The sequence below is a fragment of the Lysinibacillus sp. GW823-FHT02G10 genome (genome assembly GCF_058797135.1).
The window spans coordinates 1-57,671 of the sequence record NZ_JBXAJI010000012.1 but is presented as its reverse complement, the minus strand read 5'-3'; the positions used below and the strand labels follow the sequence as shown (position 1 = coordinate 57,671).

Here is a 57,671-nt window from a genome sequence, read left to right as displayed (position 1 = left end):
TCCCCCATAGGTTGTGCCAATCAAAGAAAAAAGTATTTCATTTTCGGAAATAGATAATAGTTGACCATTACAAAGAGCCCAGCCGTCTGGGGCATAATCGCCAGCAAATAATCGAATTTCTCCAACATATTGTTCCATTCTTAAAACCTCCTTACAAAATATTGCTTTACCTAGCACATTACAATAACAAGGTTAAAATTAGGTTAAAAAATATATTTTTCCAAAATGGACTAACCCACCTACCATTTAATCCAAAATATCAATACAATGTTGTTGCTTATAAGAAAGATTTAAGAGATAAAAGTGGGTAATGATATTACATCTATAAAAATATTAAACTAAATACCTAAAACCAGAATTCGTTTTTATTTCTGAGAATAAAAATGTCAAAAGCTATCGAGAGAAAACTTCTCGATAGCTTTTGTCTACAGTCTGAACATACTAACATTAATATGTTTTTATTTTATTTTTTCTTTTAGCCACTTTTTTATGCAACCTTTGAATAACTGAACGTGTTTCATCTAAATGATCCACTGTTTGCTCATAGGCACTCGTCACTACCCCCATAAATAAAATATCAATGACAAGTAACTGCGCTAGACGTGAGGAAGTGGCACCACTTCTAAAAGTTGCTTCAACATTGGGAGATACATATAAACAAATGTCTGCTAGGCTAGACACTAGTGAACTACCATAGCGCGTTAAACTAATTGTAGTGGCTGGTGTTTGGCCAGCTATTTCAAGGATTTTAGCCACTTCATGCGTTTCTCCAGAGAAGGAAATACCTACTACCACATCCCCCTTCTGTGCATTGACAACGGCTGTAGCTCCTAAATGCAAATCCACAAATGCCCTACTATTTTTATTGATTCGTAAAAATTTTTGATCCGCATCCATTGCTGCTATACCTGATGCACCCACTCCAAAAAATATAATTTTACGGGCTTGTGATAAGGCCGTTACGGCACGCTCCAATTCAGCAATATCTATTAAATTAGCTGTTTGTGTCAAAATTTCACTACTTTGCATCGTTACCTTCTCTACAATCGATGGCAGCGCTTCATTCGCCTCAATATCTCGATCTTCAACTTTAGCATGTTGTAAATCACCAGCAATGCGCAATTTCAGCTCTTGAACACCACTAATATTTAACGATTTACACAGCCGAATAACTGCGGCACTACTTGTTTGACTTGCCTCTCCTAGTTCAACCGCTGTCATTTTTATAGCCTGTGTTGGGTGTGCTAATATATAGCTTGCCACCTTTTTTTCGGAGAGTGGAAGCTTTTCGCACATTTCAGCAAGCATAATTAAACCCGCATTTATTTTTTCCATTTTTCCAGCTCCATCTCTAGATAAAAGGAAGTTATCCATGTACCTCCTTCATCAATATTTCTTTAGAGACACCGCTCTCCGCACATGCCCTTCTGATTGAGCAAGTAATTCCGTCGCCTCTTCAATCGTTGTATTCGTCAGTAGCACCACAATCGCGAGCTTTACTTGATAATTGTTTTGCTCCAGAACACTTTCAGCCTGACTATAAGAAACTCCCGTTACCTCACAGACGATTTGTTTGGCTCTCTCTCGCAATTTAAAATTACTAGCATGAACGTCCACCATTAAATTTTTATAGACCTTTCCAAGCTTAATCATGGTTGTCGTTGTAATCATATTTAATATTTGTTTATGAGCTGTTGCAGCCTTTAGTCTTGTAGAACCTGTTAAAATTTCTGGTCCTGTAATCACCTCTATTGCAATATCTGCATGCTTACTAATAATAGAATGAGCGTTGCTCACTAAGCTGATTGTTTTTGCCCCTAGTTGTTGAGCATAATTTAATGCTCCTTTGACAAAAGGCGTTCGACCGCTTGCTGCAATCCCTATCACTACATCTCGGTTTGTTAGCTGTTGTTTCTGTAGTTCAACCTCTCCTAATGAAAGATCATCTTCTGCACCTTCTATGGCAATCATTACTGCATCTGCTCCTCCAGCCAATATTGCCTGCACAAGCTTTGGTGATGTACTAAATGTAGGTGGACATTCTACGGCATCTAGCAAACCAATTCGCCCACTTGTCCCTGCACCAACATAAAATAATCTACCGCCTTTCTTTAGTGCATCCACAACAGCTGTGACAGCCTGCTCGATTTCAGGTAAAACCTTTGCTATGGCTAATGGTACTTTTTTATCCTCTTCATTCATCAGCTTTACAATTTCAATAGTGGACATTAAATCTAGATTTGTCGTATCTGGATGATAGCCTTCAGTCGTCAGTTTTGTCATTCGTTCCATTGAAATCAAATCCCTCCACACTATTTTTCATGGATACTCATCCAAGTTCCTTTTACCTTTCGTTGTAAAGCCTCTGTGATTGGAATTCCTTCACTGAGAAGTCCATTAACGAAAGCTCCTATAACAGGTGGCACCTCTGGTTGTATTAGTCGATTAGGTATTTTAGCAAGCTGTAATTTTTCTCGAAAGCATTGAACAAAATAAAAATTTTCGAATAAACCTCCACATAGGACAATAGAGTCACCTTTTAGCTGAGGCTCTTTTTTCAACATTATTTGGATGAAATGAGTTAAATGATGAGCAGCGTGTTCAATAATTTTTTGTGCCCTATCATTATTTTGCTCTGCTAAACGCAACACCACACGAGCTACGGAGGCTATGAGTACACGTGGCTGTGGATGCTCATAAACATGCGTAATAATTTCAGTAGGATTCTTTAATGCTAGCTGCTCCATAATAGTCGCTGTAAACAGATCCTCATTCACGCCAATAGCATCATAATGTCGCGTAATCAATCGCAATGCCTCTTGCCCAATATAGTAGCCACTGCCCTCATCTCCTAATAAATAACCCCATCCTCCAACACGACTAACTTGATGATTTTTTCCAACTGCATATACGATGGAACCCGTTCCTGCTATCACAACGAGCCCTTGCTGTGTAAATGTGCCGCTAGTAAGTGCCGCTACCGCATCATTGGTGATGGTTATCTTACAGGAGCTAGCAGGGAAAAGGAAGCTAATCCATTGCTCCCAGCGTTCTTTATCTAACTGGCGATCGCCCCCTGCCACACATAAGAACACCGCAGCAATATCATTATTTGTTGCATCTATCTTTTGTAGTAACGTGGCAAGGAGCTTGATAATATGTAGCCTTACCTCGTCAGGTGGCGTTGATTTTATATTCGTTCCAGCTCCTTCAACAAAAGCCAGCACTTCCCCTTTTCTTGTCCCAATCACTGCACGAGTTCTCGTCCCACCACCATCGACCCCAATAATGTATTGCCTATTTAATGGCACCAGCCGTCAGCCCCTCCATAAATTGCTTTGAGGCAATAAAGAATAATAGGATCATTGGTAATGAAGCTAATGTTAAACCTGCAAAAAGAGAGCCCCAATCTGCCGAATGCTCACCAAAAAGTGACATCATTCCAACAGGTATCGTCCGTTTCATTTTTTCTGTAATAAAAATAAGTGGGAAGAAGAAATCATTCCATGAAGCAATAAAATTTATAATAACCACTGTTCCAAGGGCAGGTCTCATTAACGGTAACATTACATGCCAAAGAACTCTTAAGTTCCCCGCCCCATCTATACGGGCTGCTTCCTCTAATTCATAAGGCATTGTTTTAAAAAAGCCAGTTAAGATCAGCATGGATAATGGAATACCTGTCGCCATGTTCATCAAAATTAAAGACCATAAGGAATTTATCAGTCCTAAATCACGCATTAATATAAAGAGCGGGACAATCCCCAATTTTATAGGAATCATCATGCCTAATAAAAAAATAAAGAACAATGCATGATTCCAAGAAAATTTAAAGCGAGCAATATAAAATGCAGCCAGTGAACAAACAACCACTATTAGTATCACAGATACAATACTGACAAATAGACTGTTTAGAAAGTATGTTGTAAATGGAATTTTTGCTAATAATGTACGATAAGTATCTAAGCTAAAGCTAGTCGGTAAACCCAATGGATTTTTATAGATATCCACGCTCTTTTTAAATGAAGATAAAATCATTAACAAAATTGGATATAAACTAATGGTCGCCACCGTAAACACCACAAGATAATAAAATGGTCGAACCCAAATAGCGCCTTGCTTCACTATAATCACCCCTTACATTTGAACATTCTTTTTATTGGCAAAGCGTAAAAATAGCGTGGTACAAACTAATATAAATAAGAATAGTACTGTAGCTAACGCCGAACCCAACCCAATAGCTGTTGCCCCAGAAGCGGTAGAGCTACCAAATGCTAAGCGATAGAAAAACACAGCTAACGTATCTGTAGAATAGTACGGCTCTCCCATGGAGCCCTGCATTGCATATACTAATTCAAATGCTTCAAATGACTGGATAAATGTTAAAATGCCCATGATCATAATTGATGGCACCATTAAAGGCAAGTAAATCGTACGCAATAAAGTAAAACCCTTAGCGCCATCTAACTTTGCAGCTTCGACTAACTCACTTGGGATCCCTTGAAAGCCAGCAAGAAAAATTAAGACACCAAAACCTAATCCAAACCAACAATTGACTAAAATAATGGCGATTAACGCCGTGTTGGGATCACCAAGCCAAGCCTTTTGTAAAGTTTCAAGACCTAATTTCTCCAAAATGACATTTAAAGTACCAAAATTTGGATTTAGAATGAGCTTCCATAAGAAACCTACAACAATCACTGATAATAATCGCGGTAGAAAGAAAGCAGCCTTAAAAAACTCTGCACCTTTAATTTTTTGATAAATAATAAAGGCAAGAAAGAAGGCTAATCCATTCATCACAATCATTTGCACAACAAAATAGAGGACATTATGTTTAAAGGCATTCCAAAACATGGAGCCATAGGGTTCTATCGTAAAAAGCGTCACAAAATTTTGGAAACCGATAAAATCACCACGAGCCATCCCTTTCCATTCAAAAAAACTATAGGATAATGCCGCTATTATCGGATAAAGCACAAACAACCCATAGATTATTAGTGCAGGAATAGGGAAAAGATGGATAGTCCACCTTACTCTCGATTTCCTCCTTCTTACTGATGGAGCTGTATATTCTCTTATCATGAGCAGCCTCCTTTTACTAATCATGAAACAACAAGACCCCTAAACTCCTTATAGCACTTCAGGGGTCTACTGACTTGATGCTTTCATTATTTTTGAAATGGCGTAAACCAAGTTTTAGCGTTTTCCTGTACTTTTGTGGCAACCTCTTCAGGCGTTACTTGACCTAAATACATGCCTTGTAGCTCACTTTCAAGCAAGCTCTTTGTTGTTGGGTCCCCACCAGTAAAATTAGTTACCCACATATATGGCGTTGCTTCATTTGCAGTCGAATGACTAATAGCGTTTAACAATGCATCGTCAGAGGTAATACCTGGAATAGCGCTGATCATAGAAAACTCTTTTACAAACAAATCGCCAAACTCCTTAGTTGTTAAAAATTCTAAAAATACTTTAGCTGCTTCTTTATTTTTCGAATTAGCATTGATCGCAAATGAGCCATCTACCCAAGTCGTCACTGTTGTATTACTCTCTTTAGATGGAATAGGAAAATAACCTAAATCTAAATCTGGATTCATTTCTAATACAACAGGAATTTCCCAGCTACCTAACGGAAACATTGCCGCGTCTTCTAGTGCAAACAAAGTACGGATATCATCCATTCCTAAGCCTTCTGAATTGACAGGAAAATACTTTTTCAAGTCATTCATTACTTGAATGGATTCAATAAACTTCGGATCTGTAAAATCCTTTTCTCCTGCGAGCACTGCTTGGTAAAAGTCATTGCCCTCATAAACAGCAGGACCGACAATACCGTGTAGCAACGATAATAGCCAGCCTTCTTTTGTACCCATTGCAATTGGTGTAATACCCTTTTCTAATAATTGGTCATTTAATGCTATGAATTCATCCCATGTAGTAGGAATTTCAAGATTATTATCTTTAAAAATCTTCTTATTATAGAAAAATTGTGTAGAGCTTAAGTTAATTGGTACACCGTACTGATTCCCTTGGTCATCACGAGAAGCCTGTAATGCTTCTTCAGGAAATACATTCAATCCATTTAAACCGTTTATTTTCTCAACATAACCTGCCTCCGCAAGCTTCAATCCAGCTGCATAAGGACGTAAGTGAAAAATATCTGGACCCTCTCCAGCCTGTAATGCCGTATTGAGGACTGTATTATATTCAGTATTTTTAGTTGGGTTAAATGAAACATGTATTTCAGGATGTTGTTCATTGAATAAAGCAATCACTTTTTCATACTTGGCAACATCTTCTGTGCGCCAACTCCCTATTGTTAGCGAAACCTCTTCAGTTTTCGATTTCTCTTCATTATCAGGTGTTGTTGAGGTCGTTATTTTCTCGTTTGTGCTACAGCCTACTAAACCCACAACGAGTAATAAAAGAAGCAACAATAACCATTTACTCTTTTGTCTCATACCAGCAGATCCACCCTTCATATCAGTAATTTTTCATAAATCATCGTATGAAGCTTCTCTCTAATCCTTCCCATGTTTGTATTTCTCCCATAATGCACAGCATTCGTTAGTAAAATGACAAATGCCTTTTTTACAGGGTCCATCCAAATACTCGTACCTGTAAATCCTGTATGACCAAATGAGCCCTTGCTCCACCTCCTACCAAAACAAAATGATGCTTCATCTCCTCCCCATACTTCAAACCCAAGTCCCCTCGTTTTAAAAGTTTTCGTATAGGCAAGCTCTAACCATTCATATGGAATCACACTTTGTTGCTTGATCCCCAACCAAATTTCCGCATACTTTGCTAAATCCTCTACACATGAAAATAAACCTGCACTACCAGCAATACCATCTAGTAATAAAGCTTTCTCATCATGGACTATTCCCTGTACAAATTGACCTGCCACCATTTCTGTAGATGCTGCAAGCCTTCTTGTATGCACAGGCAGTTGAAAACATGTATGATGCATGCCCCATGGCTTAAAAACCTCTTGCTCTACAAAACTTTTTAATGAAATGCCAGTAACTTCCTCAATCACCTTTCCTATAATAATCATACCTAAATCACTATATTGCACTTGTTCATTTGGCTGCCATACTACATCACTTGCCAGTACCTCCTGCAGGATGTCACGCTTATGATGTCTTTTAACTACAGGTGTTAAATCTGCTGGCAATCCTGAGCAATGCTGCAATAAATGCTGGATTGTAATAAGAGGATAATTAAAATCAGGCAAATAGGTTTGAACTGGATCTGTTATATAAACTTGATTTCGACTCATCAGGAGTAAAATAGCTGGGAGTGTTGCGACAACTTTTGTTAAGGAGGCTAAATCAAACAACGTATTACTTAAAATAGCTTGCTCGCTGCCATCCTCAGCAGTATAGGCTCCATAATTGCATGAAAATAGCCTTCTTTCTTGCTGCTGAACAATTAATACAGCACCTGGAATTTTCTGTTCTTTCACTAAGCCAGTTATATATGCATCTACCAAGGAAGCACCCCACTATTAAATATCTAAATTTTCTGTAAATTAGTATTATCATATAAAATAAAATGATGAAAAATAACACCAATCCTAAAATTTTTTTTCATGTGTACTCAATAAAAAAAGCCCTAGCCAGTAAATATTTACTGGCTAGGGCTACTTTGATTATTTAGTTGGTTTTTTTAAATCCATTGACGCTGCTGCGCTTTCAACTTTTACGCGTTTCAAGAAGAATGCAAGTACCACTGCAATCACTGTTATACCAGCTGCAATTAAGAAGGAATGCGTAATACCATCTAATAAGGCGGTTTGCATAATCTGATCTTGCATTTGTTGCATTTGCTCTGCTGTAGGCGCTGCTCCTGATTGTGCAGCATTCGCTTTGGCTTCTGCAATTAATTCTTCCGCTTTAACTTTTGTACGATTATTCATAAATGTTACAAGGATCGCACTACCGATTGCTCCTGATACCTGCTGTAATGTATTGTTAATCGCTGTACCATGTGGATTCATCATTTGCGGTAGTTGATTTAAACCGTTTGTCATAATAGGCATCATGACCATCGACATACCGAACATACGAATTGTATACATCGATACGATATATGTGTAGCTTGAATCAATTTCTAACTTTGTTAAACCGAAAGTTGCGATTGTTGTAATCGTTAATCCAATAATGGCTAACACACGTGGACCAAATTTATCGAAAAGCTTACCAGTGATTGGTGACATAATCCCCATGACAAGTGCTCCTGGAAGCATCATTAAGCCTGCTTCAAATGGTTCGATACCACGGATAGACTGTACATATGCTGGTGTTAAAATCATCCCTGAGAACATTGCCATAGAGACAATAACTGAGATAACAGACCCTAAAGCAAACATTGGATATTTATAGATACGTAGTTCCAGTAATGGCTCATCCATTTTCAGCTGTTTAACAACGAAAATAATTAAAGCGATGAAGCCAATTGTAATTGTGCCATATACCCATGGACTTGACCAACCTTTATCTCCTGCAGTACTAAAGCCGTATAAAATACCACCAAATGCAACTGTTGATAAAAGTACTGAAAGGAAATCTAAGTGAACTTCACGTGTCTCCATCACGTTTCTTAATTTCCAAACACCAAATAATAAACTAATTAAAGCAAATGGAATAATCATTTGGAAAAGCATACGCCAATCATGATGTTCCACAATATACCCTGATAATGTAGGACCAATTGCTGGCGCCATAATCATAACTAAACCAAAGATCCCCATTGCTGCCCCACGCTTTTCTTTCGGGAAGCTTGTTAGCATAACGTTCATTAAAAGTGGTGACATACTAGAAGCTCCGGCTGCTTGCACCATACGACCTGCTAGCAGCACGCCAAAATTAGGAGCGAAACCTGCCATAATTGTACCAATTGTAAAGATAGACATCGCTGTAATAAATAAATGTCTATTTTTAAAGCGTGTCACAAAGAATGCTGAAGCAGGCACTAAAATACCGCTCACAAGCATATACCCTGTTGCTAACCATTGTACTTTTGAATAGGTGATCCCAAAATCTTTCATGATTGTTGGTAATGCCACATTCAACAATGTGTTATTTAGAAAAGCAACAAAAGCACCCACAAATAGAATAGCTATCATGCCATAAGGGGGCTTTTTCATTGTTTGCTCACTATTCATTTATATCCCTCAATTCTTTCTTGTGTTTTACGATAAAACTTATTTTATACTCGTAGTCTACTTTTTTCAACAAATAAGTTTATATTTTTTATAAACGTTGATATAAAAGCGTTTCAAGTGTAGAATAAGAGTATAATATTATAAAAAAGGTGAGGTTATGAACAAAAGAAAAAGACAAATTATAACAGCAGCACGTGAACTTTTTATTGAAAAAGGCTTTCTAGATACATCGATTAATGACATCATCAATGCGGCTAAAATCTCTAAAGGTACATTTTATAATCATTTTACTTCGAAAAATGAATGCTTAATCGCCATCTTAGATGAAGGTCGCGAAGAAGCTAGTAATCGTCGCCATGAGCTCATTTATGGCAAAGACCCTACAGATTTAGAGGTATTGACGCAGCAAGTCGCTGTTCTCATGTATGTCAATCGTGAACATAATTTAGTACAGATATTCGAATCCATCTTCCAATCAAGAGATAAAGAACTAAAAAAAATTATTATTAATTACCATTTACAAGAACTAGAATGGCTCGCCAATCGTCTAGTACAAGTCTTTGGAGAAGAGATTAGCCCTATTAGCTATGAATGTGCTGTTCAAACACTTGGAATGATTAACCTCACTCTACGTGCTGTCTTTATTGCCGATTATAAATATATCAATCGAGAAGCTATTGTACGTGTAGCATTGCGCAATATTAGCGTAATTATACCCACTATGCTTGAGTCAAAAGAGATTATCGTAAGTGTTGAAATGATCAATACCATTCAAAATGTCGTGAACTATAAAACCGTTACAAAAGGAATGGTTATTGAACAACTACAAGGATTTACAAAGGGATTATCGAATAACGAAACAATGGAAGGTTTGGAGTATGCACAATTCTTATTAGAAGAATTGCAGAAAGAAAAACCAAAGCTTTTTATCATCGAATCACTTCTTACACCTTTCCGTAAGGCTTTCGTCGGCACAGAACATATCGCAGAGGCCCGTGACATCGCCAATAACTTATGGCGTTACGTAAAAATTGAACAGCCCGCTGAACGATGTACGAAAAATAAATAAAAAAAGAGGTATCAAATGAACACTTTGATACCTCTTTACTCTGTTGAATGAAATTAAGTTCTATGACAGACCTTTGTACAGTCTTAAGAAAGCTCAGAGATTCACCTTAATGACATTGAAATTTTAGCACAAAGATTGTCCCATCCTGACCTGAACGGACACTAATTGTGCCATTGTGTAAATCAATGAGCTGCTTCGTTATGGCTAGTCCTAGCCCTGTTCCTGTTATATCGTCTGTTGTATTCGTACCTCGATAATAGCGTTCGAATAGATTATCGAGCTCCTCCTGTGGAATACCAGGTCCTTGATCAGCAATGGTAAGCATTACTTCTTTACCAGTATGTTGTGCTTCCACAATTACCTTCGTGCCTTCAGGGGTATATTTTTTCGCATTGGTAATTAAATTATCCATTATTCGCTTGAGTAAAAGCTCATCCGCTTGTAACAACACATCACCATACACCTTCACACACACCTGTTCGTCTGCAAATTGTGGTAGCCATGTTGCTAGCGGCAGTACCACTTTATCTAGCTGTATGGCTTTATTTTTTAATTGATACGTATACGTCAAATCCTGAATAAGTGCATCCATATAGGTTGCCTTTTCCTGCATGGTCTGTGCAAAAATACGCATCTCATCCTTTGTCCACTCATAATCCTCCGATGCCAGCATCGTTGAATAACCGTAAATTGAGCTTAACGGGGTCTTTAAATCATGCGATAAACCTGTTATCCACTCCTCCCGTAATTGCTCTGCATGCTTGATTTGCCTTTCATTTGAATCAAGTCGCTCTGATAAGTGATTGAGTGACTCTTCTACTGGTTGAAACAGTTTAAATTTTCTTTTCAACTTACCTGTCTTTTTATGATGGATTTTTTTGTCACTAATCTCACTGTAATCGAATTGGGTAAGTCGCTCAATGCGCGATATCACATAGACAAGTGGTCGTACGAATTGACGTGAAATACTAATAGATAAGAAAATAACGCCCAACAGCAAAATAATATGTCCCCCAAAGAAGATAGAAACAAACAGTACCATTGCCTTATTAAAAGGCTCTTCAAATGGCTTATACGATGGATTAGGCATTCTTACAACAAATGTCCTATCGTTGGCTAAGGCTGTACTTTGCTTCAGCTCCGCATGCTCGAAAATATCGTATTTTTCCTCTAGTAATTGTGGCTTATTTAGCTTCTCATAACGTTCGCCTATGACCTCAATCCGATTCCATTGCTCGTCATAAATTTCAACACTAGCTTTATTTTCTTTTAGACGTTGCCGTGTTACAGCTGAAATGTCCCCTGTCGCTGTCCAGTTTTCAAGCGCATCCTCAAAAAGTGGTTGCACAGGAGTAGTTGGAAGAAATAATAAGTAGTAATTCGGCAATTCCCATGTATGCATGCCTGGTTGCTGCAATGCCAATATTTCACTATCTGACTTTCCACATAGACCACATGTATCTCCTGTATAATCAACAATCGTCATGGTTGGATCAAATAAATAAAGCTGTCCAACATTTTCTTCAGCTCTCTTCACTAAATAATCAGCAATTTTAACTGTCTTCCCTTGCTCTACAACTGCATCATCTTCGATTTCAAAGGAGCTCATCACATGAATGTTGTCACCAACACGGTCATTGATAAAAATAGCAAAAAACACCAAACTCATAATAAAACCTGAAATGATCAATAGATAGAATATGATGAAATACGAAACAAAGCGGAGTGTTAATTTTCCAGCAGGCTTCATGAAGAAATGTCCCCAACAAGCTTATAGCCAATGCCTCTGACAGTAATAATGCATGTTGGCTTTCCAGGATTTTTTTCTATTTTTTCTCGCAGCTTTCTTATATGTACCATCACTGTATTATCATCAAATAAACAATCACCCCATACACGTTCGTATATTTGCTCTTTTGATAACACTTGCCCTGCATTGTCACATAAATATTTTAATAAATGAAACAAGCGACCACTGATTATTTCCTTTACACCGTCTACCTCAATTTCTGCTGCATCAATGTCAAATGTAAAACGGCTGCAAGTAAATATGTGATTTTCTGGTACACCTTTTTTCTTCATATAACGGACTAGCTGCACCTTTACTCGTGCTACAAGTTCTAAGGGGTTAAATGGTTTTGTAATATAATCATCTGCACCATTCATAAAACCACGAAGCTTATCTGCATCACTACTTTTTGCGGTTAAATAAAAAATAGGGGCATCACTTTTTTCTCGAATACTATTCGCAATATCCAGCCCACTTCCATCTGGTAGCATGATATCTAATAGATAAAAATCAAATGTTTTAGTATTCATTTCATCTTTTGCTTCTTCAATTGTATTACATAAGGTAATATTGTTAATTCCTTCTTTTCTTAAAATGATTTCAATCATTTCAGCAATGGCACGTTCATCCTCTAACACTAAAATTGATGCTTCCTGCATTTCCTCACCTACTTTTAAGATTACTTTAAGGTAGTCATTATTTCACCATAAGCTTCCCTATTTATTATATGTATAAGATAACCAATTAAGGAGATAAAACGCAATGACAACTAATCGTGTTACTTTCATTGATACAATGCGTGGATTTAGTTTATTTGGCATCTTAATGGCAAATTTGCTAATCTTCCAATTCGGGATGTATGGCAAAGATGAATTAAAAAATCTTTCTACCTTAGATAACGGGGCTTTATATTTTGTAAAAGTTGTGATTGAAGGCTCGTTTATGCCCATCTTCACTATTTTATTCGGCTTCTCACTTATTAAATTAATTGAATCCATCCGCAGAAAAAAGAATAAAAGCCGTTGGTCCATTTTACGGCGTGCAACAGGATTAATTGCCCTTGGCTTATTACATTCTATTTTATTGTGGGAAGGCGATATTCTATTTTCTTATGGCTGTATGATGTTATTTTTAATCCCATTTATTAATCGTAAACCAAAAACTTTATTTATTTGGGCTGGTATCCTATTTGTACTAACTACGGCGTTAACATACGGCTCTATGGAAACGTCTAAAAAAGAACAAAAAGAGATAGACACATACATCGAGCAAGCGGATGATGTTTACGCTAACGGCAGCTACTTAGAAATTTTTGATTTTAGAGCTAATGCCGAAGTACCAGGAATGGAGGATTCTTCATTTATTTTCATTATATTAATTTTTGCACCTATGTTCTACGCACCACTATTCCTGTTTGGGATGGCGCTTGCTAAGAAGCAAGCCTTCGTGGAGATGAATAAGGAAATGAAATGGTATAAGCTAGGTGCTCTCCTTGTACCTATAGGACTCGTATGTAAAAGTGTAAGTTTTATAGAAAGTAAAAGTGCATTTTCTTCTATTTTATTAATGGGCGGCTCCCAGTTATTAGCAATTGGCTATGTTTGCCTCGCAGCATACATTTATAACACCCGTCCAGTTCAACTACTGGCTCCTGCATTTGAGAGCGTTGGCAAACTATCACTAACCAATTATTTACTACAAACCATCATTTGTACAACTGTTTTTTATGGCTATGGCCTTGGCTTATATGGCAAATTAGGGGTCTTTGGCGGAATCCTTTTCGGAATCGTTGTTTATAGCCTGCAATGTGTTTTCAGCCTTGCCTATTTAAAGAAATTTAAACGTGGTCCATTTGAAACAATTTTACGAATATGGACAAATTGGTCTTGGACTGGTCAAGTAAAATAAAACCTCTCAAACAAGCAAATTAGAAAGGAATATTTTTTATGAATAGTGACACAAAAGAAGACTTTACAGACTCATGGTGGTTTTTAGGCATTTGTGCAGCTGTAGCAGTAATTTTAACACTATTTGCCTTTTCATAGACAATATCGATTTCATTTGCCTCCTTGCTGTATACTAGTATTACAACTATACAGCTTAGGAGGTATTTTGTTGTTACAGCGTATTATGATTACTGGCTATAAACCACATGAGCTTGGTATCTTTAATGATAAACATCCCGGTATTGTCATCATAAAGAAAGCACTGGAAGCTCATCTACGTACACTGCTTGATGAAGGACTCGAATGGGTTATTATCAGCGGTCAGCAGGGCGTAGAAACTTGGAGTGCTGAAGTTGTTTTAATGTTAAAAAAAGAATTCCCACTTTTAAAATACGCCGTGATCACACCTTTTTTAGAGCAAGAGAAAAATTGGCAAGATCATAAAAAAGAAAAGTATCAAGCATTAATTGCCCAAGCTGATTTTGTCACAAGCGTGACCAAAAAACCCTATGAAGCTCCTTGGCAATTTATTGAGAAGGACAAATTTATTATCCAAAATACAGATGGACTTTTATTAATTTATGATGAAGAAAATGAGGGTTCACCCAAATATATCAAACGGCTTGCAGAAAAATATATGGAGTCCCATGATTATAATCTTTTAACAGTAACTGCCTATGACTTACAATTAATAGCTGAAGAAATTCAACAGCAAAACTGGTAGAAAAATATTGATATAATTTTCTGACAATTATATACTAGAAGTAATAAAAGCTGATTGTTCTTATGGTTTTTACCTATAATTTGAAAGGAGCTGTCATCATTTGAATAAACATATTGAAATGATTCTTGAAGCTTCTCCCGTAAATGTGTCACATGATACGTATCGTAGAGAATGTCGGTATACACGGGGAATTCATATTGAAGAACAAGAATTTATTGCTATTTTAAATACAATGAGTCATGATTCACGCTTATATTTTGATTTCCATAATCCACGTAAAGAGATTAAAAAGGGAACCTATTTGAATGGACACTCCGGTTTAGCCTACAATATTTATGATTACTATAAACAAAATTATAATATTGAGATATCCGAATTAATCAACGGTAAAGATTTTTATGTAAAAATCGTATAAAGCAGCTGAAGCCCCGTTAAAGTTAAAACTTTAACGGGGCTTCTTTGACCTTATAGGTCTGCTACTTGAGCACCTAATTCTTTATTATTATACATTTCTGTATCTAATTCTTTAGTAATACGCGCTGTTGTAACACCAGCAGTCATTGAACCACTTACATTTAACGCTGTACGACCCATATCAATTAAAGGCTCAACAGAGATTAATACACCTGCTAGAGCAATTGGTAAATCAAGTGCTGATAATACAAGGATAGCTGCAAATGTTGCACCACCACCAACACCTGCTACACCAAATGAGCTAACTGCTACTACTGCAATAACTGTAATAATGAACACAGGGTCAAGTGGATTAATGCCGACTGTCGGTGCAATCATAATGGCTAACATCGCAGGATATACACCTGCACAACCATTTTGACCGATTGATAATCCGAATGAGCCTGAGAAGTTTGCAATCCCCTCAGATACTCCAAGACGACCTGTTTGCGTTTTAATATTCATCGGTAAAGTACCAGCACTAGAACGTGATGTAAAGGCGAATAATAATGTTTCTGCCGATTTTTTCAAATACGTAAATGGATTTAAACCACTTAATGTAATGATTAATAAGTGTACGATTAGAACAATAAATAGTGCTACATAAGAAGCAATAACAAACTTACCTAAATTATAGATAGCTCCAAAATCAGATGTTGCTACCGTACGAGCCATAATCGCTAGAATTCCATATGGCGTTAAGCGTAATACAATTGTTACAACACCCATAACAAGGGCATAGATGGCATCCAAGCCTTTTTTAATTGTAGCTGCTGTTCCCTCATCCTTACGTGCCACACGTAAATAAGCAAAACCAAGGAATGCTGAGAAAATTACAACCGCAATCGTTGAAGTAGAACGAGCACCCGTTAAATCAAGGAACGGATTTGCTGGGAATAACTCAATAATTTGTGTTGGTAAATCAGGAGCTGCTAAGCCCGTTGTTTTTTCTTCAAGGTATTGACCACGTGCAGTTTCTGCGTCACCTTGTAAAATTTGTGTTGCATCTAAATCAAAGACTGTTGCAGAAAGAATACCTACAGCTGCCGAAACGGCTGTTGTACCGATTAAAATGGCTAAAATAAGTGCTGCCATCTTTCCGAAATTTTTACCAATCTTCATTTTAGTAAATGCAATTAAAATGGAGATAAATACCAATGGCATTGCTACCATTTGGAGCAGTTTCACATACCCAGTACCGATAATATTGTACCAAGATGTTGTTTTGGCTAATACTTCAGAATCGAGACCATAAATAAAATGAAGTCCAAGACCAAGTACAATCCCTAAGCCTAAACCGGCAAAAACACGATTAGAAAACTTAACGTGCTTTTTATTCATAACATATAAAATTCCAACGAACACAAGTAACACTGCTACGTTAAGAATGATTTGTAAATTCGACAATGGAATGCCTCCTAAGATGTTTTATAATAATGTAATCGAATTATATACCCATAATCCCTATAATTCAAGTATGTTTTATTAAGATTAATAAATTCCTATAACAAAAAGCTTTCTTGCTAAGAATTATACCCCGAAAAATTGAGTAACAATCATCCTCTGGCAAAGGATTAATCATGGAAAAGTCATAAAGAATGTTTGTAAATGTATAGCTAGTTTAATCAATGCCACTACATTTGGTGACAAATGATTAACTGCCCCTATACTGTTAGTTTTTAACAGTGCAGGGGCAGCCTTTTAAGTATTATTTTCTAATTACAAATCTTGGTTCGTAGTCATTAATGATGTCAAACACACCGTCATTATAGCAGTAGATATGATGTTCTACGGTAGGAATTTCTTTGCTTCCAATCCACGGGAGTTGATCAAACCATTCTATATAATCTGAATTGCTCATTTTATAAAACCATTCTGCTGAAGAATTTTTAGATTGTTCTTGGGTCATGGCTTCAGTGACCATGTCTACTAAATCAGATCGTGGGATTTCTCCAGTATAGCGAAAAGACCAAACATAATCGTGAATAGGAGACATCTTATCATAGATAATATCAACTTCTGTATTGTTTCGATCTATTAATGTTAAGCAGAGCCCTCGATCTGTATAATTCAATGTGGCATTAACGATTTGGGCTCTTTTTAAGCAAGTGACAGGTTGCCAAATGTGCAGTCTTCTTGAATCCATCTAAACCTCCTGTAACCAAAATATATATAAATTTTATTTAAATTTTCATATATTTTACATATTAGTTCCACAAATCTAACATAGTTTGCTAATGAACAAAATAATTTTTTTGTTGATTAATGAGGTAACAACTACCAGCTATTTTTTTACACTGCTTTTTTACATGTGTTACCGCATTGGATAATTGTTCCACAGAGTCAAAATACTGATATTCATTCGTAATAACGGCAATAGATAAAGATGTACATGTTAAAGGTTCCAGTTCGCCAGATCTATTAGCTACCTGAATATATGCTAGATCCTCTAACTCGTAAAAACTAAGTATGTTGGCATCAAAGTCATCAATAATTTTTTGACACATCTTTTCTACCTCGTAATAAGGTAGAATGGCTACAAAATCATCTCCACCAATATGTCCTAAAAAATCCTCTACGCCGCAGATATGTCTTTTTAGTATTTCTGTTAAATACCGTAAAATTTTATCGCCTTTATTAAAGCCATATGTGTCATTGTAGGATTTAAAGTGATCTAAATCAAAATAGATTAAACTATATTGCGATAGCTGTAATGCTTCTTCTAATTTTTCATCGATTAATTTATTGCCTGGAAGACTACTTAATGGATTCAGGAAACTTGCAATGGCTACTTGTGTATCAACAAGCTTTAACAATAACTCTCGAATACTAACCATGCCATAATAAAGATTGTTTTTCGTGACAATGACATCATCATATAAATCCTCTGGAGGTCTAGCCATAGCTAATGTACTAACCTCTGTGATTGGTGTATTACGATCAACGATTAAAGGATTTTTCTTTATCATCAGCTGATTTTGACGTTCCATTAATAAATGATAGCCATATCGAGTACCGATTTTTTGATAGAAATGTGTGCGTGTAATATGTCCAATTGGTTTTTCATCACGCACAACAACAACGCTACGCAACGATGGATTACTTGTAAAAAGTACATCTACTTCTTTGTTTTTCACAAATTCATCAATACATGGAACTTTCTCAATGACTTCCCCTATCTTCATGGTCACCCACCCTTATTTTCCCCATATATATTTCCTTTGCAGGCTTTCCTATCGCATATCCCTGTGCATAATGAATGCCAATATGATGGAGATAATCAAGCTCTTCTTGTCTTTCAATCCCTTCAGCGATGATTTTAGTATTGGCTTGTTCAGCATATTTCATTAACAATGTGACGAGCTGCTGTTGTTCACTATTTTGGTCTATGAATTGAATTAATGAACGGTCTAGCTTAATAAATTCCGGCTTTAAATAGATGAGCGTTTTTAAACTATTATAACCTGATCCTACATCATCTACGGCAATGCGATAGCCCTGTGATCGATAATGCGATAATACACGTTCAAACTCCACAAAATCTATTACTGCACTTCGCTCAGTTAGTTCAAAAACCACTTGCTGAGGTTTGATTCCAAGCTCCTTCAATAATTGTAGTGTTTCGCCACTGTGATATTTTTTATCTAATAAAACATTCGGATGTATATTAAGGAACACTAAAAAGTTTTTATTCACCAAGTCTTTGTGTAAACGTTCCTTGAAACGTTTCAAGGAAAGATTTCTACAAAAACATTCAAATAAAAAAACGCAATCTGTTTGTCCTACAAACTCGTAAAACTGGTCCACACTGTTAAATAATGTTGAGGGTAATGGTCGATTTAAGGCTTCAAATCCTATTGTTTGCTGTGACTGTAAATCTACAATAGGCTGAAAGTATGTATGTAAATCGTTATGTTGAATAATTTGTTTCAATGCCTTTAAACGTTTCATATATAACGAACTACTTTGATGCTGACCATATAAATATTTAAAAAAAGAAAATATATTACTTGTTTTTATACTTTGTCCCACTACAGACTCCATTCCTGCACCTCTTCAATTGGTTATTATGGTTCATTGTACGCTTTGATTGTAAACAGACTGTGAACCGAATGTAAAAAGAGCAAGTTCCAGCAATAGGTTTAACAAAACTCTTTTCTAGTTAATATTTCATAATATTAAAACTATTACAAATAATTTATTTGATATAAAATGATATTAGTGTATGATTGTAATAATAGGTTTATATTACCTATTATATTTTTTTGTGTTTTTACTGAATTGGTCTTAATAGGGAAACCTATTTAGATAAAAATTATTCAAGGGAGGATCCTGTTAATGAGCTTGTCTATTCAACAATTATTGGAGAACAAAGGAATTACACCGAAACCTGAACACCTTGAACTATTAAAAACACGCTGGGAAGGTATGCAGTCACTTCGCAGCAATTTAGAAGGTATTGCGATCGATGATGCAGACATCGCCGTACGTAGTATTCCTGGAGGTGATCACATTGACAACTGATTTACATTTAAAATCTGTTGAAGAGTTGGCACCTTTACTTGCATCAAAGTCGCTATCTCCCGTGGAATTAACGAAAGCTATTTTAGATTTTGCTGAGGAAAGTCAGCCTAAAATTAATTCCTATATGGCTTTTTATCGGGAAGAAGCCTTAGCAAGGGCAAAAGAAGTTGAACAGGAGATTCTCCAAGGTCATTATAAGGGTATGTATCATGGGATACCTATGGCCTTAAAGGACAACTTGTATTTTAAAGATAAAATAACAACGATGTCCTCAAAAATTCATAAGGACTTCGTTTCTGATTATGATGCGACAGTGGTTGAAAAGCTACGTGATGCTGGTGTTATTTTCACTGGGAAATTAAGTATGCATGAATATGCATGGGGAATTACCAATAACAACCCTCATTACGGCCCTGTTCGTAACCCATGGGACTTAGATAAAATTCCTGGTGGTTCAAGTGGAGGCTCTGGTGCGGCTGTTGCAGCTGGAGCAAGTGTTGCTTCACTAGGGACAGATACAGCAGGCTCTATTCGAATTCCATCTTCTGCTTGCGGCATTGTAGGTTTAAAACCTACACACGGTCGTGTAAGTAAATACGGCTGCTACCCGCTAGCATGGAGCTTAGACCACATTGGTCCGATGACAAAGACAGTTAAGGATGCAGCGGGCTTGCTCGAAGTCATTGCTGGTTTTGATCATCGAGACCCTACTTGCGTGAATGTTCCAGTAGACAACTATGAGAAGCAGCTTACTGGTAAGATCAAAGATCTAGTGATTGGTATCAATGAAGAATATTTCTTTAATAATGTTGATGCTGATGTAGAGAAGGCTGTTAGAGCAAGTATTCAAAGCTTAGTGGATTCAGGCGCTAAAGTAGAAGTGGTGCGTATTCCTTCCCTACAATATGCAGAATGGGCAGAGCTTGTGACGTCTCTTTCAGAGGCAGCAGCTATACACCATTCAGATTTACAAAAGAGACCACAAGATTTTGGTGACGATATTCGTCTGCTATTTGAGCTTGGTGAATTGCCTTCTGCAGTCGATTACTTGCAGGCTCAGCAGGTACGTCGTCAAATCAAGCAGGAGTTTACAGAGATTTTTAATAAGGTAGATGTGCTCATTTCCCCTACCCTACCTGTTGTAGCTAGTACAATTGGGGATGATTTTGCAGAGTTAAACGGTCAAAAAGTAGATTTAATTGATAATATTATCCGCTTTACAGGCCCTAGTAACTTAACAGGCTTACCTGCCCTCTCGGTTCCTTGTGGCTTTAAAGGAAACTTACCAATAGGTCTACAAATTATTGGCCCAGCCTTTAAAGAGGGACGCATTTTAAATGTAGGCTCTGCTGTTGAGCAAGCAAATCCACAGAGAAATAGAAAACCAAATATTTTTGCTAATATCTAAACGATAAGCACTAGAAATCTGCTCACTTCACGGTATACCACTGAATGAGCAGATTTTTTTGTGGGGGAAACCTGCTAGTATTCATACTAATGGTTTTTTATGAACAAGTAATTTTATAATAGAAGCTAGAAGCTTACTACAGGAAAGGCAATGATCCACTCATGAATGTAGAGAAATTTTTACAACTACCTATTACCAAAGACTTCACTGTTATAGCGGGTCACAACGGCTTAAATAAAGCTGTTCAAAATGTAGAAATATTAGACTTTGAATTTTCACCTGACATCCACCATGTCAGAGATACTATCTTTACACCAAACAGTGTTGTGTTAAGTAGTTTATTATTTGCTAAGCAAAAGCCTGAGTATTTATTCAATGCTGTAAAAAATCTAATTGAGCTTGGGGCTAGTGCTTTAGCTTATAAGCCTGTTATTTTTAAGGAATTACCTGAAGAAGTTTTGTCGTATGCAGAGCAGCATAATTTCCCTATATTGCGCTTTGGTGGAGATGAGTTTTTTGAAAAAATCATTTTAGAAACGATGGCTTATGCTAAGACACAGGATTATTCCTATTTTATAGAAACGATTTTACGAAGGTTAGTGGAGGAAGATGTAACACAGGAGCAAATCAAATCCATTTTACAACAGCTCAATAAGCCCTTTGAAAAATATGTATTTATAGCAAATTTACGAGCTGGTGACACAATCCATCCAAGCTGGATGCAGCCCTTTTACTCGTTGGAGCCACTATTAAAATCGGGTATGATTTGTTCTTATAAAAAAAGTCTATTTATCATCATGACACATCCATCTCAGCAATTCCAATTTGAAAGGGTTTTACATGAATGGCTAGCATTATATGCCATACCCACTGATACAATCACTTTCGGCTATAGCAGTTGTAATGATACCCAGACTGGATTCCCAATGGCATTACGCGAAGCTTTTTTTGCCAATATTTTCGCTGAAATCGATATGCTCCCTAGCTGTCATTACAAGAATCTCGCGTCTGATTGTTTATTAATCGAGTTATACCGTAAAGATGCAACATTCGCTATGGACTATGTTACCTCCTTTTTAGCCCCTCTACTTGATGATAAGGCTGATCCAGACTTAATGGAGACCGCTATAACTTATATCATTAAAAAAGGAAATATTAAGGAAGTTGCTGTAGCACAATTCTGTCATCCAAATACAATTCGCTATCGTATGGCTAAAATACGTCAGCTAGTAGCACCCATAGATAATGATTATGTTTTTTATGAACGCCTAGCTGCAGCCGTTAAATTGTACTTATTACATAGCAAAATGAACAGTGACTAATCGCTTTGGAATAAGTACAAAAAAACGCCTGAATATTTAGAAATAAAATCAAATTCTTTTCTTCTCTCTTATGCTATTCTATTGAAGTTAGGAGGAAGAACACATGAAAACTTACATAGCTGATGGCATGTTATTAGTTACTGCAATCGTGTGGGGTAGTGGATTTGTTGTAACGGCCATTGCTCTAGAATATTTAACAGCTTATCAAGTAATGGCTGGCAGATTTTTATTAGCTTCAATCATATTAACCGTTTTATTTGGCGCCCGCTTAAAAAAGGCTTCAAGATCAGTAATTTGGAAGGGAGCTTTATTAGGTACAATTTTGTATATAGCGTTTGCCCTTCAAACAGTCGGACTGCAATATACAACACCATCTAAAAATGCCTTTTTAACCGCAGTTAATGTCATTATTGTTCCTTTAATAGCATATGCCGTTTATAAACGGCGTATCGATGGCTACGAAATCATTGGTTCGATAATGGCAATTGTGGGCATTGGCTTTTTATCATTACAAGGCTCATTGACAATGAATATAGGTGATGCCCTATCATTAGCTTGTGCTGTTGCTTTTGCCTTTGATATCTTTTGTACAAACCTTTTTGTTCAAAAAGAAGATGCCATTGCTCTAACTATTATTCAGTTTCTCACAGCATCCTTTATAGGTGTTCTCGTTGTCATTAGTCAAGGTGAAATTCCTACGTCGCTTGAAAAAGAGGCAATTTACTCGCTTGTTTATTTAGGGATTTTTTCTACGACAATAGCTTATCTTTTCCAGAATGTGGCCAATCAATATACAACTGCCACAAAGGCTGCGATTATACTATCAACGGAATCTTTTTTCGGCATGGTTTTATCCGTTATCTTCTTGCATGAAATGCTAACAAGCCGTATGGTCTTTGGTGCCGTACTTATTTTACTATCTATACTAATTGCCGAAGTGAAACCCGCACATCCAAAAAAGAAGCTAATGAAAGCACTCGATAATCAGGCCCCCAAATAGTTTCAGTTTATACTGGAACTTTTTTTATGTTTATTAAACTCGACTAGTAATAATGCTTGTTGTAATCCCCACAACTAGCACTGTAATTATAGATAATAGCAAGGTCGAGGTGGATAGGAGGAAGCCGCCTATAACAATCACGATGGAATCAATAAAAAATATTAATATCCCAACATTGATACCCGTTTTATCACAGATAAATTGTGCTATCAAGTCAGTCCCCCCTGTGCTTGTCTGAAATCGCAGCATTAGACCAATACCAAAGCCTACAAGTATTCCTCCAAGAATGGCACTATAGAGCGCATCAATTTGCACAAGATTGCGGACAGGCTTTAAAAAATCGATAATGAAGGAAGACGTTAGTAAGCCATGTATACTATTGTAAAAATAGGTTTTATATTTAAACCACGCAATAATAAAAATTGGAATACTAATGATAATAATCATTAAACCAATTTGGAGCTTATATAAATAATGTAATATTAGCGCTAACCCTACTACTCCCCCATCTAAAATTTCATAGGGCGTTAAAAATAAGTTTATTCCTAACGACAATGAAATACTTCCTATTATAATGACTAGACTTTTTGTAAAGAAATACATACAACCCCCCTCCGTGTCTATGCATGTCTTATAGTATGAAAATAGGTTATTGAACATGTTATGAAATAACCTTAGATGATTAGCCATTTTTATCGAGTGCATTTGCTAAATTTCTTCGAAACTTATTCAATTTATTTCCGTATATACAGATAAATTTTAAATTAACAAAGGGGATTATGATATGGAGCATGCTTTATTGGAACAAGTTAAACATACTAGAACTTTTTTAAGACAAGAACAATTGGAAACAATCTTTGAAGAGTTTGATGGTCAACGAATGCGCTTAACAGAGGTACAGCGCTTGGAGAAATACCGTAAAATGCTTGAAAGTCCTTTTCGCTTTTTCCGTGGAAGTGCCTATCTCTTTTATTTTGATATGACAAAATCCGCTTCAATCTTCCATACTCCTGATAGAAAACCGACTTGGATTCAAGGTGACATGCATATGGATAACTTCGGTGCTTTTCAAAATGAAGCTGGCTCCATTGTTTTTGATGTCAATGATTTCGATGAGGGCTATGTCGGTTCATATTTATACGATATTATTCGTATGAGTATTAGTATTGCACTTTATTTAGAAGAACAAGGCTTACATAAGACAACCCAAGAAACGGCTATTCAACATTTTCTTAATAGTTATATCAATCAACTAAAACGATTTGAGCGTAAACAGGATGATCCTCTAACACTCATTTTCACAAAGAACAATACCAAGGGACCCGCAAAGAGGTTATTGAAAAAGCTTGAGAAACGCCAACGATCCCATTTTTTACAGGATATTACGTATCTCAATGAAGACGGCGAGCGCGCTTTCTTATGGAATGAAGAAATTCAGCCAGTCACTGCTGAGGAATACAGTGCCATTTCAAACGCACTTTCTACATATAAAATTAGGGACATAGCTTATAAGTATGGATCTGGTACAGCTTCAATCGGTTTAAAACGTTACTATATTTTAGTGGAAGATGAAAAGGGTGCATCAGGGGTTGAAAATTTAGTGTTAGAAATGAAAGAAGTACGCACAGCCATTCCTGCCTACTTTCTTCCCTATCAGGATCTATTTTGGGCTCATTATGAGCACCAAGGAGCACGAGTAGTTGGAACTCAAAAAGCCATGCACCACTTAGAGGATCCACATTTAGCCTTTATTACAATGAATGGTCAGGAATTTTATATTCGAGAACGTTCTCCTTATAAAAAGAAGATTAAGCCTAAAAACTATAAGGATGTAGAGGATTACCTTACAACAACATCACTTATGGGGAAAATTGCCGCTAAAATACATGCACGAGCTGACATCGATTATTCTCATGTTTTTACCTATCACAGCGAGGAGGAGATTTTAAAAGCAATCGGTAAAGAACGGAATGTATTTATAGAACATACAATTTTACAAGCAATGAGTTACAAAGAAACCGTCTATACAGATTATGACTTATTCAAAAACTGGGTTGAAACAAAAATGTAAAAAGGGACCTTCGCTTTTAGCGAAGGTCCTCTCATATTGAATATTATTTTTGCTTGGCCTTCATACGAGCAAGTAAAAAGCCGCCCTTAAATGATTTAGGCTCATACGAGATAATAAACGCATTCGGCTCAAATTGCTCTACTATTTGAAAGAGCTCTCCTTCACGATTCCTCTTCGTTAAGATCTCATATTTATAGCGGTTACTATCTCGCCCTTCTCCTATATAAATCGTGACTGCAAACCCTTCGTGGCGAAGAAATTTCACAAGCTCTTCATTCTTATTTTGCGTATTAATGGTTGTATAAACATAGCCTATCGCTAGCTTTCGTTCTATTTTTGCTCCTAAAAATATACCTAATCCAAACCCAACTGCATAGACAACCATAGATAACATACTTTGCTTCCCACTGAAAACGAGTGAAAGGCCAAATACATACACCAACATCTCCAGCATACCAAATATCGCTGCAAGGAATGTGATATTCTTTACCAAAAATATTGTTCGTAATGTTAAAAAAGGTACATATACTAATTGTAGGATTAAAATTAAAACAATACTTTGCATTTGTGCTAGACCTTTCTGAGAGTAGTTTTATATAAGTATATGTTGAAAGAGAGAGTTACATGCGATTTCAACAACTCTATTTTAAATTCCCTTTTAGTCTAATGTTAAACATTCCTTATGACAGTCTAAAGTTATTTTAACGGAACAAATTTTAACTAAAATCATAATCTATAGTTTAAAACATACAATCCATAACAACAAAAAAGTGACACCTCCTCAAATCTAAATCAATAGATAAAAGTAGGTATCACTTTCTTTTCATCAAAATATGTAAAATATTTAGATGAATGTTATTTATATCTTTTTATACTTCCCCGTGCATCGGGTCTTTTTTATGCTTAGGCCCAATCATGTTGAATAAAATATTTAGGATAATCGCTGTGACTGAACCACAAACAATACCATTTGACGTTAAGATTGAAACGCTTGTTGGCAGTGCATCAAAAATGCCAGGAACAACGGATACACCGACACCTAAACTTACTGCAATCGCTGCAATCATTGCGTTTTCCGCTGATTCATTCATAACAGGTACAAGCATTCCCATACCTTGTGTAATCACCATACCGAACATCGCAAGCATTGCCGCACCTAGTACAGACGTTGGAATAATTGTTGTTAATGCTGCGATTTTTGGTAGGAAGCCTAATGCTACAAGTAGACCACCTGTGATGTAAATGACTTTACGGTCCTTAACGCCTGACATACGAGTTAGTCCCACGTTTTGTGAGAATGTTGTGTATGGGAAGGCATTGAAAATACCACCGATTACTGAAGCTAGACCTTCTGAACGGTAGCCACGAGCCAAATCTTTTGAATCTAATTTTTTATTACAAATATCACTTAGCGCAAAATAGACACCAGATGATTCTACTAAAGATACCATTGCTACAAGTGTCATGGTAATAATCGCCGTTACATCAAATGTTGGCATGCCAAAGTAGAAAGGTTGTACCATGTGAAATACATTAGCATCTGCAACTGGGGTGAAATCCACCTTGTCCATGAAAGCACCTAAAACAGTACCTACTACTAATCCTATTAAAATTGAAATAGCACGAACAAAGCCCGTAGAAAAGCGATAAACGACTAAAATGATAACCAATGTAATAAAGGCTAAAGCTACATTAGAAGCAGAGGCAAAATCCTCAGCACCTTGTCCACCTGCCATATTGTTTAATGCTACTGGTAATAAGGAAATACCGATAATTGAAACAACTGACCCCGTTACGACTGGTGGGAAGAATTTCACAAGCTTGCCGAAGAAGCCCGCAATTATCATTACAATTACACCAGAGGCAATAATAGAACCATAAATGTCCGTAATACCCTGCTCTGGGTTTGTACCAATCGCAATAATTGGACTTACCGCTGTGAATGTACAGCCAAGTACTACAGGTAAGCCAATACCAATGAATTTACCTGAATAAACCTGTAAAAGTGTAGCGATCCCGCACATCATAATATCAATCGCTACTAAATACGTCATTTGTGTTGAATCGAAGCCAATTGCCCCACCGATAATCAGTGGCACTAAGATGGCTCCAGCATACATTGCAAGTAAATGTTGAATCGCTAGCGCAGTCGATTTAAAGGTATTCATTACGCGCGAGCCTCCGTAGCAAATGTTACTTTGCCATCTTCAAGAGAATCTACTATTGCTAATGACTCAACGCGAACACCTTGCTCACGCAATAGTTTTCCGCCATCTTGGAAGCCCTTTTCAATAACAATTCCAACTCCTACAACATTCGCACCCGCTTGTGCAGCAATATCAAGTAAGCCTTTGACAGCCTCACCATTAGCTAAGAAATCATCTACGATTAAAATATTGTCATCTTCGCTTAAGAAATTACGTGAGACAGAGATCTCATTTGTTTCATTTTTTGTGAATGAATGTACCTTTGAAGAATAAAGGTTATCTGAAAGAGTTAATGATTTACGTTTACGAGCAAACACGACAGGCGCGCCAATTTCTAAGCCTAACATCACGGATGGGGCAATACCTGAAGATTCTATTGTTAAAATCTTTGTAATCACTTGATCAGAGAAACGATTTGCAAATTCATGACCAATTTCCTTCATTAGCATGGGATCAATTTGATGGTTTAAAAATGAATCAACCTTTAATACGGATGAAGATAATACTTTACCCTCTTGCATAATTTTGTCTTGTAATAACTTCATTTCTTTCATATCCTTCTTTCGTAAAAAATTATAAAAAAACGCTGAATACTTTGATTCCATTCTGCTACGAGTGGAGCAAAGCATTCAGCGCAAAAACGTCGAAATGAATAGAAAACATCATTAAATTGAAGTTCTCTAAAAGCATTGCTACCCATAGTCGATTCATTTACGGTAAATCGGTAGAAACTTGCGAGCCCTATTCTCGCTATTATATGAGTGGATTTGTATGAAACTATCAGAATAACCAATTTATCACTTTATTCGGTAAGGGCTACTATCTCTCACCAAAAAAAGTTTGATTTTTCGGAATTTAATGGTATTCTGGAACTTTTTAATTGTAAACGTTCGTGTTTTCAATCAACGTACTGATTATAACAGACTATTTTCTAGCTTGCTAGCATTATTTTGATAAATGGAACGGTACTGTCATAATGACGACATTTCTGTGAAATAACAGTGATGTACGAATGAGAAGACTCGATTGGTTGTGTAGCATATGATGCCACCCTTTTTTCGGTAAGAATTGAGGGATAACAACTGTAACTTTATGACCTGTCTTCGTACATTGATGTTCTACTTTATCAATAAATTTAATTAATGGCTGTGTAATGCTGCGATATGGTGAATAGTAGGTAACTAATCGTACATCAGGTTGCCAGGCATTCCACTTCTCTTCAAAAGCTTTTGCATCTGCTTGATCGAAAGCTACGTAAAAGGCTATCACTTTATCAACCTTAAGTGATTTGGCATAATGTAGGGAGTTTTCAACCACCTTTGTTATACCAGCTACTGGCACAATGAAAACATTCCCCTCAATAGTAGCCAGTTCCTCATGATTTAATCTTAACTGTTCTCCAACAGCTTGATAATGTTGCTTAATGCGATGGAATACAAAAATAATAATTGGTAAAAAGATAAACACTGGCCATACTTGAGGCATTTTTGTCACAAAAAACATCATTGCCACGATGAAAGAGATAGCAGCCCCAATTGTATTGATCGTAAATCTTGCTACCCAGCCTTTAGGTTTTTCGCGCCACCATTTTCTCATCATTCCCGTTTGCGCTAATGTAAAGGGAATAAATACGCCTACTGCATAGAGCGGAATTAAATGCTCTGTGGCCCCGTCAAAAAGTATAATTAAAAAAATGGCTGCAATACCTAGCATTAAAATACCATTTGAATAGCCAAGACGATCCCCACGAATTTGGAAGATTCTTGGGATAAAACCATCCTTCGATAAATTCACAGCAAGCAAGGGAAAAGCTGAATATCCTGTATTTGCGGCAAGTACTAAAATCATTGCCGTTGTCCCCTGTACAATATAATAAAGAAAATTTCGACCAACACTAGCTTCTGCTAGTTGGGAAACGACTGTTGCTTCTGCTGTTGGTGCAACGCCATAAAAATAAGCTAGACTAACAATCCCGATGAATAAAACGGCTAAAATGGCACCCATTGCTAAAAGCGTTTTAGCAGCATTATTCGGGGCAGGATTTCTAAAATTAGGTATGGCGTTAGAAATAGCCTCTACTCCTGTTAACGCTGAGCTTCCTGAAGCAAATGCCTTTAATAAAATAAATAGGCTAATCCCTGCCACTGGTGTGCCAATCTTTGGATGTAGCTCTGCAGGCACCTGTCCAGTTGCCACATTATAGAGCCCAATCCCGATTAGCAACAGCATAACGCCTACAAATAGATAAACTGGGTACGCCAAGATAGAGGCTGACTCTGTTACACCTCGCAAGTTTAAAATCGTTAAGAAAATCACAAATATAATAGCAATGGGTACATTATAAGCATGAAGACTTGGAAATGCAGATGTAATGGCATCTGTCCCGGCCGACACACTTACTGCTACCGTTAAAATATAATCAACAAGCAAAGAACCCCCTGCAACAAGACCTGCATTCACGCCTAAATTTTCTCGTGATACGACATAGGCGCCTCCTCCATGTGGATAGGCGAAGATAACTTGACGATAGGATAAAATCAGTGCCACGAGTAGAATAACCACTCCAGCGGCAATAGGTAAAGAATACCAAAACGCCATTGTACCTACCGTCATTAGGACAATTAAAATTTGTTCTGGTCCATAGGCTACTGATGACAATGCATCTGATGATAATATGGCCAGTGCCTTTGTTTTACTTAGCTTTTGTTCCCCTAACGCATCGGATCTTAATGGTTTGCCGATTACATAACGTTTGAATGAGGATTTCATTGATAAACACCTTCTAGTTTCATAGAATGTGTTTCGCCTTTCTAAATTACATCAAAAAACGCCTACAAGTCATCACTAAATAAGACTTGTAGACGCTCATCCGTCTGCCAAGCTCCACTTTTCTGCTCTTAACGCTTACGAGGTTAGCTGTCGGATTCGGGCCTGAGTAGCCCTACTCCTCCACAAGGAAGAGATTCACCCCAAGAATGGCTATGCCATCCATCAAAATTGGTTCCCCCGCGTTTAGTTGCTTCAGCGATTTAGAAATTTGAAACTTTTATAATGATGTCATATTACGCCTGCTAATTGAAAAAGTAAAGAAGAAAATTTTTCTCTTTTTTGAGTAAAAGCATAGGCTTTTTTTGAACATATAAATAATCGCTTCTTAAAGAAAATTTCCTGAATACCTAGTCAATACCCACAATATAAACAATAAAAACTGCCTTAAAGGTATATTCTACCTTCAAGACAGCTCATTATATTAGTCATCAAAGCCTTGTTCAAAGTCGATAATGTTCCCAGAGACTGCATCCACATCTACTTCGTATTCATATTGACCATCTTTCAGTTCAATTTCATATACACCATCATCAAGCTTAATTTTTGTTACTTTACCCTTTGCTTTTGTTTGGGCTGTCTTGATAGCCTGCTCTTTTGTAATTATTTTTGTTGTAGTAGTCGTAGCAGGAAGATGATCATCCCAATCATCGTCATCTAGACGTTCCTTTTTCTGCTTGAGTAATTTTCCACTATAAGCATCAAATTTTAAATCATATTCTTCTGTATCTGTATACACCTCTACTTCATAAATAGAGCTAAACTGATTTTGGTCAATTTCGATATTGGCAACTGTACCATCCACTACCGCTAGAGCTTTCTTCTCAATTTCCTGCATGGATAAGACCTTTTTTTCTTGGGCATTTCCTGATAATAAAGTCGTCGAGCCAATCGCTGCACCCACTCCCAGTGTAATTACTAGTGCTGGAATCATGATCATTTTTTTCATGTTCATCTCTCCTTTGTTTTATCTAAACTTAGCTTACCAAGTGAAGATGATAGAACTATAAGAGAAACATTAGAATTTCATGAGAATGATTTAATGATCGTCATCCCATGTTACAGACAGTACTTTTCCTGAAATAGCATGAATTTGAAATGTAGCTTCGTCCTCCTGCGTTTCAATCTCAACTAAATAGTAACCACCCTCTGAGGTTTCTTCAAAATCAACTGAATCCACTTCACCCTTTAATTGCTTAAGAGCTATTTGAATGGCCTGTTGCTCAGTAATAATAGGCTCTTCGATAGGTTGTTCTTGTGGCTCAACCTTTTTCTCAGCCAGTAGTTCGCCAGTATAACCATCAAACGTTAAATCCTTTTGAATTTCCTCATTTTCAACACGTACAGTGTAAATGGAGTCTGTAAGCATAACGCTTTCTATATCTCCATATTCCTTTTTAACCATTTGTCTGATCTGCTTTTCTGTTAAAAGTAATTTACTATGTCCTTCTTTCAGGATTAGATCAGTCACCTGTTGTGTCGTAACATCGAGTATAGCTGCATACTTGACATCGTCACGCGTAAAAAGCATTTCAAAGGTATTTCCTTGTTTTTCAACCTGTGTAACATGACCATTGTAGATAGTCTCAATATGATGAATAGCCTGCGCTTCACTAAGAGGTTGAACGTAAAAATAACGATGTTGAACAAACCAAATTACTCCACTACAAAGAAGGATAATAACAACAATTACTAACATCCACTTTTTCATTGCTGTCCCTCCTTTGGTATACATAAAGTAAAGCTTGAGCCTTCCCCTAGCTTACTTTTCACATCTATCGTTATACCTAATTGTTGTGCCAGTTCATGTGCGATTGCTAGCCCTAGCCCTGAACCACCTGTTTTACGATTACGATCCTCTGTTACACGATAGAAACGCTCAAACAAATGAGGAATATGCTCGACTGGAATACCAATACCAAAATCTTGGATGGTAATACGTACATGGTTGGTTGTTTCAGTGGCTTGAATACGTACTTCATCCTCACTATATTTCCTAGCATTATCCAGCAAAATAAAAAGTAGTTGCTTCAATATTTTTTCATCACTATAAATAAATTTTGGTATCTGCGCATCAATTCTAAATGTTCGATGATAAGCCTGTTCCATTTGTGAAGCTACTTTATTTAAGAAAGGGGCAAGCTCTAGTTGTTCGAAATGAACGTCCAATTGCTCTTTGTTTTTAGCTAGCTCTAGCAATTGCAACACCATTTCATGCATACGAGATGATTCATTGGCAATGGCCTGTAAGGATTCCTGAGCAACCTCACGATTATCAAAACCCCTTCTTAGGAGTAGTTTTGCATAACTTTCAATGACAGTTATAGGAGTTTTTAACTCGTGAGAGGCATTTGATACAAATTCTTGTTGCTTTTGATAATGTTGTTCAAGCTTCTCCATCATTATATTAAAAGTGCGGTTAATGTTTATTAACTCGTCCCCACCTTTTTCTGTAGTATCTATTTTTTCATATTTCCCAGTAGATGCACTTTTGCGCATGGTCTCATTTAAACGTTCTAGCGGTAATAAAATAAGTCGCCCAAGTACCAAGCTCGCTAGGAAAATTGGAATCGTTGCAACAACAGATACAACAACTAAGATGACCTTTAACAAATCTAATGTCCGTTCTACTTCTTCCATAGATTGCTGTAATGTTATGTCCACTACCGTCCCGTCGATCCAAATAGCAGGCATAGTGTAGGTAATGGCAGGGACTTCTTGCATTTCAAGGGTAGCTTGAACCTTTGTTTTCAAGCGTTCACCATCATAAATATAAACAGCACCATCCGTTGGCATATAAGCTCTTAATACTTGCTGTAGGTTGGTTTGTGCATTTAACTGACTCAGTGTAGAGCTTAAATCATTTGCCCGTGACTGGAGCTGGTTATATTCCGTATCATAGGCAAATTTCTCATACAACAAATAAATTCCACTATTTGTTGCCACTATAATAACTAGCATAAGCAATGTTGTTAGTAGATGAATTTTTGTTTTAAGTCTCATAACTATGTTCCTTTAGCACATATCCAACACCTCGAATTGTTTGGATAAGAGGTGCTGGATTAGCAGCCTCAAGCTTTTGCCGTACATAACGTATATAAACATCCACAACATTTGTATCCCCATAATAATCATAGCCCCACACAGCCTCTAATATTTGCTCCCTTGTCAGTACTTGTTTAGGATGCTTTAGTAAATAGAACAACAAATCATACTCACGAGGTGTCAGCTGAATTTCCTTATCAAAATACACAACTTCCCTTGTTTGCTCGTTTATCGATAAATGGCCAAATGTAAGTGCAACTTGCTTTGGATTTACCTTCTGCGAAAACCGTAATGCATTGCGAATTCGTGCCAGTAGCTCCTCAATTTCAAAAGGCTTTGTCACGTAATCATTGGCTCCTAAATCCAAGCCCTTTACCTTATCCTCTACTTCACTTTTAGCAGTTAGCATGATAACAGGTGTTTGGGATTCTGTTGCACGAATACGCTTTAGCACATCAATACCGCTCATCTCAGGTAGCATGATATCAAGTAAAATTAAATCCCATTGCTGCTCACGGTATTGTAGTAAGCCTTCTGCTCCTGTATGAGCCATTGCTGCCTCATATCCTTCAAATTGAAGCTCCAGTTGTAGCACTCTCGCAATATTCTCTTCATCTTCTATAATTAAAATTCGATGTGTCATGTCGAATCCGTCCTTCGCCTTTTCTTTTCATCGTATACGATACAAGTGGTGAAAGTCTAATTAGAAAATGATGAGAAAGACAATACATTTCTTTTTTTGACACAGGGTACGTCTTTAACTAATAAACTTTCGGTAAAAAGCTGTAAATATCCCTTTTCTCAAAAATTCCTGAGCTTACTTTAGCAACTTTTTTGCCATTTAAACGGCTTGGAAAGGGAAACTCAATATGTGGACCATTATAATGAATAATTGTCACTGTACCATCAGAGTTATTACGCCAATCATAATTCCTTTCATCCGTTTTAATTGAAAGTTTAATCGATACAAAAGCTAAAGTTAAGAATAATATGAAGAAGGCAAGACGAACGATTTTCAATAGAAACACTTCCTTTTCTATTAGCATAATAATTTACATCCTTACGCACTATTGAGTAATGTTAATAATTTGAACAAAAAAATCTCACCAAAAGCTTTATGGATAGCCATTGGTGAGGTTTTTAATTATTGATGCAAAGCTCTATACAAAAATGTTACAAACTCCGCACGTGTTACAGGATCATTTGGTCTAAAGTTGCCATTATCTCCAATTGTGATCCCATTTCCTGCAAGTATAGCGATAAAGTTGTGTGCCCAGTGTGTTTTTGGCACATCCTCGAAAGTATCTTTATTCGATGAAGTTAAATTAAAGGCAAGAACTAATACTTTTGCCATTTGAGCGCGTGTCAAATTCGTAGTTGGCTGGAAGTTCCCATCTATGCCTTCAAACAAACCTGCTTGTTGCACCTGATCGATTACCCCAAAATAGAGATGGCTTTTAGGTATATCGTTAAATTCTCGCGCATCTTTTTTCGGTTCTAGCGCTAATGCTCTTGTTAATATCAGGGCAGCATGCTGGCGCTGAATTGGTGCATTTGGCTTGAAAGTGCCATCTTGATAGCCTGTAATAATGCCCTGCTTTGCCATCTCCTGAATCATCGCCCAGGCCCAATGTCCTTGAGAAATATCTGAGAAGATGATATCTGGCTCTGTTGGTTGTGGATCAATTGGTTCTTCAGGTTTAGGTTTTTGTTCTTCAGGTTTTTGTTCTTCAGGTTTTTGTTCTTGTTTTTCAGGTATGTTTGGCCCTGGTATTGGGGATGGATTCGGAGATATACTTCCTCCACCACCCGATGAACCGTCTGTTACCCAATGGGCATATAAGGTGATATTGGACTTCACTACATCTTTAGAAAAATTCCATGGTATCGTCAGTTCAATATCCTTATACCAGCCTGTAAATGTATAGCCTGCCTTTGTTGGATTTACTGGATTTGTTGCTAAGGTATCTTTTGTTACCTTCTGTGATGCTACTGTACTTCCTCCATTTGTTTCGAAATCCACCGTATACTGTGCGACGACGTTTTCCCATTTTGCATATAAGGTTGTATTTTGGGTTATCATATCCGTTGTAAAATTCCATGGTGTGGTGAATTGAGCATCCTTATACCAGCCTAAAAATGTATACCCTGGTTTTATAGGAATTACTGGTTTACTTACTAGTGCCTTATAATTTACTGTAATAGGATTGATTGCTGTCCCCCCATTTGTATTAAATGTGACAACATATGAATTTGCTTTCCATTTCGCATACAAGGCAAGATTGGATTCTTCAATATCAACAATGCTATTGACTGTATAATCTATACCATCTCCCACGTTAGTGCTGTTCCAACCATCAAATGTATAGCCAGTTTTTTCTAAAGATCCTATATTATCTAAGATCGTTGCTGGAGTATTTCTTGGATACATATTCATATCTACTGGTGGATTTCCTTGTTCAGAGCCATTTCCATGATAGATAATTTGATAAGTAAGTAACTCGAACTGGTGATTATTTTGATTGGCATAGGCTTGAGCAGTCGATGCATCATGACCATAAATAATTAAATTACTTGGATTTGCATTAAAAATATCTTCTAAAAGAATCGTTGCATCCGATAATATTTTCACTTGTTTAAGATTATTGTCATTAAAGGCATTATCCTCTACAGTCATTACATTTTTAGGAATTTCAATGCTACTAAGTCTATTCTTCCCAAAGGCCCATCTACCAATATTCGTTACACTACTAGGAATCTCTATTCTTGTAAGCTGATTATCGAGAAATACACTTTCCGCTATACTTGTTATACTTGAGGGAATCGTTACATTTGAAAGTTCATTGGTAGCAAATGCATACGCTCCTATACTTACGACACTAGTAGGTATTACTAAAGAGGTTATGTGATTATCTGAAAACGCCCATTCTCCTATAGTCTCCAAAGTTGCTGGTAACTCAATGTTTGTTAATTGGTTCTCCATAAATGCGAAATCCCCAATTGTCTTAAGTTGATTTGGCAGCTTAACTGTAGCAAGTGCATTATCTAAAAATGCATATGAGCCAATTTGAGTAACTTGATCTGGTATTTCTATAGCAGTAAGTTTATTTGTAAAGAATACACCTTCACCTATCTTTTTAAGGTTATTTGGTAGTTTCACATACGTTAATTGATTTTCTGCAAATGCTACATCTCCAATGCTTGTTACACTGTCTGGTATTATTACCTGCGTAAGACCTTTTTCACCAAATGCTCCACTACCTATTGCTGTTACTACCCTGCCATCTAGCTGACTTGGAATGGTTATTGCCATATCAGTACCTATGTAATCTCTAATCGTTACTGACCCATCCCTATTTTTTGTCCACTCATAATCCGCTTCATTGACAGGATCTGGAGAATTTATACCTTGAAAGTTTATATTCAACCTATCTGCATACTCTTTTGCAGAAGAATTCTCTGGAGCATAAATAACAAGGTTAGGACTATGCCCTATAAAAGCATCATCACCTATTTCAACATCTTTAGAATATATAATGATTTCCTTTAGGTAATTATTTGAAAAGGCTTCATCTCCAATGCTTTTCACACTTTCTGGTATCTCTAAACTTTCAATATCATTCCTTGCAAATGCATTTGACCCTATTATTTTTACACCCTCTGGAATTTTCACATTGACAATATCATTCGTTGAAAATGCATGATCTCCTATACTAATAACACTTTTAGGTATATCTACGCTTTCTAGTAAATTTCCAGAAAATGCATAATTTCCGATACTACTTAGATTATTTGGAAGTATCACATTTGTTAGTTGGTTTAAGGAAAATACACCATCACTAATGTTCGTTAGATTACTTGGCAGTGTCACACTTGTTAACTGATTTTGATAAAAAGCATAAGCACCAATTGTTGTTATTGTTTCTGGTATCGTGAGGCTTGTCAGATTTTTATTAGTAAACACCCAAGCGTCTATCCCTGTTACGATTTTCCCTTGTATTTGATGAGGAATTGCCATGTCTCCGCCAGTACCTGTGTATGTCTTTATAGTTATCGATCCATCAGGGCTATCTTCCACATCATAATCAGCTTCATTAGCAAAAGTAAAAGGGATTTTCACTAACATCATGAAGATAAATAGTGTAAACCATATTCCATATCTAACACTTTTTGCTTTCATATAGTCTCTCCTTTCTTTAAAAATAAAATAATTCTTCTTCATCTTAAAGGTAATTATTTACTCCCACTATTGAGGAATGTTAATTATTTTTAGGTAAATACAAAAATCCCATCATTGGTAGTCTTATCACACCAGTGATGGGATTTATTCTTATTGAGAGAGGGCTCTATATAAAAAGATTGCGAATTCTGCCCGTGTAACAGCATCATTAGGTCTAAAATTACCTTGATCACCTATTGTGATACCGTTTGACGCAAGAATAGCAATATAATTGTATGCCCAATGAGTAGCAGATACATCATTAAATGTTTCTTTCTTATGGGCTGTTAAGTTTAAAGCCTCTACCAATACTTTTGCCATTTGTGAACGTGTCATATTAGATTTTGGTTGGAAGTTTCCATCTATGCCATCAAACAGTCCTGCTTGTTGCACTTGCTTAATTTCCTCAAAATAGAGATGACTTTCAGGAATATCCTCAAATATAAACGCCTCTTTTTTAGGTTCTAGCTCTAATGCTCTGGTTAACATCAGGGCAACATGCTGGCGCTGAATTGGTGCATTTGGCTTGAAGGTGCCGTCTTGATAGCCTGTAATAATGCCCTGCCTTGCCATCTCCTGAATCATTGTCCATGCCCAATGGCCCTGAGGAATATCTGAGAAAGTAATGTTTGCCTCTGTTTGGGGTGTTGGCTCGGTTGGTTGTGGCTTAGCTTGATCTTCAGGTTTAGGTTCTGGTTTTTCAGATAAGGTTGGCTCTGTCTTTTCTGGCTCTGTTAGTGTTGGGGACGAATTTCCTCCACCACCTGACGAATCGTTTGCTAGCCATTGCCATTTTGCATATAAAGTAGTATTAGCTGTCACTATATCTGTATGGAAATTCCAGACTTTTGTGAAATGAGCATCTTTATACCAACCTGCAAATGTATAGCCTACCTTTATTGGGTTGATTGGTTGCATTGCGTTTGTATTAGCAGTAAGCCTTTGGGGCGATATAGCACTTCCACCATTTGATGCAAAGTCTAGAATATAATGTACAGCTTCCCTTTCCCATTTTGCGTAAAGCGCTGTATCTTCTACCACTTTATCAGTATCAAAGCTCCATGGTTTGGTCAGCTCTTCATTCTTATACCAGCCTACAAATTTATAACCTGTTTTTGTCGGGAACAGTGGTTCATCTATTACCTCATTATACTTAGCTGTCACAGGAGAAATTACCGTCCCTCCATTTGTATAAAAGGTAATGATGTATTCATTTGTTAGCCATTTTCCATATAACGTCATACTCTCTGTCACTTTATCGATCTCGAAGTTCCACGGTATCATCAGCTTTTCGTCTTTATACCAACCTACAAATGTATAGCCAACTTTCGTTGGATCTGATGGCTTGGCTAATAGCTCTCCATTCAATACCTCGACTGTTATTGTGTCTGTATCTGTATGAAATATAACAGTGTATGGTTTTTTTGCCCATTTTCCATATAAAGTTATATTTCCCGTTATCACATCTGTATCAAAGTTCCAGGGCACAGTCAATTCTTCATCTTTATACCAGCCTATAAATTGAGAGCCATCTTTTATCGGAGTTGCTGGTGCAAGTGCTTTTTCTCCAGCCAGTATTTGCTGTTCATCAATAGCTGTATCGCTATTTGGCTCAAATGTAAGTGTATATGTTAACGCATTTCCCTTTGCATAAATTTTTGTTGGCTGTGTGACATTGCCATCCCACGGCTTTGCCCATGCCAAATCACTATACCAACCATCAAACCTGTCACCTTGGTAGTTAAATGTATTAGGCTGCAGCACTAATGGTCTATTAAAGTAAACCCAATGCAACTGATTAGAGGCAAATGCCCAATCTTCTATATATGTAACTGCTTCAGGAATAGTCACTTCTTTCAGGTTATTACCATAAAAAGTATAGAACCCTATCTTCTTTAAGTCATCAGGTAGAATAATGGTTGTTAAGTGATTTTGATAAAACGCGTAGTTCCCTATACTTGTCACGCTACTGGGAATGGTTACACTTTCTAATTTATTCCTCGAAAATACACTGTTCTCAATTCTTGTTATACCATCTGGAATTGTCACTGCTGTTAGCTGATTATTCGCAAATGATTCTGCTCCTATTGTTTTTACGCTATCAGGAATATAGACAGTCGATAACCGATTGTCAAAAAACGCTAGATTACCTATACTCTCTAATCTATTAGGGAGGGTCACAGTCGTGATCTGATTCATCAAAAATGCTCTATCCCCTATTTTGGTCACACTTTCAGGGATAGTTACACTTGTCACATTCTTATTGAAAAATGAAGCTTCCCCTATTATCGTAACGGGCTGTCCGTTAATAACAGCTGGAATATCAACATGCCCTCCTGCCCCTCCATAGGCTACAAGTGTTATACCCGTGTCATTTGGCGCTGTATGGAATCTTGCATTACCAACTAGATTTTTGTTAAGGCTCTTTTTAGCATGACTATCCGCTCCTTCTTCAATAGCATTATGCTCATTCGCATAAGAGGCTGGAACTTGCCCATATTGGAAAAAGAGCAATATTAGAACAATCATCATGTTCGAGATTCTTTTCATTCCTCTCGCTCCTTCCTCTTAAAATCAAGTATTCTCCTCCCTTTATCTTAGAAAATTCAAGATACTTCCACTATTGAGGAATGTTAATTGTTTTATGTAAAAAAAAGACCGCTACCTAAAAAGATAACGGATAACCTTATACCAGCGTGTTTAATAATATTGCCTGGGCTCGATTTTTAACACCTAACTTACTATAAATCCCCGAGAGATAGACTCTTACTGTACCTTCCGATAAAAATAGCTGCTCGGCTATTTCTTTATTAGAAGCACCTTTTGATAATAATGTAAATATTTCCTGTTCACGAGTTGTAAGGGAAGCCAATGGTGAAATTTGCTTATATTTTTGAGCACATTGGAGCAAGTGCTCAACGTAGCTCATGGAAACCTCCCTACACTCCTTTTTGGAAGATTGCTTTCGAATAGCGGCATATTTTTTTAATAAAGCATATGTTTGAGGCTCATCTATAAAGGTTCTGATATATTGATATGGTTCGGCTAATTTCAAGGCTTGGTGTAATTTTTCTAACGCCTCATCTGCTTGTCCTTGCTCAACCAAACATATGGCTAATAAAATTGTCGCTTCTATACGAGTAGATAGCTGTTCTTGTTGTTGCGCCTGTGATTGCACCTGTATAATCAATTGCTGCGCTGCTAGTAGATGTCCTTCCATGAGTAAATAACGTGCTTTTACTAGCAAATAAAATGTAAAATCCTTATCTACTTTGACCTTAGCTAACTCCTGTTCTGCTTGGACAACATTATCTTCACGTAAAAATAAAAGTGCCTTCATTACTCTTATACTATCAATCCAATGGCGTTCATTGACAGCTTCAATTGCATGATCTAAAACGCCTTGAGCAACTATATATTGCTCTTCTAACACGGCTATTTTACTTTTAAGAATATACATCGGTACTAACAATCCTGCATCTTGAAATTGATGTCCAGAACGTATAGCTTCCTCTAATTCTATTGATAGCTCAGCAAATTGGTTCCACTCATATAATTTTTCTGCACGCACGCCATAGCTATAGCCTGTCATACTTAAGTTTTTAAATTTCCCTGTTCTAAACTTAGCAAAATAAGACATAGCCTGTTCATCTGAAAGTAACTTTCCTCGAGATCCGATATTTGTTCTAAACAACATAGGCTCTGTTTGATTATATTGTATAAATATTGCGTCCCATTTGGAATCAACTGGATTTCTCTCCAGTCTTTGTCGAATATATTCCCCAGCTTGAGAAAGATCTCCGTTTTTCATGACAAAGACATAGGCTTTCACACCTAGAAAATCATCGACAGCAGATGCATACTCACTTTTATTCATCCATTGATTAGACCTATGCTTTTGTTCTAGGTCTAGGATCGTCCGATAAGCATCTTCTAAATTGTGTAATGCTGCGAGTGTATATGCATACATTACCATCAACTCTGGGTGTACCTCATAGCCATTAGACAAAAATGTATCAATCCATTTTACATAAGATGTTGAATGTCCACAGGAAAGAAATGTTACAAGATGCTCCTGAATCCATTGTTCAGCATACATAAATACGTTGCCGCTTAAAGCAAGCTCTATAGCAGATAAAAAATTTCCATTATTATATAAAGCAACAGCTGCCTTTTCATATAAATACAAAATATCCTGCTGAGTAAAACGATTGCTCAATTCTTGGCGCAATGCTTCTCTAAATAAATTGTGATATCGAAAAACCTGCTCTTTTGCTTCTACTCTACTAATAAATAATCCTTGTTGATCAAGCTCTAATAAGACAAGTTGAGCATCAGTACGGTTTGTTAGGACATTACATGTATCAGCGGTTAATTGTTCCAAAAGTGAAGTATAAAGAAGAAAAATTTGGAGGGGTGGTGCTAGTTTGGAAAAAACCTCACTCATTAAATATTGGAACACATATAAATTGCTTTCTTTTAACTCTTTGTCTACATTATGGAAATCTGCTAAATTAGTTAATTGCAACCCTGTTGGCCAGCCCTCTGTTATCTCAAAAACCTTTTGAAATACCTTTACATCCAGCTTTTTATTTAAATTTTTATAAAATACTTTTGTCTCTTCATACGTAAAAAGAAGTTGCTCTAAACCAATTTCAAGCAAGCAATGGTTTAATCTCCACTTTGCAATAGGTAATGAAATAGTTGATCTACTAGTCAAATAAATAAAGCAATTTTCAGGTAAGAAATCAATTAGTCGAGTCATCGCTTGATGGATAGCAATATTATGAATATGATGATAATCATCAATCATAATATGAATCTTTTTAGTAGATAGCGATAATTCATATAAGAGAGAGTCCACTAAAAACTCTAATGGTAACTGTGGTTGTGCATGGAGTATAGAATTAATCCGAGAGGCAGCTTCTGGCTGTAATGAGTGACCAATAGTATGAATTAAATACTTCCAATAGCGATTTAGATCATTGTCTGTTTGGTCCACCGTATACCATGCTACTGCCGTCTCAAGTTGCTGAAACCAACTACTTAGAAAAGTGGTTTTACCATACCCTGCTGGCGCTTGTACTACTATAAGTTTTGCTGTTGACTGGAGTAGAATGGCATTTAATCGTTCTCGCTCAATAATTTGCTTGCCCGTTTGAGGGACTGTTGTTTTTGAGGCTAATAAAATATTTGGCACATGTAGACCTCCTTTCTCTTTAACAACTTTAAAAGCCTAGCCATTCTTTTGCCCATAAAATGGCCTTCGTGCGAGATTTCACACCTATTTTACTGTAAATTCCTGTTAAATATATACGAATTGTTCCCTCTGTCAGCTGCAATTGTTGTGCAATCTCCTTATTAGAAGCACCTTCTGCGAGTAATTGCAGAACATCTTTTTCTCTTGCAGTAAAGTTAGTGAAAAACTCATCTTCTGTGCTGTCATTTAATAATAGTTTATTTACATAGGCTAACGGCACTGACTTAAATGTATCTCCCTTATTATGCTGACGTAGACGCCAGTATTTATTAAGTAATGGCCAGATAGAATCCTCCTCTATAAATGTACGGTAATACCCATAGGACACTCCATGTTCAAGAGCATCATGTAATACTGTTAAAGCGAAATCCTCTTTACCAAGTGAAAAATGACAAATGGCTTCTAGCAAGCCCGCTTCAATAAGCGTAACGATTTGCTTTTCCTGAGTTGCTCCTTCTTTTAAACGAATAGCAATTTGCAATGCTTCCTCCAGTTGATTTTTAGCATATAGAATTTTACCTTGAACTAATAAATAAAATGGATTTTTTGATGCAATTCTATAATTGATAAAATCCGTCACTCTAAAAAATTCCTGTTGTGCATATGAAATATTTCCTTCCAATAAATAAGATTGTGCTTTCATAATATAGAGCATACCTATCCAATAAGGTTTATCGGTTTCCTTCATAGCTTCAAGCAATAACAGATGTGCTTCTTCGAATTGTTTTTTAGTCATATAAATACGAGCCTTTAATAAGTACATTGGTATAAATAATCCTGGATCTTGAAAATGTAAACCATATTGTAAACCGATTTCTAACTCTTTACTTGCTCTATCTAAATCATTTATTTCATACAAAATTTCAGCTAGTAATCCATAGGTAACGCCTGTAATATTTCGCTCCCTTATTTCACTTTCATTCAACACGTGAATCAGTTCATCCATTTTTTCTACTGGTAAGAATTTTCCTTTTGCACCTACAAAAGTACATAAAATTCTAGGCTCAAATTGATTATATTTTAAAGAAATATGATATAAAGATGACTTATTCTTTCTTACATTTACGTGTGTTTGTAAACCTACTTTTGCCTTTTCAATGTCTCCATCTTTCATATAACCTATATAAGCATGTATAATTTCAAAGATTTTTGATACAGCAATGAACTGAAAACCCTCCATCCATTTCCATTTATTTTGTTTAAGTAGTAGTTCCTCTATGATTTTATTCGCCTGATCAATTTCATGGGTTGAAAACAGAGTAGTAATATATAAGACAAGCATATTAATATCTACTGGAAACTGAGCATTCCTTAATTTCTGTATCCACTGCCCGAATAATAGAGTATGTCCCTCGGCAAATATTTCGACTAAATATTTTTGAATCCATTCATGTGCAAGCTTGTATAATTCGCCATTTAAAGCAAGCTCAATTGCCGCTACATAGTCTTCTCTTTGGCATAAATTAGTGGCTGCTTCGTAATAAATAGAGGTAATCATTTCATAGGAATATTGCCTTTGAAATTCTACCTGTAGGGCATGCCTAAATAAAGTTTGGTAACGATAAACGGGTGGATGAGCTTGTACTTGTTCGATAAACAAACAATTTTTCTCCAGCTCTGAGAATGTAGTTAAACTATATAATCCGTTCGTGATGGATCCACAAACACTCGGATCTAAGTAGTTTAAAATGGAAGTTCTTAGTAGAAAATCTTGCAATTCTTGAGGTAATATTAAAAGAATTTCTTGCATGAAGTACTCATGTATATATGAACTAGCTTTGGCTAAAATTTCTTCACTACTAAGATTACCTACCATTCCACCTGTTGATAGCTTTATCAGTTGGATACCTGCTATCCAGCCCCCTGTAGTCTTTAATAAAGGCTTCAGCGCATCCTTCTGTTCATCATTAGTAACAGAATTAAAGAAAGATTGTAGCTCTTCTAAATCAAAACATAATTGACCCGTCCCGACTTCTAGTATCCAACCTTTTACACGCCATTTTGCTAGTGGAAGTTCTAAATTAGTTCGTGTAGTTATATAGATCCGTGCATTGGCTGGTAAATATTCAATAAGTCGATTGATAATTTGATGAATTTGAGGGTTGTGGATTTCTTGAAAATTATCAAAAACAATATGAATATTTTCTTTATATGTATCCAAATCGTTTAACAGTGTATCTATAATTGTTTCAAAAGGTGGTGTTTCATCTAGTATATTGTTTAACTTTTGTTCTACATTCAATATGCTAAAAGATAATGTATGTATTAAGTACTTTAAAAATCTCACAGGATCATTGTCATTCTGATCGATAGTAAACCATGCTACCGATTCATCAATATGCTTCAACCACAGACTTAAAAGAGTCGTCTTTCCGTATCCTGCGGCTGACCGTATAATGGTTAGTTTCTTCATTCGATTGTTAGATAAAATAGAAAATAATTTCTTCCTCTCTAATACATTTGGCACTGTACGTGGAATTGTTACTTTTGATTTTACCCATACCATATCCATCACCTTGTCTCCCTTCTACATTTCATTAGTTCTATAAATTTCGAATTTTTCCTGCAATTTAATTTTTCTACTCATTCACTTCATCCAAAAGAGCATACTTATTTTAGAAGGATAAAGCAAACTACTTCACTTTTTTTATTCCTAGCGTTAGAATACTAATATCTTATTTTCCTATAGGAAACTTTATTTCACTGATGATACTTTTTGAAACGAGGGAACAATATGGTTTACAAACGAGTCACAAAATCGTCTGCAGAGGCGGTTTTAGATGGAGATATTAAAGGTTGGCGAAGATTCTTGCCATTTTTAGGACCTGCTTTCATTGCAGCAGTCGCCTATATTGATCCTGGCAATTTTGCTACAAATATTACAGCAGGCTCTCAATACGGCTACCTGCTACTTTGGGTTATAGCCTTTTCTAATTTAATGGCCGTGTTAATTCAGTCCCTGTCTGCCAAGCTTGGGATTGCGACAGGAAAAAATTTACCTGAAGTCGCACGCGAGCATTTTTCTAAAAAAACATCTATCTTTTTATGGATACAGGCGGAATTGGTCATCATTGCCACAGACCTCGCGGAATTTATCGGAGCAGCATTAGGGCTTTATTTACTTTTTAATATCCCAATGCTTCCCGCCGCATTGATTACAGCAGTAGGTTCATTCGCTATTTTAGAGTTGCAAAGAAGAGGATTTAGAGCCTTTGAAGCAGGTATTTCTGGAATGGTTTTAATTGTTGTATTGGCATTTGCCTTCCAAACATTTTTAGCGCAGCCAGCATGGGGCGATGTGGCGATTGGCATGTTCACACCACACTTTGAAGGTGTAGATTCACTATTATTGGCAACAGGTATTTTAGGTGCAACCGTTATGCCTCATGCTATTTACTTACATTCTTCTTTAACTCAAAGTCGTATTATTGGTCGAAATGAGGCAGAAAAAAAACGTATTTTCCGTTTTGAATTTATCGATATTATCATCGCTATGATTATTGCTGGTGCCATCAATATGAGCATGCTCATAATTGCCGCAGCAGTATTCCATACCCAAGGCGTTGTAGTTGAAGATTTAGATGTTGCCTATAATGGTTTAAAAGATATTCTGGGCCCAATGGCTGCCATTTCCTTTGGTCTTGGTTTACTTATTGCAGGGCTTGCTAGCTCCTCTGTAGGGACTTTAGCTGGTGACGTAGTGATGCAAGGCTTCATTCAAAGAAAAATACCTCTTTATTTACGTAGAGCGATTACCATGGTGCCACCACTTGCAATCATTGCCTCTGGTGTGAATGCTACCTATGCTCTCGTTCTTAGTCAAGTTGTTTTATCATTTGGTATTGCCTTTGCACTTGTCCCTCTTGTTATGTTTACAAGTAAACGAGACATTATGGGAAGCCTAGTTAATCACCGTATTACAACTGTTTTAGGTTGGTTTGTCGTAGTCGTTGTTGTTACGTTAAATATTTACTTACTGTGGGAAACAATTTTTGGATAACAAAAAGCCAGGTACTCTATAGCAATGAGCACCTGGTATCTTTTTGATTAAACATCCACCTTTTCGATATTTCTAATGGCTAAATAAGCAATACCAAGACCCACGATTGCTAAAGTAATTGGAATAATAATAATATCGTTTAAAGTAAAGTTACCTGAATTTGACGAAGTTACAGACACAATTATAATAGATGAAATGATAGTTGTCGGTATAGAGTATTTTCTCATCCCGAAATACAATGGGATTAAGGCTATACCTGAGGCAGCAATCGCATTCATCAATACAGAAGGTACTTGCTGGATAATTAAAGAACTAGATAGTACATCAGGAATTAATTCATATCGATCGCTTATGATACAAAAAATGGTTGTAATAAGAGCATTGGAGATAATGATCATACTGAAAGTAAATAGCATGACAATAGCAAGCTTTGCGACCATTAATTTCTTTCTACTTATAGGATACATAAAGGCTAATGTAATGGTTTTAAATTTATATTCTCCGATGATTAACTTAGCTATTAACGTAGAAGCAAAAATCATAAAAACTGCTCTTACAAATGAATCAATAACACTGAATGCAACCTCATAATTTTCAAGCCCTGGGTCTCCTTCCACTTTAGAAATAAATAAAATCATAAACAAAAAACCAAGAATAACAAAATTAGCGATAATGGCTCCTTTAACATATGAACCTAAATGAAATTTTTTCATTTCTAAACGCATTAAATTAAGCATGGACAACACCTCCATTGATTAGCTTTAAGAAATAATCCTCTAATGAACTAGTTTTTTTACTAATCTCTTCAATCTCAACGTCATGTTCAATTAATGCTCTCGATAGGCTTTGTTGGGATACTGTTGAGTCGTATATACGTATAGAGTTATCATCCATCAGCTTAAAATTCGTAATGTTTAATTCGCTTTCAATAATAAACGCTGCCTTTTTCCCATCACTTACGATCACTTCCGTATAATTGACCTGATCACGATTAATAGTATCCATTGCTACCTCAGTGATGAGCCTTCCATTCTTAATAACACCTATTGTATCGACCAATTGTTCTATTTCAGCTAGAATATGACTAGAGATAATAATAGTTATGCCGTACTCCTTACAAAGCATCTTGAAAAGCTCTCTTAACTCCTTTATCCCTACTGGGTCCAATCCATTAATTGGTTCGTCTAATATAAGTAACTCTGGCTTTGTAATAATGGCCCTTGCGATGCCTAATCTTTGCTTCATCCCCAGAGAAAAATCTTTAACCTGCTTATTCTCTGTATTCGATAACTTTACTAAATTAAGAACATGTGCAATTTCTTTCTTATCATAATAACCCATGTATTCACAATGTAATTCCAGGGTCTCTCTAGCCGTTAATTTTTCATAAAAAATAGGATATTCAATAATTGTACCCATTCTTTTTAGTATTTCATAGGATTTGTCCGTCAATTTCGCCCCCAAAATTTCTACATCCCCACTTGTAGGTTTCGTAAGATTAGTTAGCATCTTCATAACAGTCGTTTTACCCGCACCATTAGGACCTAAAAATCCATAAATCTCACCTTTCTTAACGTTCATATTGACAGCAGAAACAACTTCCTTTCCATCGTACACTTTCGTAAGCTGATTTGTTTTTACAATGTATGTCATGTAATTCTCTCCCTCAATTGTGACTAGTTTCATTATAAAAAATGAAACTCTCTATTTTATTACTGCATTCTTACAAATTTCTTAAGTAAAAAAGCCTGCAAAGCATTAAAGCTCTACAAGCATAATGGATTCAATACATCATTCGCTTTAACGAAATCGTAAAAATAGTTTTTTCATAGGGAATACTCGATAAACGGATCGAGCCATTCATTATTTCTACAAGCCGCTTTGTAATCGTTAGTCCCAGACCGCTACCTTGGAAAGATTTATTTCGAGAATCCTCAAGTGTATACATCCTTTCAAAAACGCGATCGATATGGTATTCATCAATGCCCTTGCCACAATCCCACACATCAATATCAATATTGGCTTCATCGTTTCTTATAGTAATTCCAATTACATTGCCATCTGCTCCATATGCAATAGCATTAGACAGTAGATTGTTTAGCACTCTATTTAATGCTTCTTCATTACCAAGTGCATATATGGAGCTTTCAGGGATATCAATTTTAATATCTAATCCCAATGAAGTAACCAAATCGTAAAAAGACAAAACATTTTTTCGGCATATTTCACTGACATTGATTTTAGTGATTGGATAATCTGTGTCCCCAGCCTCTAATTTTGCCAAGTCAAAAAATGTATGAATAATTTTTAATACCTCTAATGTTTTAGCATGTACACCCGTAAGTAAACGTTGCTGTTCCTCGTCACTATTCGCGTTTTGAAGTTGAAGCATTTCAATATAGCCAAGTACAACGGTTAAAGGCGTTTTAAGATCATGCGAAATATTGGCCAACATCTTTTTCATAGAATTTTCCATTTTATGATGTGTAGCCTGGACTTTTTGATGTTGATCTAGCAAAGTATTCAGTGTAATAAGTAACTGTTGAATTTCTGAATTTGTAGTTGTTATTAGAATCTTTTCATACGTCTGCTCATTCACAATTACATGTAGTTTTCGATGAATATATTGGATAGCTCGTTCTTGTTCCTTCTTGACTTTCCATTGAAAAATGAGAATGCCAATTAGCAATACAATTATTAATAATAGAAATATCATATATTTTTACCCTTCAAACTTATAGCCGATTCCCCATAGGGTTTTAATATAATGAGGATGTGACGGATCATCTTCTATTTTTTCACGTAGTCTTCTGATATGTACATTTATAATATTTTCGTCTCCGTAATAGGCATCTTTCCATATCATCTGATAAATTTGCTCTTTGGTAAAAACTCTGTGACGATTTGTCACAAACAATTTTAAAATGGAAAATTCCTTTGATGTCAGCTTTATCTCTTGTCCGCTCTTTGTTATTGAGAAATTAACAATATCTATCTTTAAATTATCAATTTCGAGGACCTCTTGCTTTTGTTCAGCTTGACTAGAGTATTTCGTAGCTCTTCTGATAACAGCCTTTACACGTGCTGAAAATTCTAGCATAGAAAAGGGTTTAGCAATATAATCATCTGCCCCTAACCCTAAGCCCAATGCTTTATCAACATCACTGTCTTTTGCAGACATAATAATGATAGGAAGTGCTGCCTGCTCTCTAATAATCTTTAATACTTCCAATCCATTTAATTTAGGTATCATAATATCTAAGATGACCAAATCAAAGATATTTTGCAAACAATTTTGTAATGCCTCTTCGCCATTAGTCGCTGTTGTGACCTGGAAACCTTCCATCGTTAAGTAATTATCAACCATTTCACGAATGGCTTCATCGTCTTCTACAAGTAAAATATGCTTTTGCACTATGATGCACCTCTCCTATCAAACCCAATTTCCATATGTATATTACATTACCATATTTATGATGTTTGATTAGAGAGATTTTGTTTATGAGTGTTGAAAAAAGAGCTGATCCATAAACCATCACTCTTTGGTTTATAGAACAGCTCTATTATTTAATCTTCAACTTTTAAATCACAATCTTCAAGTGGAAGCATTTTTGTTTTGTGCTTTAATTTATAGCCAAACCATAATGCTAAAAATAATGGAATCCCAATATACGAAACAAGGATACCGTACCAATCAATCTTATCGCCTGTAAAGGCTGTGTAATTTTGTCCAATGACTACGATCATACAAACTGTAAAAGCAAATAATGGTCCAAACGGATATAATTTGGCTTTATAAGGTAATAACTTTGGATCTAAGCCTTGTGCATCAAACGCTCGGCGGAAACGATAATGACTAAACGCAATACCTAGCCATGCAATAAAGCCAGACATTCCAGAAGCATTTAATAGCCAGATATAAACCACTCCATCGCCAAAGAAGGATGCCAAAAATGCTAAACAGCCTACAGCTAATGTTGCCATAAGTGCATAAATCGGAATACCTCTACGACTTAGCTTTGCAAAAAATTTAGGTGCATGTCCATCCACTGCTAATTGCCATAACATACGAGAAGATGCATATAGTCCTGAATTTCCTGCTGACAGCATAGCCGTTAAAATAATGGCATTCATTAATGAAGCAGCAAAGGCAATACCTAGGCGGTCAAACACTAGTGTAAACGGTGATACTGCGATATCTTCTGATAATAAACGTTCGTCTGTAAATGGAATTAACATCCCAATTGCACCAATCGCTAAAATATAAAACAAAAGAATACGCCAAAATACAGATTTAACAGCCTTCGGAATATTTTTACCAGGATCATCTGTTTCACCAGCTGTAATTCCTAGTAATTCTGTTCCTTGGAATGAAAATCCTGCAGCTAGGAAAATACCAAATGTAGCAAGGAAGCCACCATGGAATGGCCCATCACTAACAAAGAAATTAGTGAAACCTACAGGAGCCTGCCCACCTAAAATACCAAAAATCATTAGTAAGCTAATGATAATAAAAACAATAACCGTTGCTACTTTAATCATGGCAAACCAATATTCACTTTCACCATAACTTTTTACGGATAGTAAATTAAACGTCAATACCACAGCAATAAATAATACTGTCCAAAGTGCTGATGAGCTATCTGGGAACCAATATTTCATAATTAATGACACAGCAGCAATTTCGGCAGCAATGGTGATTGCCCAGTTATACCAGTAGTTCCAGCCTAATGCAAAGCCCAAGGCAGGATCTACAAATTTGGTTGCATACGTACTAAATGAACCTGAGGATGGCATATAGGCAGCCATTTCCCCTAAGCTTGTCATTAAAAAATACACCATAATACCAATTAAAGCATAGGCAAGCAATGCTCCTCCAGGACCTGCCTGAGCAATTGCTCCTCCACTGGCTAAAAATAGTCCCGTACCAATTGTACCGCCTAAAGAAATCATTGTAATATGACGGCTTTTTAATTCTTTTTTCAGCTTCGGTGCTTTATGTCCGAGCTGATTTACTTTTATTTCACTCACGATATAGCTTCCTTCCTATTTATGAGGCAAAAAAATGCCATCACATATACACTGTGATGGCTACATTAATCCTCAGTTTTTCCTACATGATAGCTCAACACGTTGTGCAAACGTGACAGTTCTGTTCCTTTCGGAGACAGCCCCAGCATGAGGTTTTCAAGTCCCCTCACACTTCGGCAATATTTCCTTTCAACTAATTTCATCAATGCTTGTCATTTCAATTAGCATACTTATAAATATCGCGACCTCTACCTCAATACAAACATGAGGCATATAATTATTAAATTTATGATGTTTATTATACTAACATAAGACCATAGACATTTCAATACAACCACAAATGTTCTGTATTTTATGAATCTTCTACTATTTTTAATAGTGTGATAAAGTGTTATAGTAGTTCAATTAGAATGGTTATTATTAGGGGGGATTTTATTTTGACTACAAATGATCATTCCACTAGTTTTCCAAGTAAAAAAATTAGCTGGAAAGGAACAACCTTACTTTTAGTCTTTGGAGTTATCTTTATAGCCTCTACATTACGAATGCCACTAACTGTTGTTGGCCCAATTATATCCTTTATCCGTGAAGATCTTGGAATATCTAATGTTTTGGCAGGCTTTCTAACAACGATACCATTGCTGGCTTTTGCTGTTATATCTCCATTTGCACCAGTTGTAGCACGCAAACTAGGGCTTGAGCTAACATTATTTTTATCCACTTTTCTCTTGGCTTTAGGAATTGTCCTACGTTCACTTGGTACTACAGAATTACTTCTATTGGGTACTGTGCTAATTGGCGTAGCCATTTCTTTTGGAAATGTACTAATTCCAGGATTATTGAAGTTGAAATTTCCCTATCATGTGGGTTTATTAATGGCCTTTTTCACCATGTCCATGAATTTTACTGCTGGCCTTGGTGCTGGTATTAGCTATCCGATAGCTAATTCATCGTTAGGCTGGCAAGGTGCACTTTCCATTGCACTCATACTCGTTCTAATTACAATCTTAATTTGGATACCTCAACTAAAATCAAATAAACCAGAACCAGTTACTACATCTAAGAAGACCAGTACACCTTTATGGAAATCACCTGTTACTTGGGCTGTCACAGGGGCAATGGGTTTACAGTCTTTATTATTCTACACAACAGCAGCTTGGATACCTGAGATCTATATTGCTCAAGGTTTAGCACCTGATAAAGCTGGCTGGATGTTTTCAATCATGCAATTCTCACAAGTACCAATGGCCTTAGCAGTGCCTATTATTGCTGGTAAAATGACTTCTCAACGCCCACTTGTATTGATGTTTACATCCTTCTATTTAGTAGGCTTTGTTGGGGTTGTCATGGAATGGACAAGTCTTGGGGTACTGTGGATGGTTCTTCTAGGGTTAGCAGGTGGTTCTTCATTTGCCCTAGCAATGATGTTCTTCACTCTCCGTACTCGTACTGCATTTGAAGCAGCAGATTTATCAGGCTTTGCACAATCTTTGGGTTATTTATTTGCCGCAATTGGTCCTATTCTTTTTGGCTACTTGCATGATTTATTTGGCGGCTGGAATATTGCGGGATGGCTCTTTGTCGTTGTAGCAATGTTACTCTTCTTTTGCTCAATGAGAGCCTCTAAGGATGAATATGTGCATTAAAATTAAATAAAGCAGGTGGATTAGATTCCTCCATCTGCTCTATTTCTATATAGTGTTTACACATTACTTAATTGTCGGGTTGCTGGAGTAATGTTAGCAATTCAGCAAGGCATTCTGATGCTTCATTATTACGAGCTGTTATAGTAGAAAAAATAGGAACAGCCTCTTGTAAAAGCATATAACTATAATAGTAATAGCCTACAAAAGCTTGCTCCTCATAGCCCTTTGGCGTTTCTTTCTCCCACTCCTGCTCATCATTATCCTCATTTTCTATCCACAAATAGTTGACGTCTAATAGCTCCTGCATATTTTTAACAGTATTGACTGGCTCGAGATAATCCTTGGTAATAGCATGTGCCACAGCTAAATATAACTGTACCTCTTGTAAGGAGACAACCTCTAATTTTTTACTAGTAAGCTTTTTTAGCAGGACAAGCAAAACCCATGGTGTCACCTGCCACAGTGTACCTTGATGTTCAATTAATTCAGCTAGTTGTGTGTATTGCTCCTGTTCTATCAGCTTAGGAATGGCTGTACCTCTACCATAAGGTGTCGTCAATTGTCTCCATGGGATATTGGGAATTTGCTGATTTAACATAGTAAGCGCCCTCTCTCATCAAAAGTATTGAAAGTAAACAATTCCTTTACACTAATAGCATGGTTTTTGGTAAAAATAATTTGGTGTATGATAAATATTTACATAGGGTTTATGGAATATATGAGTTGTGGCAGGGGAAAGTGGTGGGATTAACCATGTCCAGTTGCCTGTAACTTCTCTTCCTGTTGATTTTTCTGCCTCCTCAAACAATTTAAACTGCTGAGCTGCTGTATGATGATCAACAATGCTCACACCATCTTCTTTAAATGAGTGAAGAACAGCAATATTAAGTTCTACTAAAGCACGATCACGCCAAAGAGACGCATGTTTGGTTGTATCAAGATTAAAAATCTCTGCAATTGCAGGTAACATATTATAACGATCATGATCTGCTAAATTTCGTGCACCAATCTCTGTTCCCATATACCAGCCGTTAAATGGAGCTGCTTGAAAATCAATTCCAGCCATTTGAAAACGCATACTCGAAATAATAGGTACGGCATACCACTTCATTCCTAATTTTTCCATATCGTTTGACTCTGGATGACGGATTGAGACCTCTACTATATTTTCTTCAGGAATTACAAACATTTGAGGAGCACGATTATCCACCTGTATAACGAGTGGTAGTACATCAAAATCAGTTCCTTTACCTCTCCATCCTAACGACTCACACACTTTTGTAAATTTAACGGACTGTGAATCTCCAATAATGCCTGCATCTGTTTCATAGCCTGCATAACGAATTAGTTGATGATTCCAAATCCGTACTCTATCTGAAGCAAACACTGTTATAGTTGGACGGATTTTCCCATGATTTGTCGCATAATCAATATGTTCTAGTAATTTTTGAAAAATAGCCTTTTCATCTAAAATATCACGTGCATCTACCACATGCAGTGACTGCCAAAATAGACGTCCAATACACTTATTGCTATTTCGCCATGCCACACGTGCGCCAAAAACTAGCTCCTCTGTTGTTGGGTGATATTCACCTGCATCCTTAACTGCCTGTAATCTATTCTTTAACCAAAGTTCTGATTCATTTTGTTCTGTCTGATATAGACTTAAAAATTGCTGTATCTCCTGTATATTCATATCGATTCCTCCACTTATCCTCATATTAGAGGAACAAAACAACAAGCACCATGAAAATAGTAATTGAAAAAACATACATATTTTATATATGAAATAGTTTGTTCATATTTACTCTATAGACTCTCTTTCGTAAGAGAATGTAAGGGAGAAAGATTTTAATTATTATAAAAAGGCTACAGTAGTCATGTAGCCTTTTTCAGGGGGTTGTAGAACAAAGAAATCAATAGAATATTTGTAAATGGTGAAAAAGCTATTCGTTCTGGGCTACTTACTTGCTGCTATTGCTTCGCTTTCGCATAGAGCAGAACCAGTTTCACAAATTCTCTGGCCAGGATTTCGCCTGTATCGCTATACTAGAGAAGTCGTCAAGCAGCCTTCACAAAAGTATTGACCATGGAAGTGTACGTGGTAGGTGAAACGGCTTATAGGATGCCCATAGAAAGATGCTAGGGGAATGAAATTCAGTCCCTCACCTTGCCAATAGGTCTTTTTTTGCTATTGCATTATCTTTTATCGTTTAAAGAACAGGAGAATAGAAAAAAGCATGTAACACACATCTGTGCTACATGCTTGATGACCCGTACGGGATTCGAACCCGTGTTACCGCCGTGAAAGGGCGGTGTCTTAACCACTTGACCAACGGGCCGTGGCTCCGAAGGCAGGACTCGAACCTGCGACAACCTGATTAACAGTCAGGTGCTACTACCAACTGAGCTACTTCGGAATAATATGGGCCTAAATGGACTCGAACCATCGACCTCACGCTTATCAGGCGTGCGCTCTAACCAGCTGAGCTATAGGCCCATTTTGGAGCGGGTGATGAGAATCGAACTCACGACATCAGCTTGGAAGGCTGAGGTTTTACCATTAAACTACACCCGCAATAATGGTGGGTCAGGACGGAATCGAACCGCCGACACTTAGAGCTTCAATCTAATGCTCTACCAACTGAGCTACTGACCCGAAAAATGGAGGAGGTAGAGGGATTCGAACCCCCGCGCGGTGTTACCCGCCTGTCGGTTTTCAAGACCGATCCCTTCAGCCAGACTTGGGTATACCTCCAAAAATATTACAATGGTGGAGCCTAGCGGGATCGAACCGCTGACCTCCTGCGTGCAAGGCAGGCGCTCTCCCAGCTGAGCTAAGGCCCCATTTATCATTTTGAAAATGGTCGGAATGACAGGATTCGAACCTACGACCCCTTGGTCCCAAACCAAGTGCTCTACCAAGCTGAGCTACATTCCGTTGATTTTATTGGCGCGCCCGACAGGAGTCGAACCCATAACCTTCTGATCCGTAGTCAGACGCTCTATCCAATTGAGCTACGGGCGCATGTTAATTAAAAAATGATGAGCCATGAAGGACTCGAACCTTCGACCCTCTGATTAAAAGTCAGATGCTCTACCAACTGAGCTAATGGCTCGTGAAATTAAAAATGGCTGGGGTACTAGGATTCGAACCTAGGCATGACGGAATCAAAATCCGTTGCCTTACCGCTTGGCTATACCCCAATTTTAAAATGGGGCGACTGATGGGAATCGAACCCACGAATGTCGGAACCACAATCCGATGCGTTAACCACTTCGCCACAATCGCCACTATATAGATTATATTAGCTGTATTATGAACGAGTACCTCAATACCTGGCAGGGGCAGTAGGAATCGAACCCACACCAAAGGTTTTGGAGACCTCTATTCTACCGTTGAACTATGCCCCTAAAATGGTGGAGGGGGACGGATTCGAACCGCCGAACCCTAAGGAGCGGATTTACAGTCCGCCGCGTTTAGCCACTTCGCTACCCCTCCAAGGGAATGGTGCCGGCGATAGGAGTCGAACCCACGACCTACTGATTACAAGTCAGTTGCTCTACCAACTGAGCTACACCGGCAATAATAATGGCGGTCCCGACCGGGATCGAACCGGCGATCTCCTGCGTGACAGGCAGGCATGTTAACCGCTACACCACGGGACCAAAATGGTGGAGGATGACGGGCTCGAACCGCCGACCCCCTGCTTGTAAGGCAGGTGCTCTCCCAGCTGAGCTAATCCTCCACAAAAAATAAGCGAAGCGACGTCCTACTCTCACAGGGGGAAGCCCCCAACTACCATCGGCGCTAAAGAGCTTAACTTCCGTGTTCGGTATGGGAACGGGTGTGACCTCTTTGCCATCATCACTTCACTTATTCAGCTGAAAGACTTATTCTTTCAAAACTAGATAAACGATCCATTGAATGCTTCAAACTTTTTTGGTTAAGTCCT

General features: G+C 36.9%; 47 protein-coding genes, 17 tRNA genes, 1 rRNA gene and 3 riboswitches (1 of these 68 running past the window's edge). Of the genes, 11 read left to right on the top strand and 54 right to left on the bottom strand.

Going from position 1 to position 57,671, the window contains the following annotated elements:
* From AC1RFD_RS21285 to AC1RFD_RS21245, 9 genes are all read right to left on the bottom strand, one after another.
* Positions 1-138: the beginning of a phage tail protein gene (locus AC1RFD_RS21285; RefSeq protein ID WP_054548699.1), read on the bottom strand. Its footprint begins 369 nt before the window's first position; only the first 138 of its 507 coding nucleotides appear in the window; it begins with the start codon at positions 136-138; its stop codon lies beyond the left edge, outside the window.
* 309 nt (positions 139-447) lie between these two features.
* Complete coding sequence (locus AC1RFD_RS21280; RefSeq protein ID WP_208644733.1) at positions 448-1,335, bottom strand: MurR/RpiR family transcriptional regulator; 888 nt, start codon at positions 1,333-1,335, stop codon at positions 448-450.
* A gap of 51 nt (positions 1,336-1,386) precedes the next feature.
* Positions 1,387-2,292 carry an N-acetylmuramic acid 6-phosphate etherase gene (gene murQ, locus AC1RFD_RS21275; RefSeq protein ID WP_259951204.1) on the bottom strand — a complete coding sequence of 302 codons (906 nt, stop codon included), beginning with the start codon at positions 2,290-2,292 and terminating at the stop codon, positions 1,387-1,389.
* Between the two features lie 20 nt (positions 2,293-2,312).
* Positions 2,313-3,311 (bottom strand): N-acetylglucosamine kinase, encoded by a 999-nt coding sequence (locus tag AC1RFD_RS21270; RefSeq protein WP_112117102.1) that lies wholly within the window; start codon positions 3,309-3,311, stop codon positions 2,313-2,315.
* Complete coding sequence (locus AC1RFD_RS21265; protein WP_048391881.1) at positions 3,298-4,125, bottom strand: carbohydrate ABC transporter permease; 828 nt, start codon at positions 4,123-4,125, stop codon at positions 3,298-3,300. Before AC1RFD_RS21265 ends, AC1RFD_RS21270 begins: the two co-directional genes overlap by 14 nt.
* A 12-nt stretch (positions 4,126-4,137) precedes the next feature.
* Positions 4,138-5,085 carry a carbohydrate ABC transporter permease gene (locus AC1RFD_RS21260; protein ID WP_259951202.1) on the bottom strand — a complete coding sequence of 316 codons (948 nt, stop codon included), beginning with the start codon at positions 5,083-5,085 and terminating at the stop codon, positions 4,138-4,140.
* 86 nt (positions 5,086-5,171) lie between these two features.
* Entirely contained in the window at positions 5,172-6,485 is a 1,314-nt protein-coding gene (locus AC1RFD_RS21255; protein WP_492475244.1) for an ABC transporter substrate-binding protein, read from the bottom strand.
* Complete coding sequence (locus AC1RFD_RS21250) at positions 6,482-7,501, bottom strand: serine hydrolase domain-containing protein (protein ID WP_048391885.1); 1,020 nt, start codon at positions 7,499-7,501, stop codon at positions 6,482-6,484. The genes AC1RFD_RS21255 and AC1RFD_RS21250 overlap by 4 nt, the downstream gene beginning before the upstream one ends.
* A gap of 159 nt (positions 7,502-7,660) precedes the next feature.
* A complete protein-coding gene (locus AC1RFD_RS21245; RefSeq protein WP_048391887.1) occupies positions 7,661-9,175 on the bottom strand; it encodes a DHA2 family efflux MFS transporter permease subunit in 1,515 nt (504 codons plus the stop codon).
* A gap of 157 nt (positions 9,176-9,332) precedes the next feature.
* On the opposite strand from AC1RFD_RS21245, the gene AC1RFD_RS21240 reads away from it, so the two are divergent.
* Complete coding sequence (locus tag AC1RFD_RS21240; protein ID WP_066038385.1) at positions 9,333-10,244, top strand: TetR/AcrR family transcriptional regulator; 912 nt, start codon at positions 9,333-9,335, stop codon at positions 10,242-10,244.
* 106 nt (positions 10,245-10,350) lie between these two features.
* Here AC1RFD_RS21240 and AC1RFD_RS21235 read toward each other — a convergent pair whose 3' ends face one another.
* Complete coding sequence (locus AC1RFD_RS21235; protein WP_259951201.1) at positions 10,351-11,994, bottom strand: sensor histidine kinase; 1,644 nt, start codon at positions 11,992-11,994, stop codon at positions 10,351-10,353.
* A complete protein-coding gene (locus AC1RFD_RS21230; RefSeq protein WP_048391893.1) occupies positions 11,991-12,692 on the bottom strand; it encodes a response regulator transcription factor in 702 nt (233 codons plus the stop codon). The genes AC1RFD_RS21235 and AC1RFD_RS21230 overlap by 4 nt, the downstream gene beginning before the upstream one ends.
* 103 nt (positions 12,693-12,795) lie before the next feature.
* On the opposite strand from AC1RFD_RS21230, the gene AC1RFD_RS21225 reads away from it, so the two are divergent.
* The 3 genes from AC1RFD_RS21225 to AC1RFD_RS21215 all read left to right on the top strand — a co-directional run bounded on the left by AC1RFD_RS21225 (position 12,796) and on the right by AC1RFD_RS21215 (position 15,118).
* Entirely contained in the window at positions 12,796-13,941 is a 1,146-nt protein-coding gene (locus AC1RFD_RS21225) for a DUF418 domain-containing protein (protein ID WP_237899135.1), read from the top strand.
* 222 nt (positions 13,942-14,163) lie between these two features.
* Complete coding sequence (locus AC1RFD_RS21220) at positions 14,164-14,703, top strand: SLOG family protein (protein ID WP_369700611.1); 540 nt, start codon at positions 14,164-14,166, stop codon at positions 14,701-14,703.
* A 100-nt stretch (positions 14,704-14,803) separates the two neighbouring features.
* On the top strand, positions 14,804-15,118 hold the full coding sequence (locus tag AC1RFD_RS21215) for a hypothetical protein (protein ID WP_048391899.1): 315 nt from the start codon (positions 14,804-14,806) through the stop codon (positions 15,116-15,118).
* Between the two features lie 50 nt (positions 15,119-15,168).
* On the opposite strand, the gene AC1RFD_RS21210 is transcribed toward AC1RFD_RS21215, so the two are convergent.
* The 4 genes from AC1RFD_RS21210 to AC1RFD_RS21195 all read right to left on the bottom strand — a co-directional run bounded on the left by AC1RFD_RS21210 (position 15,169) and on the right by AC1RFD_RS21195 (position 19,200).
* Positions 15,169-16,563 (bottom strand): L-cystine transporter, encoded by a 1,395-nt coding sequence (locus tag AC1RFD_RS21210; RefSeq protein ID WP_004227708.1) that lies wholly within the window; start codon positions 16,561-16,563, stop codon positions 15,169-15,171.
* Positions 16,564-16,864: 301 nt separating this feature from the next.
* Positions 16,865-17,302: a hypothetical protein gene (locus AC1RFD_RS21205; protein WP_492475243.1), complete on the bottom strand. Its 438-nt coding sequence runs from the start codon at positions 17,300-17,302 to the stop codon at positions 16,865-16,867.
* An 88-nt stretch (positions 17,303-17,390) separates the two neighbouring features.
* Positions 17,391-18,341, bottom strand: coding sequence for a GGDEF domain-containing protein (locus tag AC1RFD_RS21200; RefSeq protein ID WP_492475242.1), 951 nt, complete (start codon positions 18,339-18,341; stop codon positions 17,391-17,393).
* Positions 18,319-19,200 (bottom strand): EAL domain-containing protein, encoded by an 882-nt coding sequence (locus tag AC1RFD_RS21195; RefSeq protein ID WP_048391903.1) that lies wholly within the window; start codon positions 19,198-19,200, stop codon positions 18,319-18,321. Before AC1RFD_RS21195 ends, AC1RFD_RS21200 begins: the two co-directional genes overlap by 23 nt.
* A 294-nt stretch (positions 19,201-19,494) precedes the next feature.
* On the opposite strand from AC1RFD_RS21195, the gene AC1RFD_RS21190 reads away from it, so the two are divergent.
* The 4 genes from AC1RFD_RS21190 (at position 19,495) to AC1RFD_RS21175 (ending at position 23,410) form a co-directional block, all read left to right on the top strand.
* A complete protein-coding gene (locus AC1RFD_RS21190) occupies positions 19,495-19,680 on the top strand; it encodes a hypothetical protein (protein WP_009373346.1) in 186 nt (61 codons plus the stop codon).
* Complete coding sequence (locus AC1RFD_RS21185) at positions 19,670-21,088, top strand: amidase (protein WP_492475241.1); 1,419 nt, start codon at positions 19,670-19,672, stop codon at positions 21,086-21,088. The genes AC1RFD_RS21190 and AC1RFD_RS21185 overlap by 11 nt, the downstream gene beginning before the upstream one ends.
* A 161-nt stretch (positions 21,089-21,249) precedes the next feature.
* Positions 21,250-22,410 carry a PucR family transcriptional regulator gene (locus AC1RFD_RS21180; RefSeq protein ID WP_319839847.1) on the top strand — a complete coding sequence of 387 codons (1,161 nt, stop codon included), beginning with the start codon at positions 21,250-21,252 and terminating at the stop codon, positions 22,408-22,410.
* A 103-nt stretch (positions 22,411-22,513) separates the two neighbouring features.
* Entirely contained in the window at positions 22,514-23,410 is an 897-nt protein-coding gene (locus AC1RFD_RS21175) for a DMT family transporter (protein ID WP_319839846.1), read from the top strand.
* Positions 23,411-23,443: 33 nt separating this feature from the next.
* On the opposite strand, the gene AC1RFD_RS21170 is transcribed toward AC1RFD_RS21175, so the two are convergent.
* Positions 23,444-24,013 (bottom strand): YitT family protein, encoded by a 570-nt coding sequence (locus AC1RFD_RS21170; protein WP_048391911.1) that lies wholly within the window; start codon positions 24,011-24,013, stop codon positions 23,444-23,446.
* A gap of 181 nt (positions 24,014-24,194) precedes the next feature.
* Here AC1RFD_RS21170 and AC1RFD_RS21165 point away from each other — a divergent pair, with 181 nt between their 5' ends.
* On the top strand, positions 24,195-25,481 hold the full coding sequence (locus AC1RFD_RS21165; protein WP_319839845.1) for a DUF2252 domain-containing protein: 1,287 nt from the start codon (positions 24,195-24,197) through the stop codon (positions 25,479-25,481).
* Between the two features lie 43 nt (positions 25,482-25,524).
* On the opposite strand, the gene AC1RFD_RS21160 is transcribed toward AC1RFD_RS21165, so the two are convergent.
* The 13 genes from AC1RFD_RS21160 to AC1RFD_RS21100 form a co-directional block, all read right to left on the bottom strand.
* Positions 25,525-26,046, bottom strand: a complete 522-nt coding sequence (locus AC1RFD_RS21160) for a DUF2179 domain-containing protein (RefSeq protein ID WP_048391915.1) — start codon at positions 26,044-26,046, stop codon at positions 25,525-25,527.
* 304 nt (positions 26,047-26,350) lie between these two features.
* The gene (locus AC1RFD_RS21155) at positions 26,351-27,649 is read right to left on the bottom strand and encodes a nucleobase:cation symporter-2 family protein (protein WP_036075370.1); all 1,299 of its coding nucleotides are present in this window, start codon (positions 27,647-27,649) and stop codon (positions 26,351-26,353) included.
* Entirely contained in the window at positions 27,649-28,233 is a 585-nt protein-coding gene (locus AC1RFD_RS21150) for a xanthine phosphoribosyltransferase (protein ID WP_048391917.1), read from the bottom strand. Before AC1RFD_RS21150 ends, AC1RFD_RS21155 begins: the two co-directional genes overlap by 1 nt.
* A gap of 134 nt (positions 28,234-28,367) precedes the next feature.
* Positions 28,368-28,469, bottom strand: a riboswitch (purine riboswitch).
* Positions 28,470-28,633: 164 nt separating this feature from the next.
* A complete protein-coding gene (locus tag AC1RFD_RS21145) occupies positions 28,634-30,457 on the bottom strand; it encodes an APC family permease (RefSeq protein ID WP_048391918.1) in 1,824 nt (607 codons plus the stop codon).
* A 118-nt stretch (positions 30,458-30,575) separates the two neighbouring features.
* A riboswitch (cyclic di-AMP (ydaO/yuaA leader) is annotated at positions 30,576-30,725 on the bottom strand.
* A 213-nt stretch (positions 30,726-30,938) separates the two neighbouring features.
* On the bottom strand, positions 30,939-31,463 hold the full coding sequence (locus tag AC1RFD_RS21140) for a PepSY domain-containing protein (RefSeq protein ID WP_492475240.1): 525 nt from the start codon (positions 31,461-31,463) through the stop codon (positions 30,939-30,941).
* Between the two features lie 90 nt (positions 31,464-31,553).
* Positions 31,554-32,225, bottom strand: a complete 672-nt coding sequence (locus tag AC1RFD_RS21135) for a PepSY domain-containing protein (RefSeq protein ID WP_492475239.1) — start codon at positions 32,223-32,225, stop codon at positions 31,554-31,556.
* Positions 32,222-33,517, bottom strand: a complete 1,296-nt coding sequence (locus AC1RFD_RS21130) for a HAMP domain-containing sensor histidine kinase (RefSeq protein ID WP_103117317.1) — start codon at positions 33,515-33,517, stop codon at positions 32,222-32,224. Before AC1RFD_RS21130 ends, AC1RFD_RS21135 begins: the two co-directional genes overlap by 4 nt.
* Positions 33,507-34,202 (bottom strand): response regulator transcription factor, encoded by a 696-nt coding sequence (locus AC1RFD_RS21125; protein ID WP_048391922.1) that lies wholly within the window; start codon positions 34,200-34,202, stop codon positions 33,507-33,509. Before AC1RFD_RS21125 ends, AC1RFD_RS21130 begins: the two co-directional genes overlap by 11 nt.
* A 118-nt stretch (positions 34,203-34,320) precedes the next feature.
* Positions 34,321-34,605: a hypothetical protein gene (locus AC1RFD_RS21120; protein ID WP_492475238.1), complete on the bottom strand. Its 285-nt coding sequence runs from the start codon at positions 34,603-34,605 to the stop codon at positions 34,321-34,323.
* A 98-nt stretch (positions 34,606-34,703) separates the two neighbouring features.
* The gene (locus tag AC1RFD_RS21115) at positions 34,704-37,739 is read right to left on the bottom strand and encodes a leucine-rich repeat protein (RefSeq protein ID WP_492475237.1); all 3,036 of its coding nucleotides are present in this window, start codon (positions 37,737-37,739) and stop codon (positions 34,704-34,706) included.
* Positions 37,740-37,889: 150 nt separating this feature from the next.
* Positions 37,890-40,328, bottom strand: coding sequence for an InlB B-repeat-containing protein (locus tag AC1RFD_RS21110; RefSeq protein WP_492475236.1), 2,439 nt, complete (start codon positions 40,326-40,328; stop codon positions 37,890-37,892).
* A 136-nt stretch (positions 40,329-40,464) separates the two neighbouring features.
* Positions 40,465-42,978 (bottom strand): winged helix-turn-helix domain-containing protein, encoded by a 2,514-nt coding sequence (locus AC1RFD_RS21105; RefSeq protein ID WP_492475235.1) that lies wholly within the window; start codon positions 42,976-42,978, stop codon positions 40,465-40,467.
* 28 nt (positions 42,979-43,006) lie between these two features.
* A complete protein-coding gene (locus tag AC1RFD_RS21100; protein ID WP_279493694.1) occupies positions 43,007-45,550 on the bottom strand; it encodes a LuxR C-terminal-related transcriptional regulator in 2,544 nt (847 codons plus the stop codon).
* 222 nt (positions 45,551-45,772) lie between these two features.
* Here AC1RFD_RS21100 and AC1RFD_RS21095 point away from each other — a divergent pair, with 222 nt between their 5' ends.
* The gene (locus tag AC1RFD_RS21095; protein ID WP_066038370.1) at positions 45,773-47,038 is read left to right on the top strand and encodes an Nramp family divalent metal transporter; all 1,266 of its coding nucleotides are present in this window, start codon (positions 45,773-45,775) and stop codon (positions 47,036-47,038) included.
* A gap of 47 nt (positions 47,039-47,085) precedes the next feature.
* Here the strand turns inward: AC1RFD_RS21095 and AC1RFD_RS21090 are convergent, their stop codons facing one another.
* From AC1RFD_RS21090 to AC1RFD_RS21070, 5 genes are all read right to left on the bottom strand, one after another.
* The gene (locus AC1RFD_RS21090) at positions 47,086-47,775 is read right to left on the bottom strand and encodes an ABC transporter permease (RefSeq protein WP_492475234.1); all 690 of its coding nucleotides are present in this window, start codon (positions 47,773-47,775) and stop codon (positions 47,086-47,088) included.
* Complete coding sequence (locus AC1RFD_RS21085) at positions 47,768-48,691, bottom strand: ABC transporter ATP-binding protein (RefSeq protein ID WP_103117310.1); 924 nt, start codon at positions 48,689-48,691, stop codon at positions 47,768-47,770. The genes AC1RFD_RS21090 and AC1RFD_RS21085 overlap by 8 nt, the downstream gene beginning before the upstream one ends.
* 130 nt (positions 48,692-48,821) lie before the next feature.
* On the bottom strand, positions 48,822-49,754 hold the full coding sequence (locus AC1RFD_RS21080; RefSeq protein ID WP_288582772.1) for a sensor histidine kinase: 933 nt from the start codon (positions 49,752-49,754) through the stop codon (positions 48,822-48,824).
* A gap of 6 nt (positions 49,755-49,760) precedes the next feature.
* The gene (locus AC1RFD_RS21075) at positions 49,761-50,453 is read right to left on the bottom strand and encodes a response regulator transcription factor (protein ID WP_115673848.1); all 693 of its coding nucleotides are present in this window, start codon (positions 50,451-50,453) and stop codon (positions 49,761-49,763) included.
* A 152-nt stretch (positions 50,454-50,605) separates the two neighbouring features.
* Positions 50,606-52,069, bottom strand: coding sequence for an amino acid permease (locus tag AC1RFD_RS21070; protein WP_054548681.1), 1,464 nt, complete (start codon positions 52,067-52,069; stop codon positions 50,606-50,608).
* Positions 52,070-52,151: 82 nt separating this feature from the next.
* A riboswitch (Lysine riboswitch) is annotated at positions 52,152-52,328 on the bottom strand.
* 178 nt (positions 52,329-52,506) lie between these two features.
* Here AC1RFD_RS21070 and AC1RFD_RS21065 point away from each other — a divergent pair.
* A complete protein-coding gene (locus AC1RFD_RS21065; protein WP_048391934.1) occupies positions 52,507-53,715 on the top strand; it encodes a CynX/NimT family MFS transporter in 1,209 nt (402 codons plus the stop codon).
* 67 nt (positions 53,716-53,782) lie between these two features.
* On the opposite strand, the gene AC1RFD_RS21060 is transcribed toward AC1RFD_RS21065, so the two are convergent.
* The 20 genes from AC1RFD_RS21060 to rrf form a co-directional block, all read right to left on the bottom strand.
* Entirely contained in the window at positions 53,783-54,313 is a 531-nt protein-coding gene (locus AC1RFD_RS21060) for a hypothetical protein (RefSeq protein WP_054548680.1), read from the bottom strand.
* A 51-nt stretch (positions 54,314-54,364) separates the two neighbouring features.
* Complete coding sequence (locus tag AC1RFD_RS21055) at positions 54,365-55,411, bottom strand: nitric oxide synthase oxygenase (protein WP_492475233.1); 1,047 nt, start codon at positions 55,409-55,411, stop codon at positions 54,365-54,367.
* A 574-nt stretch (positions 55,412-55,985) separates the two neighbouring features.
* A tRNA-Glu gene (locus tag AC1RFD_RS21050) sits at positions 55,986-56,057 on the bottom strand.
* Between the two features lies 1 nt (position 56,058).
* Positions 56,059-56,135 (bottom strand) — tRNA-Asn (locus tag AC1RFD_RS21045).
* Between the two features lie 6 nt (positions 56,136-56,141).
* A tRNA-Ile gene (locus AC1RFD_RS21040) sits at positions 56,142-56,215 on the bottom strand.
* Between the two features lie 4 nt (positions 56,216-56,219).
* Positions 56,220-56,293 (bottom strand) — tRNA-Gly (locus AC1RFD_RS21035).
* Positions 56,294-56,298: 5 nt separating this feature from the next.
* Positions 56,299-56,374 (bottom strand) — tRNA-Phe (locus AC1RFD_RS21030).
* 6 nt (positions 56,375-56,380) lie between these two features.
* Positions 56,381-56,473 (bottom strand) — tRNA-Ser (locus tag AC1RFD_RS21025).
* A 13-nt stretch (positions 56,474-56,486) separates the two neighbouring features.
* A tRNA-Ala gene (locus AC1RFD_RS21020) sits at positions 56,487-56,562 on the bottom strand.
* Positions 56,563-56,579: 17 nt separating this feature from the next.
* Positions 56,580-56,656: transfer RNA gene (locus tag AC1RFD_RS21015), tRNA-Pro, on the bottom strand.
* A 10-nt stretch (positions 56,657-56,666) separates the two neighbouring features.
* Positions 56,667-56,743, bottom strand: a tRNA-Arg gene (locus tag AC1RFD_RS21010).
* A gap of 18 nt (positions 56,744-56,761) precedes the next feature.
* Positions 56,762-56,834: transfer RNA gene (locus tag AC1RFD_RS21005), tRNA-Lys, on the bottom strand.
* Positions 56,835-56,847: 13 nt separating this feature from the next.
* Positions 56,848-56,922 (bottom strand) — tRNA-Gln (locus AC1RFD_RS21000).
* Between the two features lie 9 nt (positions 56,923-56,931).
* Positions 56,932-57,007 (bottom strand) — tRNA-His (locus AC1RFD_RS20995).
* Positions 57,008-57,055: 48 nt separating this feature from the next.
* Positions 57,056-57,129, bottom strand: a tRNA-Trp gene (locus AC1RFD_RS20990).
* 4 nt (positions 57,130-57,133) lie between these two features.
* A tRNA-Tyr gene (locus tag AC1RFD_RS20985) sits at positions 57,134-57,217 on the bottom strand.
* 7 nt (positions 57,218-57,224) lie between these two features.
* Positions 57,225-57,300: transfer RNA gene (locus tag AC1RFD_RS20980), tRNA-Thr, on the bottom strand.
* An 8-nt stretch (positions 57,301-57,308) separates the two neighbouring features.
* Positions 57,309-57,384, bottom strand: a tRNA-Asp gene (locus AC1RFD_RS20975).
* A gap of 4 nt (positions 57,385-57,388) precedes the next feature.
* Positions 57,389-57,464, bottom strand: a tRNA-Val gene (locus AC1RFD_RS20970).
* 11 nt (positions 57,465-57,475) lie between these two features.
* A 5S ribosomal RNA gene (gene rrf, locus AC1RFD_RS20965) occupies positions 57,476-57,591 on the bottom strand.
* Positions 57,592-57,671 lie beyond the last annotated feature (80 nt).

Excerpts from the sequence above, each read along its gene's own strand:
- AC1RFD_RS21280 (WP_208644733.1), bottom strand. The coding sequence starts at position 1,335 with ATGGAAAAAATAAATGCGGGTTTAATTATGCTTGCTGAAATGTGCGAA.
- murQ (WP_259951204.1), bottom strand. The coding sequence starts at position 2,292 with ATGGAACGAATGACAAAACTGACGACTGAAGGCTATCATCCAGATACG.
- AC1RFD_RS21260 (WP_259951202.1), bottom strand. The coding sequence starts at position 5,085 with ATGATAAGAGAATATACAGCTCCATCAGTAAGAAGGAGGAAATCGAGA.
- AC1RFD_RS21255 (WP_492475244.1), bottom strand. The coding sequence starts at position 6,485 with ATGAAGGGTGGATCTGCTGGTATGAGACAAAAGAGTAAATGGTTATTG.
- AC1RFD_RS21245 (WP_048391887.1), bottom strand. The coding sequence starts at position 9,175 with ATGAATAGTGAGCAAACAATGAAAAAGCCCCCTTATGGCATGATAGCT.
- AC1RFD_RS21240 (WP_066038385.1), top strand. The coding sequence starts at position 9,333 with ATGAACAAAAGAAAAAGACAAATTATAACAGCAGCACGTGAACTTTTT.
- AC1RFD_RS21235 (WP_259951201.1), bottom strand. The coding sequence starts at position 11,994 with ATGAAGCCTGCTGGAAAATTAACACTCCGCTTTGTTTCGTATTTCATC.
- AC1RFD_RS21230 (WP_048391893.1), bottom strand. The coding sequence starts at position 12,692 with ATGCAGGAAGCATCAATTTTAGTGTTAGAGGATGAACGTGCCATTGCT.
- AC1RFD_RS21225 (WP_237899135.1), top strand. The coding sequence starts at position 12,796 with ATGACAACTAATCGTGTTACTTTCATTGATACAATGCGTGGATTTAGT.
- AC1RFD_RS21220 (WP_369700611.1), top strand. The coding sequence starts at position 14,164 with ATGATTACTGGCTATAAACCACATGAGCTTGGTATCTTTAATGATAAA.
- AC1RFD_RS21205 (WP_492475243.1), bottom strand. The coding sequence starts at position 17,302 with ATGGATTCAAGAAGACTGCACATTTGGCAACCTGTCACTTGCTTAAAA.
- AC1RFD_RS21200 (WP_492475242.1), bottom strand. The coding sequence starts at position 18,341 with ATGAAGATAGGGGAAGTCATTGAGAAAGTTCCATGTATTGATGAATTT.
- AC1RFD_RS21195 (WP_048391903.1), bottom strand. The coding sequence starts at position 19,200 with ATGGAGTCTGTAGTGGGACAAAGTATAAAAACAAGTAATATATTTTCT.
- AC1RFD_RS21190 (WP_009373346.1), top strand. The coding sequence starts at position 19,495 with ATGAGCTTGTCTATTCAACAATTATTGGAGAACAAAGGAATTACACCG.
- AC1RFD_RS21180 (WP_319839847.1), top strand. The coding sequence starts at position 21,250 with ATGAATGTAGAGAAATTTTTACAACTACCTATTACCAAAGACTTCACT.
- AC1RFD_RS21175 (WP_319839846.1), top strand. The coding sequence starts at position 22,514 with ATGAAAACTTACATAGCTGATGGCATGTTATTAGTTACTGCAATCGTG.
- AC1RFD_RS21170 (WP_048391911.1), bottom strand. The coding sequence starts at position 24,013 with ATGTATTTCTTTACAAAAAGTCTAGTCATTATAATAGGAAGTATTTCA.
- AC1RFD_RS21165 (WP_319839845.1), top strand. The coding sequence starts at position 24,195 with ATGGAGCATGCTTTATTGGAACAAGTTAAACATACTAGAACTTTTTTA.
- AC1RFD_RS21160 (WP_048391915.1), bottom strand. The coding sequence starts at position 26,046 with ATGCAAAGTATTGTTTTAATTTTAATCCTACAATTAGTATATGTACCT.
- AC1RFD_RS21155 (WP_036075370.1), bottom strand. The coding sequence starts at position 27,649 with ATGAATACCTTTAAATCGACTGCGCTAGCGATTCAACATTTACTTGCA.
- AC1RFD_RS21150 (WP_048391917.1), bottom strand. The coding sequence starts at position 28,233 with ATGAAGTTATTACAAGACAAAATTATGCAAGAGGGTAAAGTATTATCT.
- AC1RFD_RS21145 (WP_048391918.1), bottom strand. The coding sequence starts at position 30,457 with ATGAAATCCTCATTCAAACGTTATGTAATCGGCAAACCATTAAGATCC.
- AC1RFD_RS21140 (WP_492475240.1), bottom strand. The coding sequence starts at position 31,463 with ATGAAAAAAATGATCATGATTCCAGCACTAGTAATTACACTGGGAGTG.
- AC1RFD_RS21135 (WP_492475239.1), bottom strand. The coding sequence starts at position 32,225 with ATGAAAAAGTGGATGTTAGTAATTGTTGTTATTATCCTTCTTTGTAGT.
- AC1RFD_RS21130 (WP_103117317.1), bottom strand. The coding sequence starts at position 33,517 with ATGAGACTTAAAACAAAAATTCATCTACTAACAACATTGCTTATGCTA.
- AC1RFD_RS21125 (WP_048391922.1), bottom strand. The coding sequence starts at position 34,202 with ATGACACATCGAATTTTAATTATAGAAGATGAAGAGAATATTGCGAGA.
- AC1RFD_RS21120 (WP_492475238.1), bottom strand. The coding sequence starts at position 34,605 with ATGCTAATAGAAAAGGAAGTGTTTCTATTGAAAATCGTTCGTCTTGCC.
- AC1RFD_RS21115 (WP_492475237.1), bottom strand. The coding sequence starts at position 37,739 with ATGAAAGCAAAAAGTGTTAGATATGGAATATGGTTTACACTATTTATC.
- AC1RFD_RS21110 (WP_492475236.1), bottom strand. The coding sequence starts at position 40,328 with ATGAAAAGAATCTCGAACATGATGATTGTTCTAATATTGCTCTTTTTC.
- AC1RFD_RS21100 (WP_279493694.1), bottom strand. The coding sequence starts at position 45,550 with ATGGATATGGTATGGGTAAAATCAAAAGTAACAATTCCACGTACAGTG.
- AC1RFD_RS21095 (WP_066038370.1), top strand. The coding sequence starts at position 45,773 with ATGGTTTACAAACGAGTCACAAAATCGTCTGCAGAGGCGGTTTTAGAT.
- AC1RFD_RS21090 (WP_492475234.1), bottom strand. The coding sequence starts at position 47,775 with ATGCTTAATTTAATGCGTTTAGAAATGAAAAAATTTCATTTAGGTTCA.
- AC1RFD_RS21085 (WP_103117310.1), bottom strand. The coding sequence starts at position 48,691 with ATGACATACATTGTAAAAACAAATCAGCTTACGAAAGTGTACGATGGA.
- AC1RFD_RS21080 (WP_288582772.1), bottom strand. The coding sequence starts at position 49,754 with ATGATATTTCTATTATTAATAATTGTATTGCTAATTGGCATTCTCATT.
- AC1RFD_RS21060 (WP_054548680.1), bottom strand. The coding sequence starts at position 54,313 with ATGTTAAATCAGCAAATTCCCAATATCCCATGGAGACAATTGACGACA.
- AC1RFD_RS21055 (WP_492475233.1), bottom strand. The coding sequence starts at position 55,411 with ATGAATATACAGGAGATACAGCAATTTTTAAGTCTATATCAGACAGAA.